The organism is Mycolicibacterium canariasense (assembly GCF_002101555.1).
In the GTDB taxonomy this organism is placed as follows: Bacteria; Actinomycetota; Actinomycetes; order Mycobacteriales; family Mycobacteriaceae; genus Mycobacterium; species Mycobacterium canariasense.
Map to the genome: position 1 here is coordinate 1 of NZ_LQOL01000099.1, position 55,385 is coordinate 55,385.

Consider the following 55,385-nt stretch of genomic DNA (forward strand, 5'->3'; position numbering starts at 1 on the left):
ACACACCCAGCCAACCAGACACCCCAATCACAGGCCGACAGCAGCTGACCGTTCTACACCCTCAATCATGAAGAGCCGAATGACGACAGTTACCGATCGACGCGCCGGGGGCGCTGTTCGGTGATGTCGCGCCCGCCGGCCGCACCGAGGCGGCCCGATGATCGACTCGACTACCCTCTGTGCGGTGATCGTGCTGTTGCCCCCGTCGGAGACCAAACGCGCCGGTGGTGACGGCCCGCCGCTGAAGCTGGAGGCACTGCACTCCCCCGAATTGAACCCACTGCGCGGCGACCTGGTCGACGAACTCGTCACCCTGTCCTCGGCCGATCGCGCGGCCTGCCGCCGGGCACTGGGGATCACCGCCGCCCAGGACGGCGAGATCGAGCGCAACGCAGCACTTTTGACATCGGCGACGCTTCCGGCCATCCACCGGTACACCGGTGTGCTGTACGACGCACTGGACATCGGCTCACTACGCGGGACGGCGGCGGCCCGGGCCACCGAGCGCCTGGCGGTGGGATCGGCCCTGTTCGGTCTGCTGCGCGCCGACGACCCGATACCCGCATACCGCCTGTCCGCCGGTTCCAAACTGCCCGGCCGGCCCACCCTGGCCGCCCGGTGGCGCCCGGTCCTGGAACCCGTGTTGGCCGGGATCGCCGCCGAGGAACTCGTCGTCGACCTGCGCTCGGGATCGTATGCAGCACTGGGCCGGCTGCCCGGCGCCGTCTCGGTCGATGTGGTGTCGGAGAACAGCGCCGGTCAACGAACCGTGGTGAGCCATTTCAACAAGGCACACAAGGGCAGGCTGGCGCGGGCGCTGGTCTCCAGCCGGGCCGAACCAGACGACGCCGGCAAGGTCGCGGCCATCGCCCGCCGGGCCGGCATGGTGGTGGAACGCTCGGGCAACGATCTGACCATCGTGGTCCCGGCCTGAGTTAAACCGTTACATCACAACGTGATCACGGCCCGCGTCGGCAGGGCTGATGATCAGGTCCGGCTGCTAACTTGCGGTACATGCCCCTGCTCCGCCGCGTCCTGGGACTGCTGGCCACCGCAGTGCTGCTCGCCGGATTCGTGACAGTCGGCGCGCCGAACGCCGCTGCCTTCTCCAGCGGTGGCGGTCCCGTCGAACTGCTCCAGGTCCCGTCACCGTCGATGGGCCGCAACATCCCGGTGGGTTTCCAGGGTGGTGGCCCGCACGCGGTGTACCTGCTCGACGGTCTGCGCGCCCAGGACGACTTCAGCGGCTGGGACATCAACACCCCGGTGTTCGACTGGTTCAACCGGTCGGGACTGTCCCTCGTGGTGCCCGTCGGCGGGCAGTCGAGCTTCTACACCGACTGGTATCAACCCGCCAAGGGCAACGCCGGCACCACCACCTACAAGTGGGAGACGTTCCTGACCCAGGAGTTGCCCACCTGGCTGGCCGCCAACCGCGGAATCAGCCCCGTCGGCAACGCGGTCGTCGGGCTGTCCATGTCGGGCGGTTCGGCGCTGACGCTGGCGATCTGGCATCCGGCCCAGTTCATCTTCGCCGGCTCGCTGTCCGGCTTCGTCAATCCCTCGCTGGGACTGTGGCCCACGCTGATCGGCGTCGCGATGCGCGACGCCGGCGGGTACCGGGCCACCGACATGTGGGGGCAGAGCACCGATCCGGCCTGGCGGCGCAACGACCCGATGGTCAACGTCGCCACCTTGGCGGCCAACGGCACCGCCGTGTGGGTGTACTGCGGCAACGGCGCGCCGTCGGACCTGGATACCGGTTCCGATTTCGGCGGCCTGTACAGCGCGCAGTTCCTGGAGAACATCACCTTGAGCACCAACAAGGAGTTCCAGCAGCGCTATGTCGCCGCCGGGGGTCGCAACGGTGTGTTCAACTTTCCCCCCGACGGCACGCACAGTTGGGGCTACTGGGGGGCGCAACTACAGGCGATGAAACCCGATCTGCAGCGGGTACTGGGCGCCGTCCCGGCGGCCTGAGCAAACCACGTCGGACCCCTGCCCGGATGGGTAGCGTCTACCGGCATGAAGCTCATCTCGCCGACCGATGCGATGTTCCTGCTGGGCGAGTCGCGCGAGCATCCGATGCATGTGGCCGGGCTGCAGTTGTACCGTCCGCCCGAGGGTGCGGGGCCGGAGTTCGTCACCGACCTGTACGAGTCGATCGCCAAGTGCGACGAGTTCCAGCCCACCTTCCGCAAGCACCCGGCCCGCGTGCTCGGCGGAATCTCCAACCTCAGTTGGGCTTTCGACGACGAAGTGGATATCGACTACCATTTGCGCCGGTCGGCGTTACCGCGTCCGGGCCGGGTGCGTGAGCTGCTGGAACTGACCTCACGCCTGCACGGCACGCTGCTGGACCGGCACCGGCCGCTCTGGGAGGCCTACCTCGTCGAAGGTCTGCACGACGGACGCTTCGGCGTGTACACCAAGATCCATCATTCCCTGCTCGACGGGGTTTCGGCCCAGCGGTTGATGATCCGCACCCTCTCGGCCGATCCCGATGACCGGGAGGTCCGGGTGCCCTGGGCACTGCCGCCGCGCAAACGGACGGGCGCGGCTGCCAACCCGGCATCGGCCGTGCTGCGCACGGTGACCGGCACCGCGGGCGCGCTCGCCGGAATCGCGCCGTCGGCGGTGTCGCTGGCCAGGGCCGCCCTCGTCGAACAGCAACTCACCCTGCCGTTTCGAGCCCCGAAGACGATGTTCAACGTACCCATCGGCGGGGCCCGCCGATGCGCGGCCCAGTCCTGGCCGCTGGAGCGGATCAAGGCTGTCAAGGCCGCCGTCGACAGCGCCACCGTCAACGACGTCGTGCTGGCGATGTCGGCAGGCGCCTTGCGCGCCTACTTGCAGGAGCAGCAGGCACTACCCGAAACCCCTTTGGTGGCAATGGTTCCGGTGAGCCTGCGCGGCGAGCACGAGCAGGACGCCGGCGGCAACATGGTGGGGACCATCCTGTGCAACCTGGCAACCGATATCGCCGACCCGATCACCCGCCTGCAGACCATCAGCGCGTCGACACGCGACAACAAGAAGGTGTTCGCCGAGCTGCCGCGGCTGCAGGCACTGGCCCTGTCCGGATTCCTGATGTCCGGGATGGCGCTCAGCCTGATTCCCGGCGTGGTGTCGTCGACCCCGCCCCCGTTCAACGTCGTCATCTCGAACGTGCCCGGTGCCCGCGAGCCCATGTACTGGCAGGGCGCCCGGCTGGACGGCAACTATCCACTGTCGATCGCACTGGACGGCCAGGCGCTGAACATCACGCTCACCAACAATGCGGACAACCTGGACTTCGGACTGGTGGGGTGCCGGCGCAGCGTGCCGCATCTGCAGCGCCTGCTGGGCCACCTGGAAGATGCGCTGGCCGCACTGGAGAAGGCCGTCGGCGCGTAGCACCGGGCCGTACGAGCGACCATACGTGGCACGTATGTGCCATGCACAATTGCACTTTTACAGCCCAACGCACGGTGCCTACCGTCGGCGGTATGACACTGCACACTCGATTGACCGACATGTTCGGCATCGCCCACCCCGTGGTGCTCGCACCGATGGACGAGGTCGCGGATTGGCGGCTGGCCTCCGCCGTCGCGGACGCCGGCGGGCTGGGCCTGCTGGGCGCCGGCTACGGCGACAAGGACTGGGTCGACGAACAATTCCGGCACCTACCGACCCAACGGGTAGGGGTCGGATTCATCACCTGGTCGATGGCCGAACAACCCGGACTGCTCGATGCGGCGATCGCGCACCGACCGCGGGCGATCTTCCTGTCGTTCGGGGATCCCGCGCCGCACGCCCCGGCGATCCACGCCGCGGGGATTCCGCTGATCTGTCAGGTGCACGATATTGCACAGGCCCGCAAGGCGATTGCGGCCGGAGCCGACGTCATCGCCGCGCAGGGCGGCGAGGCCGGCGGCCACGGTACCGCGGCGCGGTCGACGTTCACCTTGGTGCCCGAGATCGCCGACCTGCTGCAGTCGACGGCCCCCGAGGTTCTGCTGCTGGCCGCCGGCGGCGTCGCCGACGGTCGCGGCCTGGCGGCCGCGCTGGCGCTGGGCGCCGACGGGGCACTGGTCGGCACCCGCTTCTGGGCCGCGACGGAAGCGGCCGTGCCGCACACCGCCCAGATACAGGGGCTGCGTGCCGACGGGGACGCCACGGTGCGTCAATCCGCCTTCGACATCGTCCGCGGAAAGTCCTGGCCCACCCCCTACACCGGCCGCGTGCTGCGCAACGAGTTCACCACCCGCTGGCACGGGCAGGAGCCTGCACTGCGCACCGATATCGCCGCCCAGGCCGACCTGTTCGACGCCGCCGTGCTGGCACAGGACTACACCGTGGCCAATGCGATCGCCGGTGAGGCGATCGGTCAGATCACCGAAATCCGTTCGGCCGCCGACATCATGGAGGACATGGTGAGCACGGCGACCGCCATCTTGAGTCCGGCGGGCGCCGCCGCCGTGACCGTCGGCTGAAGGGATACGCCATGCCCTTGGTTCGCATCGACATCGTCGACCACCGCACCCCCGAACAGATCCGGGCCATCGCCGACGCCGTTCATCGTGCCGTCGTGGACGTGCTCGGCATTCCGGAGCGCGACCGCTTCCAGATTGTCACCACTCACCGGCCCGGCGAGATCGTGGCTCTGGACGCAGGTCTGGGCTTCGACCGCTCACCCGATGTGGTGATGATCCACATCTTCACGCAGGCGGGCCGCTCGGATACCACCAAACGGGACCTGTTCGCCCGGATCGCCGAGCGCCTGGCCGGGGTCGGCGTCGACGGGCGCGACGTCTTCGTCGGGATCACCGAGAACGGAGCGCAGGATTGGTCGTTCGGCTTCGGCAAGGCCCAGTATCTCACCGGTGAACTCGCCGTCCCGTCGAGCGCGAGCTGACATGGCGGGCACCCGGTACGGGGCGATCGCCTTCTCCCCCGGCGTCGCCGCCCGGCAGCGGGCCGCGGGCAGCATCACCGGTTACGGCCGGCTGCGTCCGCCGCCCGGTGACGAGGGCGACCCGGACACCCTGAGCGGACGGCTCACGCGGCTGATCGAAACCACGGACTCGTTCTTCGTCGCCACGGTCACCCCCGACGGGTGGCCGTACCTGCAACACCGGGGTGGGCCGGTGGGATTCGTCCGTGTGCCCGACCCGTCGACGATCGTCTTTCCCGACTACCCGGGCAACCAGCAGTACGTCACGCTCGGCAACCTCGATGCCAACCCCAGGATCGCGTTGTTCTTCATCGATTACCCGACCCGCACCAGGGCCAAGGTTTTCGGCCGCGCCCGCATCGACGAAGAGCACGGGCAACGGCACATCGTCGTCACCGTCGAGGCGGTGGACGTCAACTGCCGCAGGAACATCCCGGTGAAATACGGCGAGGAGTCCATACGCGAACGGTTGCGCCTGGCCCGGGAGGATCGGGCTAGCCCATAGCGGAACGGCCGAGGGCGATGGCCGTGTCCAGGAAGGCGCGGGCGACGCGCGACGGCGGTGGGGTCGAGCGCCACGCCAGCCCCACCTGGGTGACCGGAGCGTCGGGGATCGGGATATAGCGGATCTCGGGGTGTACCACCCGATGCATACAGATTTCGGGCACGATGCCGATGCCCGATCCGGCGGCCACCAGTTCGAGCCATTCGTCGAAGTTGCGACATTCCACCACGGCACGGCGGGCATCCGAGCGCGGCAGCGAGTCCGCGGTGGTGGAACCTGACATCGTATTGACCACCACCGGGCGGTCCGGGATCTTGGCCCAGTGCACCGAACGTCGTTTGGCCAGTTCGGGATCGAGCCGGCTGACCGCCAGCACCCGGCGTTCGTGCGCGATCACCCTGGTGCTGATGCCGCTGGGCGGCTTGCGCAGGACGTTGCGGTGCAGCGCGGCGTCGACATCGCCGTTGACCACGGCGGCCAGCGGGTCGTCGAGCCGGCGGATCTGCACGCTGACGTCTCGGTCGCGCATCGCGTCGCGCACCTGCCGGAACCACTCGTCGGGCAACAACCACGCGAAACCCAGCTGCACCGAACCGTGGGACGTGAGGTCGCGGTCCAGGGCGGCCAACTCGGCCAGAATGCGTCGCGCCCGCTCGACGACGGCCAGCCCGTCATCGGTGAATTCGGAACTGCCGCCGACGACCAAGCGCCGACCGTAGCGGTATTCCAGTTGCCGCACGGTCCTGGACAACGTGGGCTGGCTGACGCCGAGAGCGGCCGCGGCGGCGGTGTGTGTGCCATGGTCGGCGAGCGCGACCATGGCCCGCAGATGGCGCACCTCCACGTCCATCCCCGCAGCGTACACCCGGCGGCCGGACCGGAGTCGACGTGTCACGGCCCGGTGGAACCGATTGCCGCATCACAAGTTTGACACTGCTGCATATCGGATCGGTATCCGCCAAATCGGCGGCTTGTGCAAATTCGGTTTCACGATAGGTTCTCCCTTGTCGCCGCCTCTAGGAGAACCGGGAGTCCATGACGCACGCCACCAATCGCACCGCGTTGACCGCGGTGGCGACGGCCGGTCTGTACTGGGCGGTGCTCATCGGTAGCCCGGCCGCGATCGCCGATGTGGAATCCAGCCCCGGCGTTCCGTGCCTGGATATGGTGCAGCAGCTGGCAGCATCTCCCGAGGTGATCCCGCAAACGTTGGGTGCCGCAGCCCCGTCCCCGCCGGAGGCTGTCCCACCGCCGCCGCCCGCACCGGCCGCACCGCCTGCGCCGCCTGCGCCGGTGTTCGAATCGGCCGCCGAAACCGCTTCGGTGACAACGGAAAGCGCGGTGGCTGCGGTAACCCCGGTACCGGACGCCGTGCCGGTGGCCGCGGTACCGGTCGAAGCCGCCCCGATAGTGGCGGCGCCGGTCGCCGATGTGGTCGCGGTCGAGGCGGCTCCGGTGGCCGCCGCGGCCGCACCTGCCGCGGCCCCCGTGTCGGCCCCACTCGCGGGGCCTGCGGCGCCTGCGGCCGTTCCGCCCGTTCCACTCGGGGTACCGATACCACTTGCGGCACAATCTGTTCCGATGTCCGCCCCACTGGTCGAGGCGGTCGCTCCGGTTGCCGACGCAGTCCCGGTCGCTCCGGTTGCCGACGCGGTACCGATCGCCGAGGCGTTCCCGGTGGTCGATGCCGCCGCGGTGGCCCCGGCGCCACCGATGGCCGACACCGCCGCCCCGGCCCCGCCCGTGGAGGCCGCACCCATGGTGTCGGCACCCGTCGAACCGGCGCCGTCGGCAGTGGAAGCCCCGGTCGTCGCGCCCGTGGAGGCCGTGGAGGCCGTGGCGCCCGCAGCGCCGGCCGAAGCACTTCCGCCGGCACCCGTGGACGCCGCCGCGGCTCCCGCGGAAGCCGCGGCCGTCGCGGTGCCGGCGGGCGTGGCACCGCCGGTCGCCGTCGGGCTACCGATCGACGCCGCCAGCAGCGTGATCCCCATGCTGGCATCGGCGCCGGCCGTGGTGGCGGCCACCCCGCCACCGCCGATCGCCATTCCCTCGGTTCCCGGCCTGCCGGTCCTGCCGACCGAATTGGCGTTGCCGCACGATCTGGTGTGTGCGGGTACGGCGTGGGCGGCGGGCGCCGGCGGCACCCACCACGAGGTCACCCCGGCTCGCGCGGGGTGGGATGACGGCCGCCCCGAAGACGGCTGAGCGTCAGGCGCCGGGGGCGCGGACCACGACGGGAACCGCCGGGAAGTAGATCGCCATCTCCGATCGCGACTTACGAAGGGCCGCAGTGCCGTAACCCTTCTTGCGATGCTCGGGATGGATCCAGATCCGTACATCGACCTCGTGGCCTTTGAGCTCACCGAACACCAGGCCGACCTTCTGGTCGCCCTCGATCGCGACAAACCACGCGGCGTCCTCGGCGTCCACCCGGCCCAGCGCGGCGGCGATCTCGTCGTCGAGGTTGCCCGCCGGCGCCCCGGAACCATCACCGGCCGCACCCTGATCCTGCAGCCGGGCTGCGAAGATGTCCCGGTCGTCGCTACCCGAAAAAGCGCGCAGCGACAGGGTTTCCGCCGATGACGCCGGGCGCTCGTTGAGGGTGAAGGTGAGCTGGCTGTTGAGGTCGTCGAGTTCCTCGGCGATGATCCGGCGGGATTCCTTGGTGACCTGATCGAAGGACAACCCGATCACCGCTTCACCGCCGGCATGGGTGGTGCCCAGCAGCGCGGCGATGGCGTCGACCGCGGCGTCCCGGTTCTGGGCGTCGACGATGACGTCGAGCACCTCGTGCCGGCGATCGAGTGCCTTCACCAAGGCATCGGCGATATCACGACGGGCTGCGGCTCGATCCATATCGGTCATGCCCGCAAGCCTAGACCAGCATCACGCCTTGGCTGGCCGCTTCTGCTCGTACAGCCGCGCCACCCCCGCGCCGGACCCCACGGCCGCGCCATTCATGTTTCAGGCAGGTAAACGCTATAGTCAGGGCATGCGAGACAAAGCGGTCTGCGCCGAAACCGAGACCTTGCGCGCCCGCCCGGGCGGCGCCCACATCACCCGCGCGGCCCTGCGCCTGCACGTGCTGGCGGTGGCACACAGCGTGCACACCCGGCACCCGGAATTCATCGCCGATATCGCGCTGGAACGTATCGTGCCCAATGCGACCGAGGCCGCGATCGAACTGTGGCTGGCCGGCCTCTGGGAGCGCATCGACGGCGGCTACGCACTGCTGGATTCCGAATTCGTCCACCACATGGCCGACCAGGCAGCCGGGCACCACATCAAGTCGGCGCAGTGGCGGCTGCGCAAGCGGGCCGTCGGCATGTGCCGGCGGTCCTGGCACGCCCTCAACAGCGAAAGCGTCATCCCCTTCTAGGTCCAGTTGCCGCCCGGTGATCGGCACCTCAGGATGGACGGCCATGGATGCACACACCGCGGAGGAACTCGCCGCGATCGATGCCGTTGGCCAGGCGGCGCTCGTCGCGGCCGGTGAACTCTCGGCTACCGACCTGCTGGACGCGGCGATCCTGCGGCTGGAGTCGGTCCGCGAACTCAACGCCGTGATCGCCGATCTGTTCGAGCGGGGCCGCACCCAGGCCGCGGCACTGGACGCCGACGGGGCGCTCCGCGGGGGCGACAGCGGTCCGGTGGCGGGAGTTCCGTTCCTGCTCAAGGATCTCGGCGCGTCGTTGGCGGGCGCGCCGGAGGCGATGGGATCACGCGCCCTGCGCACGCACGTCGCCGCGGAATCGGCGTGGATCGTCGAGCGGTACCTGGCGGCCGGGTTGGTGGTGTTCGGTAAGACCAACACACCCGAATGGGGCAACCACTGCACCACCGAACCGTCATTGTTCGGACGCACTGCCAATCCGTGGGCACCGAACATCACGCCGGGCGGTTCGAGCGGCGGATCGGCGGCCGCGGTGGCCGCCGGGGTGGTCCCCGCGGCATCCGGCGGTGACGGCACCGGGTCCATCCGGGTGCCGGCCTCCTGCTGCGGTCTGGTGGGGCTGAAACCGCGGCGCGGCCGCACCTCGTTCGCACCGTCGGCCGGGCACGGGTTGGAGGGCCTGGTCAACGAGCATGCGCTGACGCGCACCGTCCGGGACAGCGCCGCCCTGCTGGACGTGGCGGGGGGCGGGGCGCCCGGCGATCCCTACGCTGCCCCGCCCCCGGCTCAGTCCTACCTGCAGGCCATCGCCCAGACTCCGGTGCCGCAGCGCATCATGGTCGCCACCGCGTCACCGTTTCCGGGACCACCGACCGACCCGGAGGTCGTCGCGGCGGTCCAGTCCGCCGCGCACGAGCTGGCCGGCCTGGGACATCACGTCGAATCGGGCTCGCCCGCAATCGATTCCGATGCAGTGGCGGACGCCATCGCGGTGCTGCACACGGTCAGCAACGCGCAACTGCACGCACTGGCCTGCACCCATCTGGGCCGCGCCCCGCGCGAGGACGAGTTCGAGCCGAGCACCTGGGTGATGGTGCGGGAAGGTTTCACCACCACCGGAGTGGACTACGCGAACGCGATCGCCACCGTGCACGGCCAGACCCGCCGCTTCGTGGCGGGTGTGGACGGTCATGACGTGCTGCTGGTCCCGACGCTGCTCAGCGGACCACCGCCGTACGCCCTGCTGGACCAGCCGCGCGGCACGACACGGGCATTCTTCGACGTCGAATTCGCCACCACCGGCTGGACGGCATTGGCGAATGTGACCGGCTGGGCTGCGATTTCGCTCCCCCTGGCCACCACGTCGACCGGGTTGCCGATCGGTATCCAGCTGATGGCGCCCGACGAGACGATCCTGCTCCAGCTGGCCGCCCAACTCGAGGCGACCGTGCCGTGGGCCGACCGACGCCCGCCGGTGTGGGCCGGTCGGTGACCACGGCGGCACGTCACAACGGAATCCACATGCCGAGGAACCAGAAGCCCCAGCCGTGGTGGTTGTCGTCCCACACCGGGCTCACCCGCTGACCGTTCCAGTTGAACGGCTGATGATCCTGCCTGCCCTGGTCGATACCGCGGTGCCCCCAGTCATCCTGCGGCGCGCCGCCGGGCCCCCGGCCGTCCCTGCCGTGGTCATCGCACGCACCAGGCTGCGGCCCGCACGGCCCAGGTCCGGGATCGGCCGTGGCGGTGCCCAGGCCCAGGAATCCGGTGAGCCCGATACCGACGGTCAACGCCGAGGCACCGGCAATTCGTTTGAGATTCATCGTCACTCCTGTGTCAGTTCGGTGCGGGGACCCGCCGTCGGGCCGCCCGGGATACGAGTGTCGAAGTGGCAGATTGTTTTTTGCTGTGCCGCCGGTATGTCCCACGTATAAAACGGTTGGGCAGCCGATTCGGTAACGGTATGAGGATCTCGCGGTGTTTCGGGTTGACCAGACGCACCGACACCGCCCGCCCTGCCGAACCGCGGCCCGCCAGCAATGACGGCGACCAGCATTGGGTTCGCCGGATGACGCATGACACACTCGGCGCATGGTTCCTCCCATTGCCCGGCCCAAACTGGAGGGCAACATCGCGGTCAGCGCCGACCGTCAGATCGGGTTTGCCGAATTCGGCGATCCACAAGGCCGCGCCGTCTTCTGGCTGCACGGCACACCCGGTGCGCGCAGGCAGATTCCCGCCGAGGCCCGCGCCTACGCCGAACTGGAACGAATCAGGCTGATCGGGGTGGATCGTCCAGGCATCGGCTCGTCCACGCCGCACCAGTACCCGAACGTCCTCGCGTTCGCCGGGGACCTGCGCGTCATCGCCGACACCTTGGGGATCGACCACTTCGCGGTCGTCGGCCTGTCCGGTGGCGGCCCCTACACCCTGGCGACCGCGGCGGCGATGCCCGAGCGGGTGGTGGCGGCCGGTGTGCTGGGTGGCGTGGCACCGTACGTCGGGCCGGACGCGATCGGCAGCGGGCTGATGGACCTGGGATCCCGGGTGGCCCCGGTGCTCGAGGTGGCCGGGCTGCCCATCCGGTTGGTGGCCGGCACCCTGATCAGGTTCCTCGGCCCGGTGGCCTCCCCGGCATTGGAGCTCTACGCGCGGCTGTCCCCGGAAGGCGATCGACGGTTGCTCAGCCGCCCGGAATTCAAGGCGATGTTCCTCGACGACCTGCTCAACGGCAGCCGCAAGCAACTCGCCGCACCGTTCGCCGACGTCATCGCGTTCGTCCGGGATTGGGGGTTCCGACTCGACGAGGTGAAAGTCCCGGTGCACTGGTGGCACGGCGACAAGGACCACATCGTGCCGTTCGACCACGGCCGGCATGCGGTGAGCCTGCTGCCCGACGCCACGATGACCGTACTGCCCGGCGAAAGCCACCTGGGTGGGCTCGGCCGCGCCGAGGAGATACTGCGCACGATGCTGGAGATCTGGAACCGCGACGGTCATCGATGATCGAACGGCTTGCGCCGACAGAACTTTCGGGGTTCGGCGCGGTCAGACGCTAGCGGAATACGCGAGCAGTTCCCGGCGCAGCAGGTGCATCGCCACGGTGGTGGCGCGTTCCCGGACGTCGCTGCGATTGCCGGGCAGCCGCAGCGTGCGGACCAACGGGTCGCGCCCGGCCAACGCCACGCTGAAACACACCGTGCCGACCGGTTTCTCGGCGGATCCGCCGCCGGGCCCGGCGATACCGGTGATGCCCACCGCGGTATCGGCCTCGAATCGGCGCAGGGCACCGCGCGCCATCGCGATCGCCACCGGTTCGGACACCGCGCCGTGCGTGGCGATGAGCGTTGCGTCCACTCCGAGCATCTCGACCTTGGCCTCGTTGGAGTAGGACACCACGCCGCCGGCCAGATACGCCGACGACCCGGCCCGGTCGGCCAGCCGCGCGGCGAGCATCCCCGCCGTGCACGATTCCGCGGTGGCGATGGTGCGCCCGGACAGCAGCGCCGCGATCTGCTCGTCGATCAGGGAGCCGTCGGCGGAGAACAGTTCCTGCGGGTAGCGCTCGGCCAGGAAATCCACCAGGGCGCGGTAGGTGTCGTCGTCCCCGGGCTCGTAGCGGGTGACGATCTCCAGCTCACCGCGGCGCAGGCAGGTGGTGATCTCCAGGCCGTCGAATCCGGCGATGCGAGTCTGGGCTTCCCGCAAGGCGTCGGCGAGGCCGGACTCGGCCAGACCGAACATCCGCACGGTGGCCTGCCGGTATTCGGTGCGCCCGGCGATCGCGCGCTGGGCCGCCGCGGTTGCGATGGCCCGCGACCACATGGGCTGCAGTTCGCGGGGCGGACCGGGCAGCACAATGATCACGGGTGTGCCGTCGGCGGGTCCGTCCAGCACGACGCCGGGCGCGGTGCCCTCCGGTTCCAGGATCTCGGCTCCGGCGGGCACCAGCGCCTGCTTGCGATTGGCGGCCAGCACCGCGTCGAAGTCCGTATCGCCGGCGGGACGCCGGGACATCAGAGTGCGCAGGATCGCCGCGATCCGGGCCTCCAACTCGGTGTCGAGCACCAACTCGACACCGCAGAACCGGGCCACGGTGGCGACCGTCAGGTCGTCGGCGGTGGGACCGAGGCCACCGGTGGTGATGATCAGGTCGACACGCTCGGCGGCCAGGAAACGCAGCTGGGCCTCGACGTCGTCGGCGCGGTCGCCGCAGATGGTGATGTGCGCCAGTTCCACCCCGAGTTCCAGCAGCCGGTCGGCCAGCCACGGGCCGTTGAGATCCTGGATCCGCCCGGTCAGCACCTCGGTGCCGGTGACGACGATGCCGGCGCGCGCGCTCACCGGGTCAGCCAGCCCTGGACGGTGTCGGCCTCGCGTGAGTACTGCTCCATGATGTCGTCCTGGTACCGCGAGCCGCCGCTGAGATCGTCTCCGGCCCAGATCACCCGGATCCTCGTCGCACCGCGGACGTACACGTCCACCCGGTCGGCGATGCGCCGCGACCACCCGTGCTGCGCGGTCAGCTCGGCGAGTTGGTCGCGCCGGTTACCTTCGGTCTTGGCCTCAGACATGTGTCGATCTCCTACTTTCGCTCGCCGAGGGCTGCTCCCCGGAGGATTCTTCCGTCGCTCCGCTCGCCCTGAAGGGGGGGCCGCCGTCAATCCTGCCCCACCGCTCCGGCTCAGCCGACCGGCACCACCACTGCAGCGGTGTTGTAGCCGGTCACCCGCACATAATTGCCCCGCTCACCGGGCGCCAGCACGGTGCCGCTCAGGTCGACGGTCTCGCCGGGGAACACCGTCACGTAGTTGTCGGTGTACTCCACCGGCAGGATCTCGTCCCCGTCGGGGGCGCCGGTGATCTCGGCGCGTTCGAAGAACGCGATCTGCTTGCCGGGGTTGTGCAGCCTGATGGCGATCTCGCGGTCACCGGTCCGTTTCGCGCTCACCTGCAGCGGCGCCTTGGCCAGGTAGTTGAGCGGCGTCATATCGGCCCAGCTGACCTGCCTGAGTTCGAAGGCGGTGTCGTTGGCCGGATCCCCGACGTCATCGGGTTGTTGGGATTGCCAGTACACGTTCTGGGACACCACTTTGCCTGCGCCGTCGAGCAATTCGGCCCTGACGAAGAACACCCGGGAGTCGCGGGCTTCGCGCGGGAGCGTGAGTACGGTGTGCGCCCCGCCGGCGCCGACGGCCACCCCGTCGACGGTGCGGTCGTCGCGCACCCGGCCGGCCAGGTCGTAGACCCGCACCCGGGCCCGCAGGTCCGACACGTCGCGCGGGGTCTGGTTGACCACCTTGATCTCGGCCGTGCTGTGGTTGCCGCCGGCGTAGGAGTCGAACACCAGCGACAGCGGGCGCAGACCGGCTTTGGCCCCGTAATAGGCTCCGCCGGGGCGCAGGTAGTAGTCGAAGATGTTGCCGAAGAACGACGGCCAGTGGCTGTTGAGCATCCAGTAGATGGTCATCTTGTGGTTGGCCCACCCGTTGGCCGCGAACGCCTCGAACTGTGCGCGAGTCGACTCGTAATGGGCCAGTTGGGCTTTGCGCGTGAACTCTTCGGCGCTCGAGGACGGCCCGTAGCGGCGGTTGATGGCGCGCTGGATGCTGCTCAGCGACGCGTTGCCGGGGTTGGACCCGGCATGGAAGGACCAGGCGTCGTTGATGGGCCACAGCTTGTCGGGCGGGATGAACTCCTTGAGGCTGGCCAACGGCGGGATGTGTTCGTTGTCGCCCTGCTCGGCGTTGGCGCCGCGGGTGGCCCCGTACCGGCCGCTGAACCAGTAGCTCGGCGGCCGCCAGCTGTAGGGCCCGGCCATATGGATACCGTCCCACTGCGGTCGGCCCTGGTCGTCGTCGTGCCCGAACGAAGAGACGGTGTCGACGACCGCATTCTGCCAGTGCAGGTCTCGCAGCACGGCGTGGTACTGGCCGCGCAACGGTTGCGGCGGCAACCCGTCGCTGCCGTTGGCCCAGATCGCAACCGACGCATGCGAGCGCAGCATCAGGATCTGTGAGCGCAGGCTGTCCAGGGCCACGGCGCGGTCCTCGTCATCCCACTGGTCCCACTTCTCCCACTGGTTGCAGCACATCCAGCCGACCATCAGCGGGATGCCCAGCTCGTCTGCGCGTTCGACGAGTCGCTCCCCCGGGATCTTGGACTCCAACCGCAGCATGTTCAGGCCCAGATCTTTGGCGTACCGCAGGATGGCGTCCTCCCGGTCCGGGTCGTCGTCGAACAGCAGATCGGGGGTGTACACCGCGCCGCGGATCAGGTAGTCCCTGCCATTGACGGTGAGGTAGAAACTGCCGCCCGAGCCCAGTTCGGGGAACTGCTCATCGGTGTCGCGGTGCTGGGTGATGGTGCGGATGCCGAACCGCTGGGTGCTGGTATCGATCACCCGGTTGTATTGGCGGAAGTCCAGTTTCAGGTCGTAGAGGCTCGGATCGCCCATGGTGTAGGGCCACCACAGGTCGGGATGTTCGACGGTCAGCTCGGCGAAGCGGGCCGGGCTGAAGGTCAGTTCGCGACGTTCCCCGGGGGACAGTGTGACCGGCTGCTCCACGGTCATCGTGGGCTTGCCCGGCCGGCTGATGGTGGCTCGCAGCGCACCGTTGACCCGCCGGTCCGACGAGTTGTGCACGTTCGCGTACACCGTCAGGCGCGCGGAATCCGTTCTGGGCAGCGGCAGTTCGGTGTTGACCGTGGCATCACCGATCTCCACGGCACCCGCGGTGCGCAGGTAGACGGGTTTGAAGATGCCCGCGTTGCGATCCGGGACGAACGAGTTGCCGTTGGCGGGGTTCTTGCCCGGCCCCTGGTAACCCAGGTAACGCCAGTTGATCCAGTCGTACCAACTGTCGGCCAGCTCGACGCCGTCGATATCCTGCAGCGCGCGTTCCGGAATCACCTTCACCGCAAGGACATTCGAGCCGCTGCGGATCCACCGGGTGACGTCGAGCTGGTGTGCGGTGTACATCCCCACGATCTGGCTGCTGTCGGCGACCAGGTGGCCGTTGAGCCAGATCTCGGCGCGGTAGTTGATGCCGGGGAACTGCAGCTGATAGTTGCTGTGGCCGGCCGGGGCGTCGAACGTGGTGCGGTACCACCAGTCCTGCTGATAGAGATCCTGCGGCACCTTGTCGGCCAGGTTGGTGCCGTAGTACAGGTCCGGATAGGTGCCGTCCCGTTGCAGCACGTCGAGCACGGTCGCCGGCATGTGCGTCACGGTGTGCCAGCCGTCATCCCGGTAGCCGGGTGTCGAGATGACCCGGCCGTCGGCGGGCAGGCCTCTAGCCGACACCAGTTTCCAACCCGTGGCCAGTTCGGTGGTGGTGGCCGGCGGTTCGGGCCGCGCGAAGGATGCGAAATCGGCGGCACCGAGCAGCAGCACGAGCAACAGAAGGGCGACGCTGAACAGGGCGGTACGACGCTTCAAAGCCCCGATGGTGCCGCTCCCTTCGGTGCCTGATGTGGCGCCGGCCGATCGGCCGACACCACATTGTGCCTGGCGGCCGGGTCAGCGGGCGGCCCGGGGAGCGACCCTCACCTCGTCAGAAGACGTTGTCCTTGTGATTCACGTCGGTGACCAGTCCACCGTCGACCACGAACTCGGCTCCGGTGGCGAACGAGGACTCGTCGCTGATCAGGAACACCACGAAGGCGGCAACTTCCTCGGACTGGCCCGGCCGGCCCAGCGGCGCGGTCACCATGTCCTCGGGAAAGCGTTCGGTCATCGGGGTGCGGATGAAGCCCGGATGCACCGAGTTGACCCGGATGTTGTGCCTGCCGAGTTCCAGCGCAGCGGACTTGGCCAGGCCGCGGACCGCCCACTTGGACGCCACGTAGGGATGGACCATCGGCGCACCGCGCAATCCCTCGACGGAGGACACGTTGATGATCGAGCCGCTGCCGGCCGCCTTCATCGAGCCGACGGCGGCCTGCATCCCCAGGAAGGTGCCCGTGAGGTTGACGTCGATGACCTTCTGCCATTGCGTCATGTCGAATTTGCCGATCTTGCCCAGCGCGACGATGCCGGCGTTGTTCACCAGCCCGGTCAGCCCGCCGAAGGCCTCGTTGGCGGTGGCGACGGCGGCATCCCACTGGTCGGCCTGGGTGACGTCGAGGTGCACGTAGCGCGCCGACCCGGGATATTGCGCACCGAGATCGTCGGCCAGCGCCTGTCCGGGCTCGTCGAGGATGTCGCCGATGACCACCTTGCCGCCCTCGGCCACCAGCGCCCTGGCGTGGGCGGCACCCATGCCCTGGGCACCGCCGCTGATCAGTACAACCTTGCCGTCCACGCGTCCCATGGGGCGTGAGGCTACCGCACATCCGGGCGGAATTAGAACCTGTTCCAATTTCGGCGCGAACCGCTCATACTGCGATCAGACCACACATTCTGAGGAGATTTGTATGGCCATTCGCGTGGCACTCGTCGGCACCGGAAACTGCGGCAGGCTGGCCCTCGTCCAGCTCATCGAGGATCCCCGGTTCGACCTGGTCGCGGTCGGTACGTCGAGCGCGGACAAGGTCGGCAGGGATGCCGGCGAGTTGGCCGGTCTGGACGTCACCACCGGCATCACCGCGACCGAAGGGCTCGACGCCGTCCTCGCATCGAAACCGGATTGCTTGGTCTACTGCGCCATGGGCGACACCCGACCGGTCGAGGCCACCCGCGACGTCACCGCCGCGTTGTCAGCCGGTGTCAATGTGGTCGGCTCGGCGCCGGGCGGGCTGCAATACCCGTGGGGCGCCATGCCGGCCAGGGCCATCGACCGGGTGGAAGAGGCTGCCCGCCAGGGCAATTCGAGTGTGTTCATCACCGGGGTGGATCCCGGATTCGCCACCGACCTGGTGCCGTTCGCCATTGCCAGCACCTGCCAGCGCATCGACCAGATCAAGACGATGGAGATCGCCGACTACGCCACCTACGACGGCACCGAGGTGATGTCGGTCGTCATGGGCTTCGGCAATCCGATGGATCGCCCCGGCCTGCTGTTCTATCCCGGCATCCTGAGCGCCGCGTGGGGCACCGCGATCACCATGCTGGCCGCGGGCCTTGGCGTGCAGGTCGACGAGATCACCGAGAGCTACGAACTGGCCCCCGCACCCGAAGATATGGAGGTCGCCACCGGCGTGATCGCCGCAGGCACGGTGGCGGCGATGCGTTTCCAGATCAACGGCATGGTCGGCGGACGGCCGGTGATCGTCGTCGAGCACGTCACGCGGGTGCGTGAGGACCTGCGCCCGGACTGGGCCCAGCCCGCGCAGCCGGGTGGGTCCTATCGGGTGGAGATCACCGGGGAACCGTCCTATGTCGTCGACATCTGCCCGACCAGCAGCCGCGGCGACCACAACTACGCGGCGATCCTCGCCGCAGCCGGCCGGATCGTCAACGCGATCCCGGAGGTGGTGGCCGCGCCACCGGGCATCCGCACCACCCTCGACCTGCCGCTGGGCACCGGCCAGGGCTTGGTGTACGCACAGCACGCAGAATAGGAGGCGTGCCCGCCGACCCGACTGCCCAGATCCGCAGCGCACCCGCAGGACCGACGGTCGGCGCCTTCTTCGATCTGGACGGCACCCTGGTCCGCGGCTTCACCGCGACCGTGCATGCCGGGCACCGATTCCGCAACCGGCAGGCCAAGTTCGGCGAGTTGACCGGGATCATCGAGGCCTCGGTGAGGTACAAGCTGGGCCGGATGGAGTTCGAGCGGCTGCTGCAGCGCGCCGCGGGCTACCTGATGGGCGACTCGCTGGCCGATCTCGAAGAACTCGGTGAGCAGCTGTTCCAGCGGCACACCGTCTCGCGCTTGTTCCCGGTCATGCGCGAGGTGGTGGCGGCCCATCAGGAACGCGGTCACACCGTGGTGATGAGTTCGTCTGCGCTGACGATGCACGCCGAGCCGGTGGCCCGGCATCTGGGCATCGCCGACGTGTTGTGCAATCACTTCGACACCGACGACGACGGGCGGCTGACCGGGCAGATCGTGCGACCGATCATCTGGGGCCGCAACAAGGCCCGCGCCGTCCTGGCGTTCAGCGCCGCGCACGGTATCGATCTGAGCCGCAGTTTCGGTTACTCCGACGGCACCGAGGATCTGCCCGTGCTGGAAGCCGTCGGCCATCCGCACGCGGTCAACCCGCGGCCGGGCCTGGCTGCGGCCGCCGCGCAACGCGGCTGGCCGATCCTGCGGGTCAGCTCCGATGAGGGCCGCCGCTGGGTCGCGCTGCGGCGGCGCCGCGCGACTGGATGACGACCCGCACCGTCCGTCGGCCGTGCCCGCAGTCGGCGCACGCAGACTTCACGACCTGTTAAGCGCACTACCCGAGGGCGGTAATGGCATTCTCGCCATCTGTCGTGGGCCGAGCCGATTCCGGACGGCATGGGGCATTGCCCGACACCCGGGGGCATCCCCTAAACTAGAACACGTTTCAGTCGTCCGCCCGCGCTCGTTCTTCAAGGAGAAGGCATGCATACCGCCCTCTGTGACCAACTCGGCATCGACGTGCCGATCTTCGCCTTCACGCACTGCCGAGACGTCGTCGTCGCGGTCAGCAGGGCCGGCGGCTTCGGTGTGCTGGGCGCCGTCGGCTTCACCCCCGAACAGCTCGAGATCGAGCTCAACTGGATCGACGAACACATCGGTGATCACCCGTACGGCGTGGACATCGTCATCCCCAACAAGTACGAGGGCATGGACGCCAACATGTCGGCCGACGAGCTGAAGTCGACGCTGAACGCGCTGGTCCCCCAGGAGCATCTCGATTTCGCCAAGAAGCTGCTGGCCGACCACGGCGTCCCCACCGGAGACCTCGACGACAACGCTCTGCAGCTGCTCGGCTGGACCGAGGCGACGGCCACTCCTCAGGTGGAGATCGCGTTACAACACCCCAAGGTCACCTTGATCGCCAACGCGCTGGGGACCCCACCGGCCGACATGATCAAGCACATCCACGAATCCGGGCGTAAGGTCGCGGCGCTGTGCGGCTCGCCCGCCCAGGCCCGCAAGCACGCCGAGGCCGATGTCGACATCATCATCGCCCAGGGTGGCGAGGGCGGCGGCCACTGCGGCGAGGTCGGCTCGATCGTGTTGTGGCCGCAGGTGGTCAAGGAGGTCGCGCCGCGTCCGGTGCTGGCCGCCGGCGGTATCGGCAGCGGCTATCAGATCGCTGCGGCGCTGGCCATGGGTGCACAGGGCGCCTGGACCGGCTCGCAGTGGCTGATGGTCGAAGAAGCCGAGAACACCCCCGTGCAACAGGCGACGTACGCCAAGGCGACGAGCCGCGACACCGTGCGCAGCCGCTCCTTCACCGGCAAGCCGTGCCGGATGCTGCGCAACGACTGGACCGACGCCTGGCAGACCGCCGGCAACCCCGAGCCGCTGGGCATGCCCTTGCAGTACATGGTGTCGGGTATGGCGGTGGCCGCCACGCACAAGTACCCCGACCAGACCATCGACGTGGCCTTCAATCCGATCGGCCAGGTGGTGGGCCAGTTCACCAAGGTCGAGAAGACCTCCACCGTCATCGAACGCTGGGTGCAGGAATATCTCGAGGCGACCAGCACGCTGAATGAGATCAACGAAGCAGCCTCGGTGTGACGAGGTAGCCCCAGACCGCGAATCCCGTCGGCCTCCGTTCTCCCGGACCGGCGGGATTCGTGTATTCACGGCCGGTTTCGCGCATCTGTTCCCGGCGGCGCGGTGGCTATGTATGATGCTCTACATAATCGGTCGGCCGAAAGGACACCGACGCCATGGCCAGCCCACGTGACCGCATGATCGTCTCGGCGGCATTGCTGATCCGGGAGCGCGGCGCGCACGCGACCGCCATCTCCGACGTACTCGAACACAGCGGGGCTCCGCGCGGCTCCGCCTACCACCACTTCCCCGGTGGTCGCACCCAACTCCTCTGCGAGGCGATCGATTTCGCCGCCGAACACGTCGCCCGCCGCATCTCCTCGGCGGTGTCGGCGCTCGACGCGCTGGACGTCATCGTCGAGCATTTCCGTCATCAGCTGTCCGACACCGGCTTCCGGGCCGGTTGCCCGGTGGTGGCGGTGGCCGTGGAAGCGGACAACACCGAGGTCATGGCGCGCGCCGCCGCCGCCTTCACCCGGTGGATCACCCAGATCGAAGATCTGATGCGCGCCGACGGCATCGCCGCGGGCCGGGCCGCCGAACTCGCGATGCTGACCACCACGTCGATCGAGGGTGCGGTCCTGGTCGCGCGCACCGCCGGTGACGACACCGCCCTCACCGTCGTCCACCGGCAGCTACGCACCCTCGTGGCTGCCGAAACCGGGGAACGAAAGGCGTGATATGACAACCTCCTCCGCGCAGTGGCAGCCCACCGCCTGCATCCTCTGCGAGTGCAACTGCGGCATCGTGGTACAACTGGACGGCCGCAGTCTGGCCAAGATCCGCGGGGACAAAGCACATCCCGCCTCGCAGGGGTACACCTGCAACAAGGCACTGCGCCTGGACCACTATCAGAACAATCCGGCCCGACTGAGAGCACCGATGCGCCGCCGGCCCGACGGTGGCTACGACGAGATCGACTGGGACACCGCGATCGCCGAGATCGCCGAGGGGTTCGCCCGCATCCGCGACAACTACGGCGGGGACAAGATCTTCTACTACGGCGGCGGCGGCCAGGGCAATCACCTCGGCGGTGCCTACAGCGGGGCATTCCTCAAGGCGCTCGGCGCCCGCTACCGGTCGAATGCCTTGGCACAGGAGAAGACCGGCGAATTCTGGGTGGACAGCCAGCTCTACGGCGGGCACACCCGCGGCGAGTTCGAACACGCCGAGGTGTCGGTGTTCGTCGGGAAGAACCCGTGGATGTCGCAGAGCTTCCCGCGGGCCCGCACGGTGTTGCAGGACATCGCCAAGGATCCGCATCGCTCGATGATCGTCATCGACCCGGTGATCACCGACACCGCCGAGCTCGCCGATTTCCACCTGCGCGTGCGTCCCGGCACCGACGCCTGGTGCCTGGCCGCCGTCCTGGTGCAGGAAAACCTCTGCGACGAGCCATTTTTGGCCGAACACGTGACCGACACCGATCCGGTGCGCGAGGCCCTGGCAGCGGTGGACGTCGACGGCTACGCCGCGCGCTGCGGTGTCGACGCCGACCTGTTGCGCGCGGCGGCACGCCGGATCGCCGCGGCGTCCAGTGTCTCGGTGTTCGAGGACCTCGGCATCCAGCAGGCGCCCAACAGCACCCTGAGCTCCTACCTCAACAAGATGCTGTGGATCCTCACCGGCAACTTCGCCAAACGTGGCGGGCAGCATCTGCATTCGTCGTTCGCACCACTGTTCGGCGCGGGCGGGGTGGGCCGCACCCCGGTCACCGGAGCACCGGTCATCGCCGGGCTGGTGCCGTCGAATGTGGTGGCCCAGGAGATCCTCACCGCTCACCCCGACCGGTTCCGCGCGATGATCGTGGAGAGCAGCAATCCCGCGCATTCGGTCGCCGACTCGGCCGCGGTGGGCGAAGCGCTCGCCGCCCTCGAGCTGCTCGTCGTCGTCGACGTCGCGATGACCGAGACCGCACGTCTGGCGCATTACGTGTTGCCGGCGGCCAGTCAGTTCGAGAAGGCCGAGGCCACCTTCTTCAATCTGGAGTTCCCGCACAACACCTTTCACCTACGGCACCCGCTCATGACCCCGGCGCCGGGCACGCTGCCCGAACCCGAGATCTGGGCGCGGCTGGTGCGCGCGCTCGGTGTGGTCGACGATGCCGACCTGCAGCCATTGCGCCAAGCGGCGGCCGACGGGCTGGATGCCTACGCGCAGGCGTTCTTCGCCGCCGTCGGAGCGAACCCCGCCCTGGGCCGGGTGCTGCCATACGTCCTCTACGAGACGCTCGGCCCGGTGCTGCCGCAGGGTTTGGCGGGCGCCGCCGCGTTGTGGGGGCTGGCCCAGAAGGCAGCGGTGACCTACCCCGACGCGGTGCGACGGGCCGGCCATGCCGACGGCAATGCGTTGTTCGATGCGATCCTGTCCAGTCCGTCCGGGGTGACGTTCACCGAGCACGAATACGCCGACGACTGGGGACTGATCAGCCATGCCGACGGCAAGATCGCGCTGGCCATCCCGGAGCTGCTGGCCGATCTCGCTGCGCTGGCCGCCGGTCCGGCGCAGCTGACCGACGCCGAGTTCCCCATCGTGCTCTCGGCCGGCGAACGCCGGGCCTTCACCGCCAACGACATCTTCCGGGACCCCGCTTGGCGCAAGCGCGATGCCGACGGTGCGCTGCGGGTGAGCGTGCAGGATGCGCAGGCGCTGGGACTGGTGAACGGCGGCCGCGCCAGGATCAGCACGGCGGCCGGCAGCGCGGAGGCGACCGTCGAGATCAGCGCGGCGATGCTGCCCGGCCATGCGGCCCTGCCCAACGGCTACGGTCTGGATTTCGTCGGCGCCGACGGCATCTCGACGGTGCCGGGGGTCGCGCCGAACGCATTGACATCGGCCGATTGGCGCGACGCCTACGCCGGCACCCCCTGGCACAAACATGTGCCGGCGCGGATCACCGCCGTCGAATCGGTCACGGTATAGCGGGCGGTGCCGGTGGCGCCGGCACTCCCGGCGGCGGCGCCGGCACTGCCGGCGGCGCCTGGACCGGATCCGGGGTGTCCATGCCGCGCTGCGCCAGGCCCAGCACCAGCGCCTCCTTACCGCTGATCTCACGGTTCTGCACGGCGTTCCACAGGTCCCGCAGATAACTGACCCGCGGTGATTCGGCGCCGGCCATCACACTGGGATCCATCGTCGATCCCGGCGGTGGCGCGTCCGGGCTGGACAGATGGGGCACGCCGTCCGGCGGCGCGGCGGCGGCAGCGGGGTCGGCGGCGACGGGGGGCACCGGCGGCGGTGGTGCATCCGTGGGATCTGCCGACGCGGGTGCGGCCAGCGCCAGCGCCGTCACCCCGCCGGCCAACGCCAGCAGTACCTTCGCTGCGACATCGATCGCCATGGATCCCCTTTCACCGTCGTACCGCGGTCAACAGGTAGTTCTGCGCGGGTCCGCAAATTGTTACACCTGAGCCCGGTGGGACGCACGCGAACCGGGATCTGTCAGGTTCGGCCACCTTCCCCGACTTCGGGACGCGGGCGCGTGCGGTGGTGTAGCAATGCCGAGAGGGACCAATTACACACCGTCGTGTTGGGAGTGCAACGATGCCGACCCCGAACCTTCCGCCCGGGTTTGACTTCACCGATCCCGATATCTACGCCCAACGGCTGCCCATCGAGGAGCTCGCCGAGATGCGCAAGGTCGCGCCGATCTGGTGGAACGACCAACCCGAGGGCGTCGGCGGTTTCGACGACGGCGGGTTCTGGGTGGTGACCAAGCACCGCGACGTCAAGGACGTGTCGCGGCGCAGCGACGTGTTCTCCAGCCTGGCCAAGACGGCGCTGCCGCGGTACAAGGACGGCACCGTGCCCGCGCAGATCGAGACCGGCAAGTTCGTCCTGCTGAACATGGACGCGCCGCATCACACCCATCTGCGCAAGATCGTCTCCCGGGCGTTCACCCCGCGCGCGGTCGAACAACTGCGCGCCGATCTCGCCGAGCGGGCCCGCCAGATCGTCGCCGCCGCAGCGGCCGAAGGCCGGGGCGACTTCGTCGAGCAGGTGTCCTGTGAGCTACCGCTGCAGGCCATCGCGGGGTTGATGGGGGTGCCGCAGGAGGATCGGATGAAGCTGTTCCACTGGTCCAATCAGATGGTCGGCGACATGGATCCGGAATTCGCGAACAACGACGCGATCAGCGCATCGGTGGAACTCATCACCTACGGCATGCAGATGGCGGCCGAGAAGTCCGCCAACCCCACCGACGACCTGGTCACCAAACTCGTCCAGGCCGATGTCGAGGGCCACAAGCTCTCCGACGACGAGTTCGGATTCTTCGTCATCCTGCTCGCCGTGGCCGGCAACGAGACCACCCGCAACTCGATCACCCAGGGCATGATGGCGTTCACCGATTTCCCGGATCAATGGGAACTGTTCAAGCGAGAGCGTCCGGGCACCGCCGCCGACGAGATCGTGCGCTGGGCAACGCCGGTCACCTCATTCCAGCGCACGGCGCTGGCCGACACCGAACTGGGCGGGGTGTCGATCAAGAAGGGGCAGCGCGTCGTGATGTTCTACCGCTCGGCCAATTTCGACGAAGAAGTCTTCGAGGATCCGTTCCGGTTCGACATCCGGCGCGATCCCAATCCGCACGTCGGCTTCGGCGGCACCGGCGCGCATTACTGCATCGGCGCCAACCTGGCCCGGATGACCATCGATCTGATGTTCAACGCGATCGCCGACGCCATGCCCGACCTGACCCCACTGGCCGCACCCGAACGGTTGCGTTCGGGCTGGCTCAACGGCATCAAACACTGGCATGTCGACTACGTGGGCGCGTCGAAGCGGGCGGAACCCGCGGGTAGTCGATGATCGAACGCCAGTAGTCCTCATCGATCTCGGTATCGGACCGCAGCACGACGGACAGCCCGACCGCCATCGCGATACCGAGCAGCCCGAGCCACAGGCCGGCCAGCGCGATGACAGCCCACAGCACCGTGGTCAGTGCGGGCCACGGTGAGACCAGGGCGAGCACCGGCGCGAAGAAGAAACCGGTACCGATGTACCAGGAAGAGCCGGCCCGGTCGCAGCGCAGGACGAACCGGAGCCATCGGGGAATGTTCGGTTGTGTCATGCCACCAGCGTCGGCCGCCCGGGTAAGCAGGGCAATTACCCCCGAGGTAATGGCGCCGGGGTCCGCCGGTGTTCGACACTGGGTGACGTGACGACCGTGGACACCCAGAATTTGACCTTCGGCGCGCTGATGCGCAGCTGGCGGCAACGGCGACGGCTCAGCCAGCTGGACCTGGCCCTGGAGGCCGAGGTGTCGGCCCGGCACGTGAGCTTCATCGAGACCGGCCGGTCGGCGCCCAGCCGGTCCATGGTGCTCAAACTGGCGGCGGCGCTCGACATTCCGGCCCGCGAACAGAATCAGCTGTTGCTCGCGGCCGGGCTGGCCCCGGTGTACGGCGAGCGCACCCTCGACGATCCGGGAATGGCGGCCGTGCGGGCCGGCATCGACCGGGTTCTGGCCGCCTACAATCCCTTTCCCTGCCTGGCGGTGGACCGCGGCTGGAATGTGTTGCAGGTCAACGCCGGAACCGCGGTGTTGCTCGACGGTGTGGCGCCTCACCTGATGGAACGACCCAACGCCCTGCGCATCTCGCTGCATCCCGACGGCCTGGCGCCGCGCATCCGCAACCTGGCGCAGTGGCGCCACCACGTCATCGGACGGTTGCGCCGGGAGGCGGCCGTGAGCGGATCGCCGGAATCGGCGGCGCTGCTGGCCGAGATCGAGTCCTATCCCGGCGGGCAGTCCGATACCTCCGATCTGGGCGGTGTGGTGGTGCCGCTGGAGATCGACGGCGACGCCACGGTGCTGCGGTTCCTGAGCACCGTCACCACCTTCGGCACCGCGCTGGACCTGACGGCCGCCGAGCTGAGCCTGGAGGCGTTCCTGCCGGCCGACGAGGTCACGGCCGACGCGCTCCAGGCAACTGGTCTTACCACTTGACCTCTAACCACTGTCGTGTGATGCTCGGGGCATGGCACTTCAGCCCATCAACCGCCGGTCGGTCTCCGAGGACGTGTTCGATCAGATCGTCGCCGACGTCCTCAGCGGTGAGATGCAGCCGGGTGATCCGCTGCCCAGCGAACGACGCCTGGCCGAGGTGCTGGGGGTGTCCCGGCCGGCGGTGCGTGAGGCGCTCAAACAGCTGACGGCGGCCGGGCTGGTCGAGATCCGCCAGGGTGACACCACCACGGTGCGCGATTTCCGCAGGCACGCGGGGCTGGACCTGCTGCCCCGGTTGTTGGTGCGCGACGGCGAGCTGGACCCCGCGGTGGTGCGGTCCATTCTGGAGACCCGGCTGCACAACGGGCCCAAAGTCGCCGAACTCGCGGCCGCGCGGCGCCGGCCGGAGTTGGGTGCCCTGCTCGAGCAGACCATCACGGCGCTGGCCTCCGAGTCCGATCCGGTCGCCCAGCAACGGCACGCGCTGACGTTCTGGGACCACCTCGTCGACGGTGCGGACTCGATCGCGCTGAGGCTGATGTACAACACGCTGCGTGCCACCTACGAACCGGCGCTGCCGGCGTTGGCCACCCTGATGGCCGCCGAGGTCGGCAGGCCCGGTGCCTACCGCGCGGTGGCCGACGCCGTCGTCGCCGGCGAGGCCGCCGCCGCGGCAGCTGCCGCTCACGCCCTTCTCGAACCGGCCACCACCGCACTGCTGGATGCGCTTGCGGCCCTGGAAGCACAGGAGAGCCAGTCATGACCGTCTCCCCCACCCGGCGCGGGCTCACGCTCACCGCAGCGGCCCGCGAGTTCGTCAGGCATCCATCGCCATGGCTGATCGGCACGACCCTCGTCGCCGCGGTGACAGCACGAATTCTGCACGGCCACTGGGAAATCGGAGATGCGATCGTTGCGCTGGCGATGCTTGCGGCGTTCCCGTTCCTGGAGTGGACGATCCACGTCGCGATCTTGCACTGGCGGCCGCGCCGGATAGTCGGGGTCACCGTCGATCCGCTGCTGGCTCGTAAGCACCGCGAACATCACGTCGAACCACGCGATATCCCATTGGTTTTCATACCCTGGCAGTCACTGTTGTGGGTGCTGCCGCTTTCGGTGGCGATCGGTGTGCTGTTGTTCCCGGCCACCGGCGGCGGCCTCGGTCGCGGCCTCACCTTCCTCGCGTGGCTGGCGGCCCTCGGCCTGGGCTACGAATGGTGCCACTACCTGATCCACACCGATTACAAACCCAAAACCGCTCTGTACCGGTCGATCTGGCGCAATCACCGGCAGCATCACTTCAAGAACGAGCACTACTGGTTCACGGTCACCAGCAGCGGCACAGCCGATCGCGTGTTGGGCACCTACCCCGACCCGACGACCATCGCCACCTCACCCACCGCGAAGAACCTGCACGACGCCGGCGATCGCGCTTCGGTCAGGCCTGGATGATGACCGGGTCGCCGATGCTGACGTTGTTGTAGTACCACTGCGCATTGTCCGGGCTGAGGTTGATGCAGCCGTGGCTGACGTTTGCATAGCCCTGCGAGCCCACCGACCACGGCGCGGAGTGCACGTAGACGCCGCCCCACGTGACACGCACCGCGTAGTTGACCGTCAGCTTGTAGCCCTCGGGATCGCTGAGCGGGATGCCGATGGTGCGCGAATCCATGACGACCGGGTTCTGCTTCTCCAGCGCGGTGAAAGAACCGATCGGGGTGGGGTGCTTGGGTTTACCCATCGAGGCCGGCATCTCCCGGACCACCTGGCCGTCGATACTGACGGTGAAGGTGTGTGCGTCGATATCGGCGATACCGACCACCTGGGAACCGGTCTCGAATGTCGTCTTGAACCCGCCGACCGACAAAGCGATGGTCGAGTGTGCCGGCCAGTAGCCGCTGGGCGTGAAACGCACCGTCGAATCATCAAGCCAGGCAAAGGATCCCGCGGGTACCTTGGGATCGGCGACGCGGTCACTGGCCACCGAGAACTCGATCGCGTGTTCGGCCGCCGCACGGTCGGGGACCGGACCGGCGAACCCGACCGTCACGGGATAGGCCACCCCGACGACCTCGCCGGCCGTGGGTGACACGGATACCACCGCGGTGGGCGTGCCGGTGGCCGCGGCGCCGGCGATGCCGGTCGACGTCGTGGCCAGCAGGGCGATCCCAGCGATGACGAGCACATACCGAAATGCTGTGCGCAAGCTTTCAATCCTCTCTGGGACACCCAGACGGCGGTGGTGAACTACATGGTAGTTCGTCCCCGGCGAGATGATTGTTAGCCAGAGCCTCGGATCAGCCCTGCGGCGCGGGCAGCACCGGGGTCGGATAGTCGTCGTCGGCGCCCGGGTGCAACCGGTCGCGGATCCGTTCCAGCAGCGATTTCTTGACCGGCGGAGCGGCCGGTGGCGGTGCCGGCGGCACGATCGCCGGTGGTGGAACGGCGGCCGCGACCGCAGGATCGAAGCTCAGCGGTGGCGGCGTGGTATCGACCGGGGCCGCCGGGAGGTCGGTGTTCGCCTCGGCGGGCGGTGCGGTGTCGGCGATGTCCGGGGGTGCGGCGGCGGGCGGCTCGGTGGCGGCCTCGACCGGCGCCTGCGGCACCTCGACGGCCGGAACGGCCTCCGGTGCCGGTGGTGCAGCGGGTGCCGGCGCGATGACCGGTGCCGCCACCGGGAGCGGCACCGCGGCGGCGACCGGGCGGGGCGCGGCGACCGCCTGCTCGGGTGAGAGTGCCACCGCGACGGCAGCCGATGCGGATACCACGAAGGTGATCACGCCGGCGGCCAGCACGCCGGCCAGCGCCCCGGTCGGCGACAGCCGGCGGGCGGCGGCGTGCCGTCCGGCCCCGGCAGGCGCCAGCGCCGCCTCGTCGAACGGCATGTCGAGGCTGTGTGTGGAGGCCAGCGCCGCGCCGCGGGCCAGCGCCAGCGGCGCCTCGGCCGGGGCGAACACCGGCACCGACAGTGCGTCCTCCAGGCGCGGCAGCACCGCGCCGAAGTCGCCGGCCGAACCCACCACAACCAACGCCTCCGGCTGCCAGTCAGCCCTGGTGAAGACCGTGCTCAACCAGCCGATCAGGCTCTCGTCGCTGTCGATGCCGTGATTGATCGCGGTCTGCACACCGCCGTCGCCGCGATGCACGATCAGGGCGATCACGGTATCCGGCTCGATCACGCAGACCGCCGTGGTGCGATAGCCGATCACGTCGGCCATCCCCCGGGCCAGCGCCTCGGTCGCCTCCGGCAGCCGGATCGGCACCACGTTGCCGAACCCGGACGCGCTCAGCGAGTCCATCAGCATCGCCGCCTCGGCGCCGGCATCCTCGCTCCACGTCACGCCGATCGATTTGAGCCGGCGGGCCGCCGAGATCGCCTCGACCGCCGCGGTGACCCGCTGGGCCGCCGCCCTGACATCCGTTCCGTCGTCCACCGGCAGCGCGAAGGCATCGCCGACGGCGTCACCGTCGTCCTCGTCGGCACCGCCCACCACCACCAGGCCGAGCGACGTGGGTGTCATCGACAAACCGAGCACCGCGTCCACATGTACCCCTTCGGACCACGCCGGCCACAGTGGAAGCGCGACCGCGTCGAGGCGATACCGTCACCGCCTCGTTACCGGGCTGAGACTACCGGGGCGAGTCCCGTTCGGCCCAGTCCGCCCGCGCCCGCCTCCCGAACCGCGGCGAAAACCGCGGCCAACACACCGCGGGAACGACGATGACACCCCGGCTGTCGTGGCAGGGTAACCGGCATGAGCGAGTTACAGGGGCCGCAGGCGTCACGCCTGCCGCAGGAGTCGCAGGGGGATTCGACGCGGACCGTCTTCGGGCATCCGATCGGCCTGACGAACCTTTTCGGCGTCGAGTTGTGGGAGCGTTTCTCCTTCTACGGGATGCTCACCATTCTCGGTTATTACCTCTACTATTCGGCGACCGACGGCGGCTTGGAGCTGCCGAAGGCCACCGCCACCGGCATCGTCGGCGCATACGGCGGTCTGGTCTATCTGTCGACGGTGCTGGGCGGCTGGATCGCCGACCGGTTACTCGGCATGGAACGCACGGTCTTCTACGGCGGCGTCGTGGTGATGCTGGGGCATATCGCGCTGGCGGTGCTGCCCGGCCTGTCCGGTGTCGGCGCCGGCCTGGTGCTCGTCGCGCTGGGCTCCGGGGCACTCAAGGCGAATGCCTCCTCACTGCTGGGCACGCTGTACTCCAAGGGCGACGCCCGCGCCGACGGCGGATTCACGTTGTTCTACCTCGGCATCAATCTCGGCGCCTTCGTCGGGCCGCTCGTCACCGGCCTGCTGCAGACCCGGGTCGGCTTCCATTACGGGTTCGGTGCCGCCGCGATCGGCATGGCGCTGGGGCTCGCGCAATACGTGGCCTTCCGCCGCAATCTCGGGGACCACGGTCGGCATGTCCCGAACCCGCTGCCCCGCAGTGCAATCGGCAAAACGGCCGCGGTCTTTGTGGCCGTCATCGTGGTCATCGCCGCGGCTGTCGGGCTGAAACTGGTGACGCTGAGCAACCTGTCACAGGTCACCACCGGCGTCATCATCGTGGCGTCGATCGCGTACTTCGCCGTCATGCTGAGCAGCTCCAAGGTGATCGACGCCGAGAAGGTGCGGGTCCGGTCGTTCATCCCGCTGTTCATCGCCAACGCGGTGTTCTGGTCGCTGTTCCAGCAGATCTTCACCGTGCTCGCGGTGTACTCCGACGAGCGGATGGACTGGTCGATCTTCGGCTGGACGGCACCGTCGAACTGGATCGGCTCGATCGAACCGGTGTGGATCATCGTGCTGTCACCGCTGTTCGCGGTGCTGTGGACCAAATTGGACAAGCGGGCCCCGACCACTCCACGCAAATTCAGCTACGGCGTCATCGGCATGGGCCTGGCCTTCCTGTGTTTCGTACCGCTGGCCGGTGTCGAAGCCGTACCGGCGTTGCTCATCGCGGTCATCCTCGCGGTGTTCGCGGTGTCGGAACTGCTGCTCTCGCCGATCGGGCTGTCGGTCACCACCAAGCTCGCGCCGGAAGCGTTCCGCGCCCAGATGATGGCGCTGTACTTCTTCTCGGTGGGGTTGGGCACCTCGATGTCGGGCGTGCTGGCCAAGTACTACGAACCGTCCCGAGAGGTGGCGTACTTCGGCATCCTGGGCGCCGTCGCGGTGCTCGTCGGCATCGTCGTGTTCGTGGTGTCGCCGTGGATCAGCCGGCAGATGGAGGGTGTGCACTGACCGAGCGCCGACGGTTACGGGCGCTCCACCGGATCTGTGCGAAGTCGTGACCTTGCACCGACCGCAATCGCGGCGCGGTGCGGGAGAATCGAGGTCAGGATCCGGCGAAGGAGATGCCGATGAGCGCCCCGGTACTTGATGAACTGACCGTCGATTGTGCGGCGCACGGACTGGCGTCGGTCTACAGCCGCAGGATCGGGCACTCCACCGCCAGCTGCACCTGCGGCTGGCACGGACCCCGTCGCCGATTGAGAGCCGTTGCGGCACAAGATGCCTGGACGCATTGCATCCAGCAGCGCTGCGAGGTGTCAGTGCCCCTGGTGTTCCGCGCCGGCTGAGGGGCCGGCCAGGATCTCGCGCAGCATCCCCGGTTCGACATTCCCGCCGGAGAGCACCATCACGGTAGGACCGGGCGGTAGCGTGTGCCGCCGGTACGCGGCCAACGCCACCGCGCCGCTGGGCTCACTCACCAGATGCGCCTTGAACGCCAACTCCCGTACCGCAGAACGGATTTCCTCCTCGGAGACGGTGAGGACATCGGTAAGCACCCGCTGCAGATGCGCAAACGTCAGCGCCGACGGTTCGGACCGCAGCCCGTCGGCGATGGTGCGGTTGCGTTCGGCGATCGGCATGGGCACCCGGTGCCCGGCGCGCAGCCCGGCGGCGGTGTCGGCGGCGAGTTCAGGCTCGACGCCGAAGATCTGGGCCTGCGGGCACAACGCCTTGACGGCCGTGCCGATGCCGGACGCCAGCCCTCCCCCGCTGACCGGGATCAGCACATTGGCCACCTCGGGCATATCCTCGGCAATCTCCAGGCCGGCCGTGCCCTGCCCGGCGATGACATCGGGGTGGTCGAACGGCGGGACCAGCGTGGCACCGGTCTGCTCCACGAGCTCGGCGGCCACCGCTTCGCGCTGTCCGGCGCCGCACAACACCACCTTGGCTCCGTGCTCGCGAGTCTTGCGCACCTTGATGTCCGGCGTCTCCTGCGGCATGACGATGTGCGCGTCGATACCGAAGGTGGCTGCCGCGTAGGCGACCGCCTGGGCATGGTTTCCGCTGGAGTAGGCCACCACGCCGCGGGACCGAACCGCCGCGTCGATGCGGCCCACGGCGTTCAGCGCGCCGCGGACCTTGAAGGCGCCGATCACCTGCAGGCTCTCCGGTTTGATCCACAGCGGCCGAGCGGGATCCGACCAGTCGGTGGGCAGCAGCGGGGTGCGTACGACGGCGCCACGCAGGCGATGCGCCGCCGCGCGGATGTCGTCGAGGGTGACAAGCGAAGCAGTGGTCATCGGCGCCCACGCTTTCATGGCGGCGCCTCGTCCGGCAAGGTGACTTCGGTGAGCGCACCCACCGACCAACCGTTCTCGTTCCCGATCGTGCCGCGCTACGCCGAGATCGACCAGCAGGGAGTGGTGTTCAACGGCCACTACCTGACCTGGTTCGACGAGGCGTGCACCGCGTTCCTGGACCGGCTGACCGTGGACTATGCGGGACTGATCGCCCTCGGATTCGATTTCAAGGTCGTGCACAGCGACATCGACTACCTGGCGTCGGTGCGGTGGCGGGACGCCGTGCGCGTCGCGGTGGTCTGCGAGAACATCGGGACCAGCAGTTTCACCGTGGCCTTCACCGTGCTGCGCACCGGCGCCGGCCAGCCGGAGCAGGTGGCCGCCCGCGGACACAACACCTATGTCGTGGTGTCCACCGCCGACTGGGCCAAACGTCCGATCCCAGAACCGTTTCGCGCCGCCCTGCGGGGCACCACAAGCGCCTCTTGTGTGCCGCCCGCCGGGCGCTCACAGTGAAAAGATGACCGAACAATGGATCAGGGGGCGCCTCCTGCAGCGGATCACCTTCCGCGACGGTCTGGTGCTCAACCTGGATGATTACAACGAACTCGTCATCTCCGCCCCGTTGGAGCTGACGGTGCCGCCGATCGCCGGCGAATCCGGCGAGGTGTTCACGATCGATCCGCTGGCGGTGCGCCGGGAACAGAAACCGCTGTTCGACTTCGCCGGGGCCACCTGCACACACGCCGACTGGGATGCGGACGGCAGCCTGCACCTGTGCTTCTCCAGCGGACAGCGTATCGATGTGCCCAGCGACGATCAGCACACGTCATGGGAGCTGTACGGCAAGTACCACGGCTACGCGGCGTGCCTACCGCGCGGCCATGTCCGCGTGGTCCGCCACGACCTGCCGGAACCGGAGGCGGCCGGAGCCTGACGGTCGGCCCCGCTCAGTTGACGCCGACGCCGAAGATGGGAATCCACAGCCCGAACAGCCAGATCCCCCACTGCCGGAACCCGTCATCCCACACCGGGTTCGCGTGGTAACCCCAGTAGTTGATCGACGGTGGCAGCGGGCCACCGGCCCACTGGAACGGGGGCGGCGGGCCCCAACCCCACGGCGGCGGGCCCTGGCGGTCGTCCCACCAGTCGTGGCGGTTGTTGGCCCACCACACCCCCTTGTCCCAGTGCTTGTCGAACCCGGGACCGCCGGGGCCAGGGCACCACGGCCGGCAGTCGTTACCCCGCCCGTGGCCGTTCCCGTGGCCGTTCCCCGGGTCTGCGGACGCCACCGCGCCACCGAGGGTTGCGCCACCGAACCCCAGACTGCTGACGATCACGGCACCAGCCACGATCCTGGCCAGCTTCATCGTCTTCTCCCCACCATGTTGCGTGCGTTCTCTTCAGGAAGAACGAAGCGACAGGCAGCACGAAGGCGGACCAGATATCGGTACCTCAGAACTGCCGGTCGGCCGCCACTCCTACCTGACGTATCGACGGTCACACCGGCGGCGTTACCGGAGGATCCGCCCGAGCCAGGCCATCACAACGTGACGGTGACCGGCCCCACCGTGTGGCACACCGACACGGGTGGACTGCCTGCCACGGCGCACCCGCGTCCGCTGGCGACGTAGCTCGCCCCCGGCCGGTACGGCGCGAAGAACACCTGCGCGGTGGTCGGGCCCTCCTTCGACACACACAGCGGGGCGGCACCGGCACCCTGGATCTCCAGACAGGCCACCTGCAGCATCGAATTGGACCGGTTGCACGCCGCGGTCGTCACGGTGGTGGTCACCATCGGAGTTCCCGACACCTGCGTCACCACCGGCGTCGACAGCGTGTAGGCGCAGCCGGGTTCATCGGGTGCGGCGGTGGCCGCACCGGCGCCGGCCAGGCCGGCGCCCACCAACAGCGGCAATACCACGGCAACGCCACGTCTCATAGTCGGATGGTAGTTCACGGCCCCGCGCCGGGATCGACGATGAACAGCACCAGCGTGACGGCGAGAATGCCGGCGGCCACCCAGATGGCGTGCACATCCCAGGCCCGGCTCAGCACCGCTCCCAGGACCGCGCCGGCCGCGAAGGCGCCGATGAGGGCGGCGTACACACCCCAGGCGCGCAGGGCGCCGGGCTTGCGGTCCACCACACCGTCGTAGCCGGCCTCGACGAAGCGCATCAGGTTGCCGGTGGTGGCCACCGGCAGATACGCCAGATCACCGATGTTGCGGAACAACCCGATCTGCACCGCCGCAAGGAACGAGATCGGCACTGTGACGTAACTGTGCGGGACCGAGGACGGCACGAAACCGATCACCACCAGCGCGATCACCTGGATGCCCATGGTCCAGCGCAGCGGGTGGCGCAGGTGGCGTTCGACCCGGCCGGATTTGATGTGCGAGGCCACCGAGACACCGGCGATGAATGCCAGGATCGGCCACACGTGGGCCATGGCCGCGGCGACCTGGCGCTGGGAGATCTCCAGCGCGAAGAAGATGACGTTGCCGGTCTGCACATTGGCGAACACGTGGCCGCGGGCGTAGTAGGTGTGCGCGTCCAGGAATCCGTTGGTGACGGTGAGCAGCAACGCGAACCACAGGGTGCGGGTGCGCGCGGTGTCGTCGACCCCGCCGGCCGCTGCGAACATGCCGTCAAACTACCCGGCCGCCGCTCCCAGCGCGTCGAGCATGCCCGCCGCCGACCGCGGCCAGGTGAACTGTTCGGCGCGGCGCCGGGCACTGTGCCGGCGCAGCGATTCCGGCCGGCGGATGACGCCGGCGACCGCGTCGGCGATGGCGTGCGGATCGTTGTCGGCCGTGGCACCGCTGTCCTCGGTGAGGATCTCGGCCAGTGCCGAGGTGCGCGAAACCACCGCCGGTGTCCCACAAGCCAACGCCTCCAGCGCGGCCAGGCCGAAGGTCTCGTGCGGCCCGGGCGCCAAAGCGATATCGGCCGATGCCAGGATGGCGGCCACCGAGTCGCGGCACCCGATGTACCCGGTGAAGTCGACCGGCAGCCCGGCGGCCTGGCGTTCCAGCCTGGCCCGCATGGGGCCCTCCCCGACCACCACCAAGCGGGCGTCCAAACCCGAATCACGGAGGGCGGCAACGGTGTCGATGCTGCGGTGGGCGTGCTTCTCCACCGACAGCCGGCCGCAGTGCACCAACAAGGTCTGCTCCGGCGCCGCCCACCGGCCCCGCACCTGGGCGCTGCGCCGGCTCGGGTGGAACTGCTCCAGGTCGACCCCGAGCGGAACGGTCTGCACGTTGCGGGCACCGATCCGGTCGAACTCTGCCCGCGCGAACGCGGTGGTGCACACCACCGCGTCGTAGTTCGATGCGGTGCGGCGATTGGCGAAGTCGGCCACCTCACGCGCCATCCGGAGCGGAAGAACCTGCCCGACAAGGCGATCCAGCCGCTCATGCGAGATCATCACCGTCGCCGCCCCGTGCCTGCGGCCCCACTGGCCGAGGGAACGCAGGGTGAGCCGGTCGGACACCTCCAGTGCGTCCGGCTGCAGCCGTTCCAACAGTTCGGTCACCGGGCCGGGCAGCACCGCTCGGTATCCGCCGGTACCCGGGATGAGCGCGGCGGGCAACTCCAACCGCACCACCCCCGACGGCAACACCTGACGAGTCCGGTGCCGACCGGGAACCACCAGGAACACCTCGTGACCGGCCGCGCAGTACTCCGCACCGAGCCGGTCCACCGCGGTCCGCAGGCCACCCGACCGTGGACCGTAGAAGTTCGCGACCTGGACAACGCGCATGTGACCATCAGATCGGCAGCCCGTGTGCTGACGAACACCAACGGTCGACGCGTCCCTGAACGGACCGTGAACTCACACGCTCAGGACAGGTACTTGGCGAACCAGTCCTGCACCCGCTGCCACGCGTCGGCGGCGGCCGCCGCGTGGTAACGCTCACCGGTGTCGTTGAAGAACGCGTGGTTGGCGTCGGGTTCGGTGACCAGCTCGTGCACCATGCCCGCCTTCTCCAGCGCGGCCTTGGCGACCGGCTCGGTGGCGTTCACCCGATCGTCGAGTGCACCGTAGAAGCCAAGCACCGCAACGTTTTTCGAACCAGAGAAATCTGCATTCTCCGGGGTGGGGCCGTAGAACGGCACCGCCGCGGCCAGCCGCGGTTCACCGGCGGCCAGCAGCTGCCAGACCAGGCCGCCGCCCATGCAGAAGCCCACCGCTGCCAGTTTCTGCTCCGGTGCCAGCCGGGCCAGTTCGTCGACACCCGATTTCAGGTTGGCCACCAGGTCGGCAGCGGGGATCTTGCCCAGCGCCGCGGTGGCCGCGGCGGGATCGCTGAAACTGCCGGTCCCGCCTTGCGGCGAGAGCAGATCGATCGCCAGCGCCGAGTAACCGCTGCCGGCGAACCGGCCGGCGACCGAGCGGACCCAGTCGTTGAGCCCCTTGTTCTCGTGCACGATCAGCACGGCGCCCTTCGGGGCGGTCGCCTCGCCCGAACTGCTCCTCGCGTCCGCAGGACTCCACGCCCCTTCGAGCTCCCCCTGCGGCCCCGCCCAGTTCACCGGCGCGGTGGGCAGGGTGTGCTCCGAACCCGGTGGCGGGGCGACCGCTGCGGCCGACCCGGACGAAGCGGCAGTCGTGCTCGACACCGGCGAAGCGGCCTTCTTGTCACTGCACGCGGCGATGAGGGCGGAGGCCGCGCCGGCACCGAACCCGAGCAGGGCCAGGCGGCGCAGCGCCTCGCGGCGGGACAGCAACCCGTCGACGTGGTCGGTGGCGATCTCTTCGGCGATGTACCGCTGCATGGGAGTCACCTTCGCGAGTATGCCCCCGGATCGATGAAAGCTCCCTGCAGTATTTCTGGACGCGCGATACTCAGACGATGACCGCTGGGTCGTTGCGTGGCCGGATTGCGGTCGTCGCGGGTGCGACCCGTGGCGCCGGCCGGGGCATCGCGGCCGGGCTCGGCGAGGCGGGTGCCACCGTGATCTGCACCGGCCGCAGCAGCGTGACCGGTAACGAAGATTCCGACTACGACCGCCCCGAGACCATCGAAGAGACCGCCGATCTGGTGAGCAGCCTGGGCGGAACGGGTGTGGCCGTTCGGGTGGACCATCTCGACGCAGCCCAGGTGCGACGGCTGGCACGGCGCATCGATGACGAGTTCGGGACCATCGACATCCTGGTCAACGACATCTGGGGCGCCGAGGTGCTCAAGGGGCCACCGTCGTCGTGGGGCCGGCCGATGTGGGATCACGACCTGGACGACGGCTTGCGCATCCTGCGCTTGGGTATCGACACCCATCTGATCACCTCGCACTGCCTGCTTCCGCTTCTGGTGCGACGCCCCGGTGGGCTCGTGGTCGAAATAACAGACGGCACAGCCGAATACAACGCAGCCAATTATCGGCTCTCGGTGTTCTACGACCTGGCGAAGGTGGCGGTGAACCGGCTCGCCTTCAGCATGGGCCACGAGCTGAAGACCGCGGGCGCCACCGCGGTGGCCGTCACCCCGGGGTGGCTGCGTTCGGAGATGATGCTCGATGCCTACGGCGTCTGCGAGGCCGACTGGCACCACGCGCTGGATATCGACCGCGACGACGGCTATCCGTGTGCCCCGCCGGGCTTCGCCCAGTCCGAGTCGCCCCGCTACGTGGGACGCGGGGTCGCCGCGGTCGCTGCGGATCCCGACCGGCAGCGGTGGAACCAGCGGTCGGTGACCTCGGCCGCGTTGGCAGCCGACTACGGCTTCACCGATATCGACGGGCGCCGGCCCGACGGCTGGGTGTAGACAACTTCTCAAATCTGTTCACGATTTTCGTTGACACCCGTCCGGCCGCGCTGTTCTGATGACGGGGTGAGCGCGAACGTGACCCACAGCACTTTCGACACGGTCATCCGGCGCGGACGCTGGTTCGACGGCACCGGGGCACCATCGGCGGTGCGCGACCTGGGTATCCGTGCCGGTCACGTCGTGGCCATCAGCGCCGGCGAATTGGACGCCGCCGGATGCCCGCAGGTGATCGACGCCGCCGGAAAATGGGTGCTGCCCGGCATGCTGGACATCCACACCCACTACGACGTCGAGATCCTCGGCGGTCCCGCGCTCGCCGAGTCACTGCGCCACGGCGTGACGACCGTGCTGCTCGGTTCCTGTTCGCTGTCGACGGTGCACGTCGGCGGTGACGATGCCGGTGACCTGTTCGGCCGGGTCGAGGCCATCCCGCGTGAACACGTCATCGCCGCGGTCGACCGCCACAAGAGCTGGGACAGCGCCGACGGCTACGTCGACGCGCTGGAAAGCTTGCCGCTGGGCCCGAACGTGGCCGCCTTCATCGGCCACTCCGACATCCGCACGGCGGTCATGGGTCTGGACCGGGCCACCCGCGCTTCGCAGCGCCCGACCCGCCGCGAGCAGGCCGAGATGGAACGCATGTTGGCCGAGGCGCTGGACGCCGGCTTTGTCGGATTGTCCTCGCAGCAACTACTTTTCGACAAGATCGACGGCGAGGTGTGCCGGTCGCGCACGCTGCCCTCCACCTATGCCAAACCGCGTGAACTGCGCAGGCTCAAGGCCCAGCTGCGCCGCACCGGCCGGGTGCTGCAGTCCGGTCCGGACATCGCCAACCCATTGAACCTGCTGTCGCAGCTGGCGCAGTCACTCGGCGTGTTCCGCAACCCACTCAAGACCAGCCTGCTCTCGGCCGCCGACGTGAAGTCCAATCCGTACGCGGTGAAGATCCTGGGCCCGCTGGCCCGGTTGGTGAACGCGCTCGGCGGCAACTTCCGCTGGCAGCATCTGCCGGTGCCGTTCGAGGTGTACGCCGACGGCATCGACCTGGTGGTGTTCGAGGAATTCGGTACCGGCGCCGCGGCCCTGCACCTGCGCGACGAGGTCGAACGCAACGAGCTGCTGCGAGACCCGCGCTACCGCGAGCAGTTCCGCAAGGACTACGAGAACAAGTTCGGGGTGCGGGTGTGGCAGCGTGACTTCTTCGACGCCGATATCGTCGACTGCCCGGACACCTCGGTGATCGGCCGGTCGTTCGGCCAGGTGGCCCTCGAGCGCGGTATCCATCCCGTCGACGCGTTCCTGGACCTGGTATGCGAGCACGGCCGGGCCCTGCGTTGGCGCACCACCATCTCCAATCACCGCCCCGCCGTGCTGAAGAAGCTGGCCCGCGAACCCGGAATCCAGATGGGCTTCTCCGACGCCGGTGCACACCTGCGCAATATGGCGTTCTACAACATGGGCCTGCGGCTGCTGCGGCACGTGCACGACGCCGAGAAGGCGGGCCGTCCGTTCATGACAGTCGAACACGCCGTGCACCGGCTCACCGGTGAGCTGGCCGACTGGTACCGCCTCGATGCCGGCCACCTGCGTATCGGGGACCGCGCCGACGTGGTGATCGTCGACCCGGCCCGGCTCGATGCCACGTTGGAGGCCTACGCCGAAGAGCCCGTCGACCAGTACGGCGGATTGTCGCGGATGGTCAACCGCAACGACGACGCCGTGCGCGCCGTGCTGGTCGGCGGGCGGCTGGTGTTCACCGCGGGCACCCCGACCGAGCTGGTCGGCCGGCGGCGCACCGGCCGCTTCCTGCGTGCCGCGCACCGGGCGCCCGCGCTGCCCACCGACCGCGACGAAGCAAGAGGTGAATTGTCCAGTGTCAGCTGAAGATACGGTCCGGCGGATGTGGAAGGCGCTGTCCGACCGGAACTGGGAGGCGGTCAAGGCCGAGCTGGCCGACGACTGTATCTACGCCGACATGCCGGTCGGACCGGCAGTATCCGCGCGCGGACCGGAGGACATCGTCAAACGGCTCAAGATCGGGCTGGAACCGCTGGCCTCCTACGTCAACCACGACGGAACGCTGGTCGCCGACGGGGACACCGTCATGTACGAGCATTCCGAGACGTGGCAGTGGCGCTCCGGGGAGACGGCGGTACTGCGCTTCGTGAGCGTGCACGAGGTCCGCAACGACCGGATCGCGCTGTGGAAGGACTACTGGGACATGGGAGCCTTGGTGAACTTCGCGCCGTCGACGTGGATGGACGAACTGGCCCGCTCCGACATGTCCTGGATCTACGACGCCACCGGGCAGATCTGAGACTGAACCGAGAGGTTTCTGGGTACGTGCTACCTGCATGACCTCTCGAATCCGCCACCTCTGGCTCATCGTCATGGCAGCCGCGCTGCTGCTGGGTGTCACTGCCGCGCCGGCCCATGCCGACGACCGCCTGCAATTCACCGGCACCACCCTCTCGGGTGCGCCGTTCGACGGTGCCGGCCTGCAGGGCCGCCCGGCAGTGTTGTGGTTCTGGACGCCATGGTGTCCGTTCTGCAACCAGGAGGCACCCAACGTCAGCCGGGTTGCCGCCGCCAATCCAGGTGTCACGTTCGTCGGCGTGGCCGCCCGTTCCGACGTGGCCGCCATGCAGGGCTTCGTGTCGAAGTACAACCTGGGTTTCACCAACCTCAACGACGCCGACGGGTCCATCTGGGCACGGTTCAACGTTCCTTGGCAGCCGGCCTATCTGTTCGTGAAGCGCGACGGCACCTCGTCGTTCGTGAACAATCCCACCTCGGCGATGTCCGAACAGGAATTGTCCGACCGCGTGGCGGCGCTGGCCTGAGTTGGAGACCGACCTGGTCGGACTGGCGTTCAGCGCCGGACTGGTCGCCGCGCTGAATCCGTGCGGATTCGCCATGCTGCCGGCGTATCTGGCGCTCGTGGTGCAACGGGACGGCCGGCCCGCCCGTGCCCTGGGCCGGGCACTGGCGGCCACGGCCGCGATGACCGCCGGCGTGGTGGCGGTGTTCGCCGGGTTCGGCGCGCTGGCGGTCTCGGTGGCCTCGACCATTCAGCGCTATCTGCCGTACGTGACGGTGGTCATCGGGATACTGCTGCTGGCGCTGGGGTTGTGGCTGCTGGCCGGGCGTCGGGTGGGGGTGCCGCTGTCGGCCGGCGCGCGCTGGGCGCCCACCGCGCGGCTGGGCTCGATGCTGGGTTACGGCGCCGGTTTCGCATTGGCCTCGCTGTCCTGCACGGTGGGACCGTTTCTCGCGGTGACGGCCGGTGCGGCCCGCGCGGGCACGCTGCGCGACGGCGTCGGGGTGTACCTGGCCTACGGCGCGGGCTTCGCGCTGATCGTCGGGGCCTTGGCGGTCTCGGTGGCCGTCGCAAGCTCCGCGATGCTCGACCGGCTGCGTCGAATCCTCCCCTACGTCAACAGGATCGGCGGCCTGCTCTTGGTTCTGGTCGGCGCGTACGTGACCTACTACGGCGTCTACGAGATCCGGTTGTTCAACGGTAACGCGGGCGTGGTCGACCCGGTGATCACCGCCGCCGGCCGCCTACAGGCGACCCTCGCCGGCTGGGTGCACCAGCACGGCGCCCTGCCCTGGCTCGTGGTGCTGGCCGCCATCATCGGACTGACCGCGGCGCTCACCGCGACAACAGTGCGATACCGGCGACGATCAGACCGACGACCTTGACCACCTCGAGCCCGACGTAGGCGTAATGGGCGCGCGACCGCGGGGCGTCCGAGCCGGCCAGCACCGCGTCGGAGCGGCGGGTGAGCCTGGGACGCACCGCCACCAACTGCACGACCAGCGCGCCGACCACCGTTGCGGCCGCGCCGACCGCGAGCGTCGGGGGCCGCGCCGACACCACGGAGGCGAGCAGGACGATCGCCAGCGCAGCTTCGACGCCGTTCAGCGCGCGGAACACCAGCCGTCCGATGCCCAGTCCGATCGGCAGCGTGACGCCGGGTGCGCGGAACTTCAGTGGCGCCTCGATGAACGAGATGGCCAGCACCATGCCGAGCCAGACGAAGTTCGCGGCAACCGCGGTTGCGGCGGCAGCACCCATGAGCTTGCCCAGGGGATGTCAGAGGGTGATCTTGCAGCTCTGGCCGATGTCCAGGGTGCGCAGCATCCGCCCCATACCCAGCCACATGGCACAGGACAGCGCGAGGTCGGTCAGGAGTTCGTCGTCGAATTCCGCCGAACAACGTGCCCAGAACTCTTCGTCGTCGCGCAGCCCGGTGTGGTCGCGGGCGAACCGCTCGGCGAATTCCGCTGCCACGCGTTCCTGCGCGCTGTAACCGGGCCAGGTACGCCACTCATGAGCATGGTCGTAGAGGTCTTCGTCGACGCCGGCGGCGATCCCGTCCGAATCCCGGGTGTTCTGGCACACCACGCATTCGTTGTCCAGGGCGATCACCATCCGGGCCAACTCCCGAACCCGCATGGGCAGCCGGTTCTTGGTGTAGACCGCATTGGTGAAACCGGCCATGGCGACACCGATATCGGGTGACTTGAGCACCCACGCGGCAGCGTCATCGTCGGGAAAATCTCCGATTCGGCTCATGCTGCGAACAGTACGCCTGGAATCCAGGAATTGGAACGCGTTCTAGTTTTCTGTCATGGTGGGGCCGCCAGCGCCGGGCGGTCGTCGAGCCATTCGCGCTGTACCAGCATGCGGTGCGCGATGCGTTCCAGCGCCGCCTCGACCTGCAGCCGGTCCGGACGGCCCTGGTAGTCGGGAGACACCGCCAGCTTGTCGACGATCCGGCCGACCAACGCGGCGGTGACCGCGTTGACCTGGGCGGCGCCCGGCTGGGTCAGCCACAGTCGATCCCCGGTGCGCAGCGCGTAGCCGGTGTCGACCAACCGGTCGAAGACGGGCTCCAGTACCTCGGGCGGCACCCGCCGGTGCTCGGCGATCTCCGGCAGCGTCGCCGAACCGAAAGACTGGCTGTGCCGGTAGATCTGGACCAGCGCCCACAATCGGGCCACGTCGAGGTCGCAGCCGTGACTCCCGGCCAGGTTGCGCAGCCGGATCTCCGGTGAATCGCGGAACATCCGGGCCACCGCCCGTTCCAGGATGTCGTCCGGGGTTTCCGTGCCGGGCATCCCGAACCCGTCACCGAGGTCGGCGGCGGAGACCGCCTCGATCTCGCGCAACGGGATCTCCTTGAGGAAGAGGGCCACCACGAACCCGACCACCGCGACCGGCGCCGCACAGAGAAACACCAGACCGAGCGCGTCGGCGTACGCGTCGACGATCGGCGCGGCCACCTCGGCAGGCAACTGGTGCAAGTCTTTCGGGGACTGCGCCGCAGTCGCGGGCACCCCGCCCGCCGCCAGGGCCTGGGTGAGCCGGCCGGACAGGAAGTTGCTGAACAGCGAGCCGAAGATGGCCGCCCCGAACGAGCTGCCGATGGTCCGGAAGAAGGTCACGCCCGAGGTCGCGACACCGAGATCGTCGAACCGTGCGGTGTTCTGCACCACCAGCACCAGCACCTGCATGCACAGACCGATACCGGTGCCGAGCAGGAACAAATAGGCCGATTGCAGCCAGACCGAGGTCGCGGCCTCCATCCGGGACAGCAGGACGAAGGCGACCGCCATGACGGCCGTGCCGGCGATCGGGAACACCTTGTACCGGCCGGTGCGGCCGACCAGCGCACCACTGCCGATCGAGGTGAGCAGCATGCCCGCGACCATCGGCAGCGTGCGCAGACCAGAGGTGGTCGCCGATACGCCGTCGACGAACTGCATGAAGGTGGGCAGGAAGGTCATCGCGCCCAGCATCGCGAAGCCCACGATGAAGGCCAGCACACAGCACACGGTGAAGACCGGGCTGGCGAACAACCTGATCGGCAGAATCGGTTCGGCCGCACGGATTTCGGCCCATACGAAGGCGGCCAGGATGACCGTCGACCCCGCGAACAGGCCGATGATGACCGGCGACGACCACGCATATTCTGCGCCACCCCAGCTGGTGGCCAGGGTCAGGCCGGCCGCCCCGAGGCCCACCAGGACGATGCCCGGGTAGTCGATCACCGGTTTGGCGCGACCGGCCAGCGCAGGGATGGCCACGGCGGCCACCGCGAACACGACGACCGCCACGGGCACGTTGATCCAGAACGCCCAGCGCCAGGACAGATGGTCGGTGAAGAACCCACCCAGCAGCGGCCCGATCACGGTCGTCACGCCGAACACCGCCCCGAGCGCCCCCTGGTATCGGCCCCGATCGCGCAGCGGGATCACCTCGCCGATCACGGCGGTCGCGGTGACCATGATGGCGCCGCCGCCGATGCCCTGTAGCGCTCGCGCCGCGACCAACATCGTCATCGATTGCGCGAGCCCGCACAGCACCGAGCCCGCCAGGAAGAACACGATCGACACCTGGAAGACGGTCTTGCGGCCGAACAGGTCGCCGAGTTTGCCGACGATGCCGGTGGCGATGGTCGAGGCGAGCAGATAGCTTGTCACCACCCAGGATTGGTGGCCGGCGCCGCCCAGGTCGGCCACCACGGTGGGCAGTGCGGTGGCCACGATGGTCTGGTCGAGCGCCGCCAGCAGCATGCCCAGCAGCACGGCGACGAAGACGATATTGCGTCGTTGTGACCCGATTGCCCCGGCGGCGTCGGTATCCAGGCGTGCGGGTGCCTCGGTCATGGCGTCCTCCCCCGTTCACCCCGACCGCGCGATTATTAGCTTTGCTACCAATATACGTCACCGCCGGCCTCCGACGGTTGAGGTCGGCGGCCGGCGGCAGGCGTGTCGGGACGGGCTACTTGGGCGGACGGGATACGCACTGCGCGGAGTACAGCGCCTCGCCGAGCTTGTCCATCAGCTCCAGCTGCGTCTCCAGGTAGTCGATGTGCTTTTCCTCGTCGCCGAGGATCTGCTCGAACAGGTTCGCGGACACGGCATCTTGCTTCTCGCGGCACATGATGATGCCGGGCTTGAGCCGGGCCACCACCTCGTATTCGATCGCCAGGTCGGCCTCGAACTGTTCGCGCAGCGTCTGGCCGACCCGCAGGGAGAACAGCCGCTGATAATTCGGCAGCCCGTCGAGCAACAGGATGCGGTCGGTGATCCATTCCGCATGATGCATTTCCTCGATGGATTCCTCGCGCGTATGTTGCGCCAATTCGGTGAATCCCCAATTGTCTTGCATCTTCGAATGCAGGAAATATTGGTTGATGGCCGTGAGTTCACTGGTCAACTGTTCGTTGAGCAGCTTCAGAACTTCCGGATCGCCTTGCATTTTGCTCCTAAGCACCTTGAGGGCTGGTCAAGCGTTGCTCTTGCCGTGCACGTCTGAATCTAGTCCAGGCCGGACCAGGCGGCGAGCGCTTCGGCGGCGATTCGAGTCGACTCGGTAACGAGTCCGTCCACTCCATAGGTGAGGCTAACCCCAGTAAGCGGGGGTGAGATGGACTGCCTGTCCTAACTAAGGTTACACTTCCCTTACCTTGAAGGGCGGTGCCGCCGGCGCCGCGGTCCGGCGGCGACGGAGGTGATGACCAGTGGGCGAATATCATTTACATTCGCTCATTCTGGCCGCCGATTATCGCGTCGACAATCCGGAATCGATGTGGAATTCCCTGAAAGCCCGCCAGGACTCGCTGGCGAATATCGATGCCCATCACGTCGTGCTTTACACCTCGATCTGGGAACCCGGCCGAATTCTGGTGACAATCGGCATTTCACATCCGAATTCCGTGCGTGAAGTGCTGCGGTCGCCGGCCATCTTCGACCTTTTCGACATTTCCGGCGTCGACGACATCCCGGCGATCTTCGCCGGCGAAGTCGTGGAGAAGATCGACCTCGACGACGGTGACCCCGGCCCCGCCGAGAACGCCGTCGCCGGGGTGATCGTCGGCGTGGTCACCACCGTCGACAGCGTCGACGACCTGATGATGAAGCTGCACGGGGCACGGGACCGGCTCCGGCAGTCCGGCATCCGCAAAATCTGGGTCTACCACGCGTTCGACGACGGACACGAGGTACTGATCCTGCAGGAGATCGAGAACGAAGCCCGCGCCCGGCGCTGGATCGACCACCCCGACGCCGCGGCCGAGTGGATGTCCCGGGCCGGGTTCGGGGCCTACCCGTCCCTGTTCGTCGGCAAGTTCGCCCATCTGATGACGGTGGGGGGCTGAGTCGTGTTCGTCTGCCTGTGCACCGGCGCCACCACCCAGGCCGTCAGTGAGGCCGTGGCGGCGGGCGCCACCACGTCCAAACAGATCGCCGAGGCCTGCGGGGCCGGCTCGGACTGCGGCCGGTGCCGCCGCACCTTGCGCGCGATCCTGGCGGCATCACGCGAATGTCCGGTGCACGCCGCCGGCTAACCCCTCTTTTCGACGAACGACGCCAGCGCGTCCACGTTGGCCGCTTGGCCCAGCAGTTCGGCGAACAACGCGTTCTCCCGTTCGCTGGCCGCGGCGATCCCCGGCCGCACCGGTTCGAGCATCGTCTTCTTCACCGCCAGCAAGCTGTTCAGCGGGCGGGACGCCAGCACGTCGGCATGCCGACGCGCCTCGGCCAGCAACGCCTCGGGCTCACACACCTTGAACACCAGCCCCATCCGCAGCGCCTCGGCAGCGTCGATCCACTCCGAGGACATCAGCAGCCAGGCCGCGTTCTGCCGGCCGATCAACCGCGGTAACAGATAGGACGACGCAGCCTCCGGCGGCACCCCCAGACTGGTGAACGGACATTTCAGCCGCGCCGTGCTGGACATGAAGGCCAGGTCGGCATAGCCCAAGATGGTGGCCCCGATACCCAGGCCGACCCCGTTGACCGCGCAGATGAACGGTTTCGGGAACGCGGCCAGCGCCTCGATCATGCCGCGGAAACCGTGCTTGCCCGGTTGGTAGTCGGGGTCGGTGACCAGCTTCTGCATCTCCACCAGGTCATTGCCCGCGCTGAACGCACGGCCGGCACCGGTGAGGAGCACCACGGACACCTCGGGGTCGTCGGCCGCGGCCAGCAGGGCCTCGGTGGTCGCGTCGTAGAGCGCCTCGCTGAAGGCGTTGAGCGACTCGGGCCGGTTCAGGGTGAGGGTACGTACGCGGTTGTCATCCGCGATCAAAAGTGTCACGGCGCAAGCGTAGGTGCCGGGCGCCACATCGGGTACCGGCTGGTCGGCACCGTGTCGATATCGCGGTCCGCGCCGAACCGCGCCACGCTGGCGGCCATCCGGCCCATCCGGTCGGCCAGATCCGCGTCGTCGGCCGCCCCGAAGAATGCGTGCAGATCCGAGACGGCCTCGAGCGGGAAGAGCTCTTCGACGATCGCGTCGATACGCGGCGCCCCGTCGGTGAGCGCGCGCACCACCGTGTTCTGGGTGTAGCCGAACGTGGCCTGGGTGGCCATCGCCACCGGCGTGTGGTCCAGGTGCCAGCGGGCCAGCCAGGTGGCCTGGTCCAGGTCGGCCGGTCTGCGCAGCATCGCCACATTGGCCAAGCCCGGGGTGCGTGCGCCCGGCAGCCCGTCCGGGGCGGGCATCGGCACCGATTCGGTGACCAGATACGCTGCCAGACAATCACATTCGGCAGAAAGCAGATCAAGCGCGGCCGTCACCGCCGTCCCGTAGTACTGCTGGGTCCAGATGCTGACCACGGCGACGACCGGTGGGTCCAGGGTGGTCAGGGTCATCAGCGAGGCGCGCACCGCGTCGTCACGCACGTTGACCGTCAGGCCGGGCAGACCCAATTCGGACAAGGCCGACGCGACCGGGCTGCGCAGCCGCCGGCACCACTGCTCGTCCGCCTCGGCGCGGCGCAGCGTCACCATCACCTTTTCCATCCACCGAAAATAACAACACGCCCCGCGATTCGGCCGCGGGCGCCACGACACCGGACACGTTTACCCAACCGCCTCGGTAACGCCGAGCAGAACGCGAAACGTACGAGAATGAAGGGGTGAGTAAGGCCGCAGGGTGAGCAGGGCCAGAACACTCGGGCTGACGCTGTACGAGTTCGGCGCGGTGGCACGCAGCCTGCTCGGCGTGCTGGCGGTCGCGGCGATCGCGCTCTATCTCGGGACGCCCGGCGCGGCCGTCGCCGCGGGCGGCGCCGCTGCCCTGGCCGGTGCCACCGCGCTGCAGGACAGCCCGCGCAGCCGGATCCCGATCGTCGTCACGGTCTCGGTGGAGATGGCAGTGGCGGTGGCTGTCGGCGGGCTCACCAGTGGGTGGGCTCCCCTGTTTCTCGTCGCGGTGGCGGCGTGGTGCTTTCTGGCCGGGATGCAGTGGGCGCTGAGCGCCAACGCCGGCATGCTGGCCTCCGGCGCCGCGGTACTGCTGGTCACCGCCTCCCCGACGGGGGCCAGTGACACCACGGTGCTGATGTCGGCCGGTCTGGCGTTGCTGGGCGGGTTGACCCAGGCGGTGCTGATCGCGGTCTGGCCGCAACGCCGATGGCGTGACCAAAGCGAAGCCCTCACCCAGGCTTACCGCGCCCTCGGGACGGAGGCCCACCGACTCGCGACCGAGCCAGGCGCCCAGATCGACCGAATGCCCTTGATCCGGCTGCGGGAGGCCTTCACCCTCAGCGAAGCACAGGCGCGGCGGCGGCCGCCGGCCTACCGGGGTTGGTACGGACTGCCGGAGCGGATCGCGGTGACGCTGACGGCACTGGGCCGTGAAGGCCCCCGGGACCCGGCCGCCGCGGACACCCTGCGCGCCACGGGAGACCTGCTCGAGCTGATAGCCAGGCGCGCGCATCGTCGCGAGGTGGGTCCCGCGCTGGCCCGCCTCAACGCGGCGGCCGACGCCACCGATGGCACCACCGCCGTCGTGGCCCAGCGGCTGTACCGTCAACTGTCCGAAGCCGTCGAGTTGCGGTTCGGGCAATTCGAACCCGAACAGGTGGCCCAGTTGCGGCGACCGGGGCTACCTGATTCGTGGGCGGCAGCCGTCGACCTGATGCGGGCGCAACTGCATTGGCGCTCACCGATCTTGCGGCACGCCGTCCGATTGGCGATCGCGGTGACCGCCGGGATGGCAATGGCCAGGGCCAGCGGATCCGAGCACGCGTACTGGATCGCGGTGACGGTGCTCATGGTGCTACGCCCCGAGACGGCACATACCTACACCCGCTGCGTCGGGCGGATCACCGGCACCGCGATCGGTGTGATCGCGGCGTCGACCGTCACCGCACTGTTGCACCCGGGTGGTCTTCTGTCGGCGGCACTGGCCGTGGCATGCCTGGGAATCGCCTATCTCGGAGCCGAATTCGGGTACTTCGCGGTGAGCGCAGCGCTGGCCGCCGCAATCATCTTCTTGCTGGACGTGGGCGGGTCCGTCGACGCCGCCGCCGTTGAGCAACGCTGGTTGGCCACCATTGTCGGCGGGGCCCTGGCGATTATCGTGCACGTCGCGCTTCCCGACAACGCGCTGGTGCGACTGCGGCAGCGGGCCGGCGAACTGTTGAAGACCGAGATCGACTACGCCGCCGCGGTGATCAAGGCCTTCGTGCACGATGTCGACCATCCCGCCGAAACGCTGTCGACCGCCTGGCAGCGTGCGGCCAGCGCGCGCACCGCGTTCGAGGCCGCGGTCGGGGCCACCCGGACCGAGGACCCCGCGATACGCCGGTGGTTGCGCCCCTACCGCGCCGCACTGAACGCGGTCACCACCAGTTGCGCCACGCTGGAGTCCACCTTGCCTGTGCACCCGTCATCCACCCTGAGCCGTGAATTCACCAGCGCCATCGACGGTTACGTCAAGGCACTGATGGGCAATCCGGCCACACCGGCCGCTCCGTGGCGGGTGGACACCGAGCAACTCAACGCCGCATCGATCGCGGTGCGCGACGCCGCGCCGTTGCTGGGCCCCGACGACGGCCCGGCGCGGGTGCTCGTCGGCGAACTCGCCACGATCACCCGGGTGCTGGTCGACGTCGCCAACGCCGGCCCGGCAACCTCGGCCGCCGGTTAACCCCTGGCCCACTTCGGTCGGATGAACACTCCCTCGGCCTGCACGGTGGGACCGTCCGCGTCGGCGATCAGTCCGGCCGCGAATGTCTTGACCCCTTCGGTGCGCACGATCGCCGCCTCGATGTGCAAGGCGCCCAGCGGGGTCGGCCGCAGATACCGGACACTGATGGTGCCGGTGAGCCTGGGACTGGTGGCCGGGCTGGCCGATTCACCGAGCACGTGATCCAGCAACAGTGCGGCCACCCCGCCGTGCACATGTCCCGGCGGGCCCTCATACGCCGCACCCAGCACGAAATCGGCGAATACCGATCCGTCGGCGTTGCGCTGCACGGCCAGCGGCGGCGCGATCGGGTTGCGCAGCCCGATCACCGCGTTCCCCCAGGGCATCCGGTCGCCCTCGGCGGTGAAGCGCACACCGAAGGGGCCGTCGAGCTGTTGCCGTTGCAGGATTGCGGTCGCCGCGTCGATGTGCGCCCTGGCCGCGGCCACCGCATCGGCGTCGGCCTCCGAGCGGATGGTGGCATCGATCAGCTCACGCACCGACTCGGTCAGCGGCCGGTAGACGGTGCGCAAGCGCTCGACGTCCTCGGCGCTGAGGTCCTCGAGGGTGAAGTCCAGCATGGAAGAACTAGAACATGTTCTAAGTGTCGTGTCGAGTCCCGCAAACGGCACGCGGCCGCAAAAGTTCGTACGATGGCGTGACATGGCGGCAGCACGGACAGACGGATCGCGGCAGGAACTGCCCGCAACTCTCGTCGACGTCGCCGGAAACCGGGTACGCGACGCGATCCTGAGCGGGGCGCTGAGCCCCGGCGAGAAGATCGTCGAGGAACAACTGTGCGCAGACCTCGGCATCAGCCGGGCACCGCTGCGCGAGGCCTTGCGCCTGCTGACACAGCAGGGCCTGGTGGAGCATCTCCCCCGGCGCGGGTCGCGGGTCACCGACTGGTCCCCGTCGGACATCCTGCAGCTGTTCGATCTCCGGCAGGTGCTCGAGCGGCATGCCGTCGAACTCGCGATGCCGCTCGCCGACCCGGACTCCGCGCTGGAACCGGTACGGCTGGCGCTCGATGACATGGCCTGTGCGACAGACCCTCTGGACCGCGACGACGCGCACCGCCGCTTCCACGCCGCGGTCGTCGGACTCGCCGACAACCACCAGCTGGATCTGGTGCTGGAGCCGATTCTGCTGAAACTGCAGCTGCCGATGGCGATGAACCTGCGCGAAGAGGCCCGACATCACCACGCCAGCGACGGCGTCGAGCGGCACCGGGCGATCCTGACCGCACTGGAGTCCAATGACGCCGCGACTGTCATCACGGCCCTCGAACAGCACGGACACCTGCGCTATCTGAACCTGGCGACCCAGTGAGGCGCTAACACGATCGACACATGGCCGTACCGCGATCGCCATGATTCTGTCGACAATCGACAGACATGGGAACAGCCGCCAACGGTCCATCGATCGGTCCGTCGATTGCCGAGATCCTCGATTCGCACGCCGGCGGCACCGGCTCGCCGGTCAAGACGGCGGCCCGGGTCGCCGACGCGATCGCCGCCCGCGGCGACGACGGGACCTGGCTGTCCACCGTCGCGCGCGACGAATTGCTGGCAGCGGCCGCTGAGATCGAGAGTCGGCCCGGGGCAAGGACTTTGCCGCTGTACGGCGTGCCGTTCGGGGTCAAGGACAGCATCGACGTCGCCGGTGTCCCCACCACGCTGTCCTGCCCGGACTACGCCTACGTCGCCGAGCGCACCGCCCCGGCGGTACAGCGGCTGCTGGACGCGGGCGCGCTCTATGTCGGCAAGACCAATCTCGACCAGTTCGCCACCGGTCTCAACGGAACCCGCACCCCCTACACCGTGCCGCGCAGCGTGTTCGGCAACGATCTCATCTCCGGCGGTTCCAGCTCGGGCTCGGCCCTCGCCGTCGCGCTGGGCCAGGTGCCCTTCGCGGTGGCCACCGACACCGCGGGATCGGGGCGTGTCCCGGCGGCCCTCAACGGGGTGGTCGGTTTCAAGCCCTCCCGGGGACTGATCAGCACCGTAGGGTTGGTGCCGGCCTGCAAGTCGCTGGACTGCCTGAGCGTGATGGCCGGCTGCATCGACGATGTCGACCGGGTTTTCGACGTCCTGGCCGGGCGCGATGACGGCGACCCGTGGTCGCGGGATCGCGGCCCGCGGTACGGCGGGACGCCGATCCGGGTCGGGCTACCCCCGGCCGCCGAACTCGAGTTCTTCGGTGACGATGCGATGCGCGCCGCCCACCTCGGATTCCGGGAACACCTGGAACGGCAGACCGTCACCGTCGAGGTGTCCCTGGCGCCGTTCCTGGCCGCGGGGACGCTGCTCTATCAAGGGCCGTGGGTGGCCGAGCGCCTGGTCGAGTTCGGCGATTTTCTTGCCGAACAACCAGATTCGATCCACCCGGTGGTGCGGGACATCTTTCGCGGCGGCCTCAACTACACCGCGGTGGACGCGTTCGCCGCCTTGCAGAAGCTGCAGGAGCTCAAGGCCGAGGTCGCCCGACTGTGGGAGTCCATGGACGTGTTGGTGGTGCCCACCATCGGCACCACCTTCACCGTCGAGCAGGTGCTCGCGCGGCCCATCGACTGCAACACGATGCTGGGCCACTACACGCACTTCGGCAATCTGCTCGACCTGCTCGGCGTCGCGGTGCCGCTCGGGGTGACCAGCGACGGGCGGCCCTACAGCGCGATGCTGCTGGGCAACGCGCTCTCCGACGACACCGTGCTGACGCTGGCCGCGCAGATCCTCGACGAACCCCGGATCGCCACCGTGGCAACCGGAGCCGCCACCGCGTCGACCGTCAAGGAGGAGATATGACAGCCCAGCCAGCAGCCGAAGGCGGATCGCCCATGTCTGCGTCCGTCCCCGCCGAACCGTCGGCGTTCACGCTGGAACCGGGGCGGACGGCGTTGATCGTCATCGACATGCAACGGGATTTCCTGCTGCCCGGCGGTTTCGGGGAAAGCCTGGGCAATGACGTGCACCAGTTGCTGAAGGTGGTCGGGCCACTTGCCGACCTGATCGCGGCGGCGCGCGCGGCCGGCCTGCTGGTGATCCACACCAGAGAGGGCCACCAGCCCGACCTGTCGGACTGCCCGCCCGCCAAGCTCAATCGGGGCGCACCGTCGCAACGCATCGGCGACCCCGGCAAGTACGGGCGCATCCTCATCCGCGGCGAGTACGGCCACGACATCGTCGACGAACTGGCGCCGATCGCGGGCGAGGTGGTGATCGACAAGCCGGGCAAGGGGGCGTTCTACGCCACCGATCTGCAGGACGTGCTGACCGGTGCCGGTATCACCCAACTGTTGATCACCGGCGTCACCACCGAGGTGTGCGTGCACACCACCACACGCGAGGCCAACGACCGCGGCTACGAGTGCCTGGTGGTATCCGACTGCGTCGGTTCGTATTTCCCGGAATTCCAGCGGGTGGGGCTGGAAATGATCACGGCCCAGGGGGGCATTTTCGGGTGGGTCGCCGACACGGCGGCCGTCATTCCCGCACTGCAACAACTCACTCCGCACGCCGCCTGAAAGGACCCCGCCCGTGTCCACCGACGTCACCGATCCCCCCGCGCCGTCCGACACCCCCAAACCCGGGATCGCGATCCCCTGGTGGACTCGCGGGGACACCAACGCGTTCTTCGGGCTGGGGTTCAACATCCTGGTCAACGTCCTGACCCTGACCGGGTTGATGATCGGCGTCGTCAACGTGCCACCGGGTGATGTGCTGGGCACCATCCTGCCCGCCCTGGGCGTGGCGCTGATCCTCGGCAATCTGTACTACACGTTCCTGGCGCGCCGATTGGCCCGGCGCGAGAACCGAACGGACGTCACGGCTTTACCGTACGGCCCCAGCGTGCCGCACATGTTCATCGTGGTGTTCGTCGTCATGCTGCCGGTGTACCTGAACACCAAGGACGCCATGGCGGCCTGGCAGGCCGGGCTGGCCTGGGCATTCATGATCGGCGTCATCGTGATGATCGGCGCCTTCGTCGGACCCTATATCCGCAAGCTGACCCCGCGCGCGGCAATGCTGGGCACCCTGGCCGGTATCTCGATCACCTTCATCTCGATGCGGCCGGCCGCCCAGATGTGGGAGGCGGCCTGGATCGGCCTGCCGGTCATGGCGATCATCCTCATCGGCTTCTTCACCGACATGAAGTTGCCGTTCGGCATCCCCGTCGGCCTGGCCGCCCTGCTGGTCGGCACCGCGATCGGGTGGATCGGCGGGTTCATGTCGGCACCCGATGTGGGACAGGCGGTTTCGGATATCGCCATCGGCATCCCCGATCTTCGGGTGGACATGCTGTTCTCCGGCCTGTCGCATCTGGCCCCGCTGCTGGGCACCGCGATACCGCTGGGCGTCTACAACTTCACCGAGGCAATGAGCAACGTGGAGAGCGCGGCCGCCGCGGGTGACAACTACAACCTGCGCAGTGTGCTGCTGGCCGACGGCGCCGGCGCGGTGATCGGGTCGGCATTCGGCTCGCCGTTCCCGCCCGCGGTGTACATCGGTCACCCCGGCTGGAAGGACGCCGGCGGCCGCGCCGGTTACTCGCTGGCCAGTGGTGTGGTGATCGGTATCTTCTGCTTCCTCGGCCTGTTCGGGGTGCTGGACGCGCTGCTGCCGGTGCCGGCGATCGTGCCGATCCTGCTC

Annotated in this window: 59 protein-coding genes (1 of these 59 running past the window's edge); 35 read left to right on the forward strand and 24 right to left on the reverse strand. The window is 68.6% G+C overall.

From position 1 onward, the window contains the following. Positions 1-184 precede the first annotated feature (184 nt). From yaaA to AWB94_RS31370, 6 genes are all read left to right on the forward strand, one after another. Positions 185-934: a peroxide stress protein YaaA gene (gene yaaA, locus AWB94_RS31345; protein ID WP_062657044.1), complete on the forward strand. Its 750-nt coding sequence runs from the start codon at positions 185-187 to the stop codon at positions 932-934. Positions 935-1,014: 80 nt separating this feature from the next. Beyond that, the gene (locus tag AWB94_RS31350) at positions 1,015-1,980 is read left to right on the forward strand and encodes an esterase family protein (protein WP_062657043.1); all 966 of its coding nucleotides are present in this window, start codon (positions 1,015-1,017) and stop codon (positions 1,978-1,980) included. A gap of 45 nt (positions 1,981-2,025) precedes the next feature. Next, on the forward strand, positions 2,026-3,396 hold the full coding sequence (locus AWB94_RS31355) for a WS/DGAT/MGAT family O-acyltransferase (RefSeq protein WP_062657042.1): 1,371 nt from the start codon (positions 2,026-2,028) through the stop codon (positions 3,394-3,396). A gap of 92 nt (positions 3,397-3,488) precedes the next feature. Beyond that, a complete protein-coding gene (locus AWB94_RS31360; protein WP_062657041.1) occupies positions 3,489-4,475 on the forward strand; it encodes an NAD(P)H-dependent flavin oxidoreductase in 987 nt (328 codons plus the stop codon). Positions 4,476-4,486: 11 nt separating this feature from the next. Further along, complete coding sequence (locus AWB94_RS31365) at positions 4,487-4,897, forward strand: tautomerase family protein (RefSeq protein WP_062657040.1); 411 nt, start codon at positions 4,487-4,489, stop codon at positions 4,895-4,897. 1 nt (position 4,898) lies between these two features. Then, on the forward strand, positions 4,899-5,441 hold the full coding sequence (locus tag AWB94_RS31370) for a pyridoxamine 5'-phosphate oxidase family protein (protein WP_062657039.1): 543 nt from the start codon (positions 4,899-4,901) through the stop codon (positions 5,439-5,441). On the opposite strand, the gene AWB94_RS31375 is transcribed toward AWB94_RS31370, so the two are convergent. Beyond that, complete coding sequence (locus AWB94_RS31375) at positions 5,431-6,291, reverse strand: LysR family transcriptional regulator (RefSeq protein WP_062657038.1); 861 nt, start codon at positions 6,289-6,291, stop codon at positions 5,431-5,433. The genes AWB94_RS31370 and AWB94_RS31375 overlap by 11 nt on opposite strands. Before the next feature lie 185 nt (positions 6,292-6,476). Between AWB94_RS31375 and AWB94_RS31380 the strand changes: the two genes are divergently transcribed. Then, positions 6,477-7,646, forward strand: coding sequence for a hypothetical protein (locus AWB94_RS31380; protein ID WP_062657037.1), 1,170 nt, complete (start codon positions 6,477-6,479; stop codon positions 7,644-7,646). Positions 7,647-7,649: 3 nt separating this feature from the next. Here AWB94_RS31380 and AWB94_RS31385 read toward each other — a convergent pair whose 3' ends face one another. Next, positions 7,650-8,306, reverse strand: coding sequence for a GNAT family N-acetyltransferase (locus AWB94_RS31385; protein ID WP_062657036.1), 657 nt, complete (start codon positions 8,304-8,306; stop codon positions 7,650-7,652). Positions 8,307-8,433: 127 nt separating this feature from the next. Between AWB94_RS31385 and AWB94_RS31390 the strand changes: the two genes are divergently transcribed. After that, complete coding sequence (locus AWB94_RS31390; RefSeq protein WP_062657035.1) at positions 8,434-8,820, forward strand: hypothetical protein; 387 nt, start codon at positions 8,434-8,436, stop codon at positions 8,818-8,820. A 43-nt stretch (positions 8,821-8,863) separates the two neighbouring features. Further along, positions 8,864-10,327 (forward strand): amidase, encoded by a 1,464-nt coding sequence (locus tag AWB94_RS31395; RefSeq protein WP_062657034.1) that lies wholly within the window; start codon positions 8,864-8,866, stop codon positions 10,325-10,327. Between the two features lie 13 nt (positions 10,328-10,340). Here AWB94_RS31395 and AWB94_RS31400 read toward each other — a convergent pair whose 3' ends face one another. After that, on the reverse strand, positions 10,341-10,658 hold the full coding sequence (locus tag AWB94_RS31400) for a hypothetical protein (RefSeq protein WP_062657033.1): 318 nt from the start codon (positions 10,656-10,658) through the stop codon (positions 10,341-10,343). Positions 10,659-10,926: 268 nt separating this feature from the next. On the opposite strand from AWB94_RS31400, the gene AWB94_RS31405 reads away from it, so the two are divergent. Continuing rightward, positions 10,927-11,841, forward strand: coding sequence for an alpha/beta fold hydrolase (locus tag AWB94_RS31405; protein ID WP_062657032.1), 915 nt, complete (start codon positions 10,927-10,929; stop codon positions 11,839-11,841). 42 nt (positions 11,842-11,883) lie between these two features. Here the strand turns inward: AWB94_RS31405 and AWB94_RS31410 are convergent, their stop codons facing one another. From AWB94_RS31410 to AWB94_RS31425, 4 genes are all read right to left on the reverse strand, one after another. Next, a complete protein-coding gene (locus tag AWB94_RS31410) occupies positions 11,884-13,179 on the reverse strand; it encodes a competence/damage-inducible protein A (RefSeq protein WP_062657031.1) in 1,296 nt (431 codons plus the stop codon). Beyond that, on the reverse strand, positions 13,176-13,409 hold the full coding sequence (locus AWB94_RS31415) for a hypothetical protein (protein ID WP_062657030.1): 234 nt from the start codon (positions 13,407-13,409) through the stop codon (positions 13,176-13,178). The genes AWB94_RS31410 and AWB94_RS31415 overlap by 4 nt, the downstream gene beginning before the upstream one ends. A gap of 110 nt (positions 13,410-13,519) precedes the next feature. Then, the gene (locus tag AWB94_RS31420; protein ID WP_307188172.1) at positions 13,520-16,276 is read right to left on the reverse strand and encodes a glycoside hydrolase family 2 protein; all 2,757 of its coding nucleotides are present in this window, start codon (positions 16,274-16,276) and stop codon (positions 13,520-13,522) included. Positions 16,277-16,391: 115 nt separating this feature from the next. Then, complete coding sequence (locus tag AWB94_RS31425; protein WP_062657029.1) at positions 16,392-17,150, reverse strand: glucose 1-dehydrogenase; 759 nt, start codon at positions 17,148-17,150, stop codon at positions 16,392-16,394. A gap of 103 nt (positions 17,151-17,253) precedes the next feature. Here AWB94_RS31425 and AWB94_RS31430 point away from each other — a divergent pair, with 103 nt between their 5' ends. From AWB94_RS31430 to AWB94_RS31450, 5 genes are all read left to right on the forward strand, one after another. Further along, positions 17,254-18,339, forward strand: coding sequence for an NAD(P)H-dependent amine dehydrogenase family protein (locus AWB94_RS31430; RefSeq protein ID WP_062657028.1), 1,086 nt, complete (start codon positions 17,254-17,256; stop codon positions 18,337-18,339). A 5-nt stretch (positions 18,340-18,344) separates the two neighbouring features. Beyond that, positions 18,345-19,097: an HAD family hydrolase gene (locus AWB94_RS31435; RefSeq protein ID WP_234811952.1), complete on the forward strand. Its 753-nt coding sequence runs from the start codon at positions 18,345-18,347 to the stop codon at positions 19,095-19,097. 216 nt (positions 19,098-19,313) lie between these two features. Further along, positions 19,314-20,444 carry a nitronate monooxygenase gene (locus AWB94_RS31440; RefSeq protein WP_062657026.1) on the forward strand — a complete coding sequence of 377 codons (1,131 nt, stop codon included), beginning with the start codon at positions 19,314-19,316 and terminating at the stop codon, positions 20,442-20,444. Between the two features lie 155 nt (positions 20,445-20,599). Continuing rightward, positions 20,600-21,163, forward strand: coding sequence for a TetR/AcrR family transcriptional regulator (locus tag AWB94_RS31445; RefSeq protein WP_062657025.1), 564 nt, complete (start codon positions 20,600-20,602; stop codon positions 21,161-21,163). Position 21,164: 1 nt separating this feature from the next. Continuing rightward, entirely contained in the window at positions 21,165-23,405 is a 2,241-nt protein-coding gene (locus AWB94_RS31450; protein WP_062657024.1) for a molybdopterin-dependent oxidoreductase, read from the forward strand. On the opposite strand, the gene AWB94_RS35950 is transcribed toward AWB94_RS31450, so the two are convergent. Beyond that, positions 23,395-23,823 (reverse strand): hypothetical protein, encoded by a 429-nt coding sequence (locus AWB94_RS35950; RefSeq protein WP_062657023.1) that lies wholly within the window; start codon positions 23,821-23,823, stop codon positions 23,395-23,397. The genes AWB94_RS31450 and AWB94_RS35950 overlap by 11 nt on opposite strands. A gap of 203 nt (positions 23,824-24,026) precedes the next feature. Here AWB94_RS35950 and AWB94_RS31460 point away from each other — a divergent pair, with 203 nt between their 5' ends. Beyond that, positions 24,027-25,292, forward strand: coding sequence for a cytochrome P450 (locus AWB94_RS31460; protein WP_062657022.1), 1,266 nt, complete (start codon positions 24,027-24,029; stop codon positions 25,290-25,292). Here AWB94_RS31460 and AWB94_RS31465 read toward each other — a convergent pair. Then, positions 25,228-25,554 (reverse strand): hypothetical protein, encoded by a 327-nt coding sequence (locus tag AWB94_RS31465; protein ID WP_062657021.1) that lies wholly within the window; start codon positions 25,552-25,554, stop codon positions 25,228-25,230. The genes AWB94_RS31460 and AWB94_RS31465 overlap by 65 nt on opposite strands. A gap of 87 nt (positions 25,555-25,641) precedes the next feature. Between AWB94_RS31465 and AWB94_RS31470 the strand changes: the two genes are divergently transcribed. The 3 genes from AWB94_RS31470 to AWB94_RS31480 are packed head-to-tail and all read left to right on the forward strand — an operon-like array spanning position 25,642 to position 27,885. Continuing rightward, positions 25,642-26,433 carry a helix-turn-helix domain-containing protein gene (locus AWB94_RS31470; protein WP_062657020.1) on the forward strand — a complete coding sequence of 264 codons (792 nt, stop codon included), beginning with the start codon at positions 25,642-25,644 and terminating at the stop codon, positions 26,431-26,433. Positions 26,434-26,464: 31 nt separating this feature from the next. Further along, positions 26,465-27,196, forward strand: coding sequence for a FadR/GntR family transcriptional regulator (locus AWB94_RS31475; RefSeq protein ID WP_062657019.1), 732 nt, complete (start codon positions 26,465-26,467; stop codon positions 27,194-27,196). Next, positions 27,193-27,885: a sterol desaturase family protein gene (locus AWB94_RS31480; protein ID WP_062657018.1), complete on the forward strand. Its 693-nt coding sequence runs from the start codon at positions 27,193-27,195 to the stop codon at positions 27,883-27,885. The genes AWB94_RS31475 and AWB94_RS31480 overlap by 4 nt, the downstream gene beginning before the upstream one ends. Here the strand turns inward: AWB94_RS31480 and AWB94_RS31485 are convergent. Together AWB94_RS31485 and AWB94_RS31490 are read right to left on the reverse strand one after the other, a co-directional pair. Further along, positions 27,872-28,594 (reverse strand): L,D-transpeptidase, encoded by a 723-nt coding sequence (locus tag AWB94_RS31485; protein WP_276054610.1) that lies wholly within the window; start codon positions 28,592-28,594, stop codon positions 27,872-27,874. The genes AWB94_RS31480 and AWB94_RS31485 overlap by 14 nt on opposite strands. A 136-nt stretch (positions 28,595-28,730) precedes the next feature. Beyond that, complete coding sequence (locus tag AWB94_RS31490) at positions 28,731-29,978, reverse strand: DUF7159 family protein (protein ID WP_062657017.1); 1,248 nt, start codon at positions 29,976-29,978, stop codon at positions 28,731-28,733. Between the two features lie 210 nt (positions 29,979-30,188). Here AWB94_RS31490 and AWB94_RS31495 point away from each other — a divergent pair, with 210 nt between their 5' ends. Together AWB94_RS31495 and AWB94_RS35390 are read left to right on the forward strand one after the other, a co-directional pair. Beyond that, positions 30,189-31,673 carry a peptide MFS transporter gene (locus AWB94_RS31495; RefSeq protein WP_062657016.1) on the forward strand — a complete coding sequence of 495 codons (1,485 nt, stop codon included), beginning with the start codon at positions 30,189-30,191 and terminating at the stop codon, positions 31,671-31,673. A 119-nt stretch (positions 31,674-31,792) separates the two neighbouring features. Next, on the forward strand, positions 31,793-32,011 hold the full coding sequence (locus AWB94_RS35390) for a hypothetical protein (RefSeq protein WP_131805303.1): 219 nt from the start codon (positions 31,793-31,795) through the stop codon (positions 32,009-32,011). Here AWB94_RS35390 and AWB94_RS31500 read toward each other — a convergent pair. Further along, positions 31,982-32,968 (reverse strand): threonine ammonia-lyase, encoded by a 987-nt coding sequence (locus AWB94_RS31500; protein WP_062657062.1) that lies wholly within the window; start codon positions 32,966-32,968, stop codon positions 31,982-31,984. The genes AWB94_RS35390 and AWB94_RS31500 overlap by 30 nt on opposite strands. A gap of 48 nt (positions 32,969-33,016) precedes the next feature. On the opposite strand from AWB94_RS31500, the gene AWB94_RS31505 reads away from it, so the two are divergent. Both AWB94_RS31505 and AWB94_RS31510 read left to right on the forward strand, forming a co-directional pair. Beyond that, on the forward strand, positions 33,017-33,484 hold the full coding sequence (locus AWB94_RS31505; protein WP_062657015.1) for an acyl-CoA thioesterase: 468 nt from the start codon (positions 33,017-33,019) through the stop codon (positions 33,482-33,484). Between the two features lie 4 nt (positions 33,485-33,488). Beyond that, a complete protein-coding gene (locus AWB94_RS31510; RefSeq protein ID WP_062657014.1) occupies positions 33,489-33,905 on the forward strand; it encodes a DUF6188 family protein in 417 nt (138 codons plus the stop codon). Between the two features lie 13 nt (positions 33,906-33,918). On the opposite strand, the gene AWB94_RS31515 is transcribed toward AWB94_RS31510, so the two are convergent. From AWB94_RS31515 to AWB94_RS31535, 5 genes are all read right to left on the reverse strand, one after another. Beyond that, a complete protein-coding gene (locus AWB94_RS31515; RefSeq protein ID WP_062657013.1) occupies positions 33,919-34,338 on the reverse strand; it encodes a hypothetical protein in 420 nt (139 codons plus the stop codon). Positions 34,339-34,511: 173 nt separating this feature from the next. After that, positions 34,512-34,910 carry a hypothetical protein gene (locus tag AWB94_RS31520; RefSeq protein ID WP_062657012.1) on the reverse strand — a complete coding sequence of 133 codons (399 nt, stop codon included), beginning with the start codon at positions 34,908-34,910 and terminating at the stop codon, positions 34,512-34,514. A gap of 14 nt (positions 34,911-34,924) precedes the next feature. Continuing rightward, on the reverse strand, positions 34,925-35,614 hold the full coding sequence (locus AWB94_RS31525; protein ID WP_062657011.1) for a YoaK family protein: 690 nt from the start codon (positions 35,612-35,614) through the stop codon (positions 34,925-34,927). Between the two features lie 9 nt (positions 35,615-35,623). Next, positions 35,624-36,736 (reverse strand): glycosyltransferase, encoded by a 1,113-nt coding sequence (locus AWB94_RS31530; RefSeq protein WP_062657010.1) that lies wholly within the window; start codon positions 36,734-36,736, stop codon positions 35,624-35,626. Positions 36,737-36,816: 80 nt separating this feature from the next. Continuing rightward, complete coding sequence (locus AWB94_RS31535; protein ID WP_062657009.1) at positions 36,817-37,761, reverse strand: dienelactone hydrolase family protein; 945 nt, start codon at positions 37,759-37,761, stop codon at positions 36,817-36,819. 68 nt (positions 37,762-37,829) lie between these two features. On the opposite strand from AWB94_RS31535, the gene AWB94_RS31540 reads away from it, so the two are divergent. The 5 genes from AWB94_RS31540 to AWB94_RS31560 all read left to right on the forward strand — a co-directional run bounded on the left by AWB94_RS31540 (position 37,830) and on the right by AWB94_RS31560 (position 42,446). Further along, entirely contained in the window at positions 37,830-38,738 is a 909-nt protein-coding gene (locus AWB94_RS31540) for an SDR family oxidoreductase (protein ID WP_062657008.1), read from the forward strand. Between the two features lie 78 nt (positions 38,739-38,816). Beyond that, on the forward strand, positions 38,817-40,625 hold the full coding sequence (locus AWB94_RS31545; RefSeq protein ID WP_062657061.1) for an N-acyl-D-amino-acid deacylase family protein: 1,809 nt from the start codon (positions 38,817-38,819) through the stop codon (positions 40,623-40,625). Continuing rightward, positions 40,615-41,058 carry a nuclear transport factor 2 family protein gene (locus AWB94_RS31550; protein WP_062657007.1) on the forward strand — a complete coding sequence of 148 codons (444 nt, stop codon included), beginning with the start codon at positions 40,615-40,617 and terminating at the stop codon, positions 41,056-41,058. Before AWB94_RS31545 ends, AWB94_RS31550 begins: the two co-directional genes overlap by 11 nt. Before the next feature lie 73 nt (positions 41,059-41,131). Further along, positions 41,132-41,584, forward strand: coding sequence for a protein disulfide oxidoreductase (locus tag AWB94_RS31555; RefSeq protein WP_409365972.1), 453 nt, complete (start codon positions 41,132-41,134; stop codon positions 41,582-41,584). Between the two features lies 1 nt (position 41,585). Next, the gene (locus tag AWB94_RS31560; RefSeq protein WP_062657005.1) at positions 41,586-42,446 is read left to right on the forward strand and encodes a cytochrome c biogenesis CcdA family protein; all 861 of its coding nucleotides are present in this window, start codon (positions 41,586-41,588) and stop codon (positions 42,444-42,446) included. Here the strand turns inward: AWB94_RS31560 and AWB94_RS31565 are convergent. From AWB94_RS31565 to bfr, 4 genes are all read right to left on the reverse strand, one after another. After that, positions 42,397-42,822 carry a hypothetical protein gene (locus tag AWB94_RS31565; protein ID WP_062657004.1) on the reverse strand — a complete coding sequence of 142 codons (426 nt, stop codon included), beginning with the start codon at positions 42,820-42,822 and terminating at the stop codon, positions 42,397-42,399. The two genes, AWB94_RS31560 and AWB94_RS31565, sit on opposite strands and share 50 nt — an antisense overlap. Positions 42,823-42,840: 18 nt before the next feature. Continuing rightward, positions 42,841-43,323, reverse strand: a complete 483-nt coding sequence (locus AWB94_RS31570) for a carboxymuconolactone decarboxylase family protein (RefSeq protein ID WP_024451362.1) — start codon at positions 43,321-43,323, stop codon at positions 42,841-42,843. Positions 43,324-43,376: 53 nt separating this feature from the next. After that, positions 43,377-45,419, reverse strand: coding sequence for an MDR family MFS transporter (locus AWB94_RS31575; RefSeq protein WP_062657003.1), 2,043 nt, complete (start codon positions 45,417-45,419; stop codon positions 43,377-43,379). A 115-nt stretch (positions 45,420-45,534) separates the two neighbouring features. Next, positions 45,535-46,014 carry a bacterioferritin gene (gene bfr / locus AWB94_RS31580; RefSeq protein WP_024451360.1) on the reverse strand — a complete coding sequence of 160 codons (480 nt, stop codon included), beginning with the start codon at positions 46,012-46,014 and terminating at the stop codon, positions 45,535-45,537. A 262-nt stretch (positions 46,015-46,276) separates the two neighbouring features. Between bfr and AWB94_RS31585 the strand changes: the two genes are divergently transcribed. Beyond that, positions 46,277-46,912 (forward strand): hypothetical protein, encoded by a 636-nt coding sequence (locus tag AWB94_RS31585; protein ID WP_062657002.1) that lies wholly within the window; start codon positions 46,277-46,279, stop codon positions 46,910-46,912. A 3-nt stretch (positions 46,913-46,915) separates the two neighbouring features. Continuing rightward, positions 46,916-47,101, forward strand: coding sequence for a (2Fe-2S)-binding protein (locus AWB94_RS31590; protein WP_024451358.1), 186 nt, complete (start codon positions 46,916-46,918; stop codon positions 47,099-47,101). Here the strand turns inward: AWB94_RS31590 and AWB94_RS31595 are convergent. Continuing rightward, positions 47,098-47,853: an enoyl-CoA hydratase/isomerase family protein gene (locus AWB94_RS31595; RefSeq protein ID WP_062657060.1), complete on the reverse strand. Its 756-nt coding sequence runs from the start codon at positions 47,851-47,853 to the stop codon at positions 47,098-47,100. The genes AWB94_RS31590 and AWB94_RS31595 overlap by 4 nt on opposite strands. Next, complete coding sequence (locus AWB94_RS31600) at positions 47,850-48,560, reverse strand: EthD domain-containing protein (protein ID WP_062657001.1); 711 nt, start codon at positions 48,558-48,560, stop codon at positions 47,850-47,852. Before AWB94_RS31600 ends, AWB94_RS31595 begins: the two co-directional genes overlap by 4 nt. Positions 48,561-48,693: 133 nt before the next feature. Here AWB94_RS31600 and AWB94_RS31605 point away from each other — a divergent pair, with 133 nt between their 5' ends. Further along, on the forward strand, positions 48,694-50,694 hold the full coding sequence (locus AWB94_RS31605) for an FUSC family protein (RefSeq protein WP_062657000.1): 2,001 nt from the start codon (positions 48,694-48,696) through the stop codon (positions 50,692-50,694). Here the strand turns inward: AWB94_RS31605 and AWB94_RS31610 are convergent. After that, positions 50,691-51,314 (reverse strand): PaaI family thioesterase, encoded by a 624-nt coding sequence (locus tag AWB94_RS31610; RefSeq protein ID WP_062656999.1) that lies wholly within the window; start codon positions 51,312-51,314, stop codon positions 50,691-50,693. The two genes, AWB94_RS31605 and AWB94_RS31610, sit on opposite strands and share 4 nt — an antisense overlap. An 82-nt stretch (positions 51,315-51,396) precedes the next feature. Between AWB94_RS31610 and AWB94_RS31615 the strand changes: the two genes are divergently transcribed. The 4 genes from AWB94_RS31615 to AWB94_RS31630 all read left to right on the forward strand — a co-directional run. Beyond that, the gene (locus AWB94_RS31615; protein WP_062656998.1) at positions 51,397-52,065 is read left to right on the forward strand and encodes a GntR family transcriptional regulator; all 669 of its coding nucleotides are present in this window, start codon (positions 51,397-51,399) and stop codon (positions 52,063-52,065) included. A gap of 65 nt (positions 52,066-52,130) precedes the next feature. Continuing rightward, positions 52,131-53,540 (forward strand): allophanate hydrolase, encoded by a 1,410-nt coding sequence (locus tag AWB94_RS31620; RefSeq protein ID WP_062656997.1) that lies wholly within the window; start codon positions 52,131-52,133, stop codon positions 53,538-53,540. Between the two features lie 32 nt (positions 53,541-53,572). Next, complete coding sequence (locus AWB94_RS31625) at positions 53,573-54,259, forward strand: cysteine hydrolase family protein (protein ID WP_062656996.1); 687 nt, start codon at positions 53,573-53,575, stop codon at positions 54,257-54,259. Positions 54,260-54,272: 13 nt separating this feature from the next. Next, a protein-coding gene (locus AWB94_RS31630) for a SulP family inorganic anion transporter (RefSeq protein WP_062656995.1) crosses the window boundary here: on the forward strand, positions 54,273-55,385 show its 5' portion. Its footprint extends 483 nt past the window's final position; only the first 1,113 of its 1,596 coding nucleotides appear in the window; it begins with the start codon at positions 54,273-54,275; its stop codon lies beyond the right edge, outside the window.

Bases quoted from the DNA above. Each gene is read 5' to 3' on its own strand.
- AWB94_RS31350 (WP_062657043.1), top strand. From the start codon at position 1,015: ATGCCCCTGCTCCGCCGCGTCCTGGGACTGCTGGCCACCGCAGTGCTG.
- AWB94_RS31355 (WP_062657042.1), top strand. From the start codon at position 2,026: ATGAAGCTCATCTCGCCGACCGATGCGATGTTCCTGCTGGGCGAGTCG.
- AWB94_RS31360 (WP_062657041.1), top strand. From the start codon at position 3,489: ATGACACTGCACACTCGATTGACCGACATGTTCGGCATCGCCCACCCC.
- AWB94_RS31365 (WP_062657040.1), top strand. From the start codon at position 4,487: ATGCCCTTGGTTCGCATCGACATCGTCGACCACCGCACCCCCGAACAG.
- AWB94_RS31370 (WP_062657039.1), top strand. From the start codon at position 4,899: ATGGCGGGCACCCGGTACGGGGCGATCGCCTTCTCCCCCGGCGTCGCC.
- AWB94_RS31375 (WP_062657038.1), bottom strand. From the start codon at position 6,291: ATGGACGTGGAGGTGCGCCATCTGCGGGCCATGGTCGCGCTCGCCGAC.
- AWB94_RS31380 (WP_062657037.1), top strand. From the start codon at position 6,477: ATGACGCACGCCACCAATCGCACCGCGTTGACCGCGGTGGCGACGGCC.
- AWB94_RS31385 (WP_062657036.1), bottom strand. From the start codon at position 8,306: ATGACCGATATGGATCGAGCCGCAGCCCGTCGTGATATCGCCGATGCC.
- AWB94_RS31390 (WP_062657035.1), top strand. From the start codon at position 8,434: ATGCGAGACAAAGCGGTCTGCGCCGAAACCGAGACCTTGCGCGCCCGC.
- AWB94_RS31395 (WP_062657034.1), top strand. From the start codon at position 8,864: ATGGATGCACACACCGCGGAGGAACTCGCCGCGATCGATGCCGTTGGC.
- AWB94_RS31400 (WP_062657033.1), bottom strand. From the start codon at position 10,658: ATGAATCTCAAACGAATTGCCGGTGCCTCGGCGTTGACCGTCGGTATC.
- AWB94_RS31405 (WP_062657032.1), top strand. From the start codon at position 10,927: ATGGTTCCTCCCATTGCCCGGCCCAAACTGGAGGGCAACATCGCGGTC.
- AWB94_RS31415 (WP_062657030.1), bottom strand. From the start codon at position 13,409: ATGTCTGAGGCCAAGACCGAAGGTAACCGGCGCGACCAACTCGCCGAG.
- AWB94_RS31425 (WP_062657029.1), bottom strand. From the start codon at position 17,150: ATGGGACGCGTGGACGGCAAGGTTGTACTGATCAGCGGCGGTGCCCAG.
- AWB94_RS31430 (WP_062657028.1), top strand. From the start codon at position 17,254: ATGGCCATTCGCGTGGCACTCGTCGGCACCGGAAACTGCGGCAGGCTG.
- AWB94_RS31440 (WP_062657026.1), top strand. From the start codon at position 19,314: ATGCATACCGCCCTCTGTGACCAACTCGGCATCGACGTGCCGATCTTC.
- AWB94_RS31445 (WP_062657025.1), top strand. From the start codon at position 20,600: ATGGCCAGCCCACGTGACCGCATGATCGTCTCGGCGGCATTGCTGATC.
- AWB94_RS31450 (WP_062657024.1), top strand. From the start codon at position 21,165: ATGACAACCTCCTCCGCGCAGTGGCAGCCCACCGCCTGCATCCTCTGC.
- AWB94_RS35950 (WP_062657023.1), bottom strand. From the start codon at position 23,823: ATGGCGATCGATGTCGCAGCGAAGGTACTGCTGGCGTTGGCCGGCGGG.
- AWB94_RS31460 (WP_062657022.1), top strand. From the start codon at position 24,027: ATGCCGACCCCGAACCTTCCGCCCGGGTTTGACTTCACCGATCCCGAT.
- AWB94_RS31465 (WP_062657021.1), bottom strand. From the start codon at position 25,554: ATGACACAACCGAACATTCCCCGATGGCTCCGGTTCGTCCTGCGCTGC.
- AWB94_RS31475 (WP_062657019.1), top strand. From the start codon at position 26,465: ATGGCACTTCAGCCCATCAACCGCCGGTCGGTCTCCGAGGACGTGTTC.
- AWB94_RS31480 (WP_062657018.1), top strand. From the start codon at position 27,193: ATGACCGTCTCCCCCACCCGGCGCGGGCTCACGCTCACCGCAGCGGCC.
- AWB94_RS31495 (WP_062657016.1), top strand. From the start codon at position 30,189: ATGAGCGAGTTACAGGGGCCGCAGGCGTCACGCCTGCCGCAGGAGTCG.
- AWB94_RS35390 (WP_131805303.1), top strand. From the start codon at position 31,793: ATGAGCGCCCCGGTACTTGATGAACTGACCGTCGATTGTGCGGCGCAC.
- AWB94_RS31500 (WP_062657062.1), bottom strand. From the start codon at position 32,968: ATGACCACTGCTTCGCTTGTCACCCTCGACGACATCCGCGCGGCGGCG.
- AWB94_RS31510 (WP_062657014.1), top strand. From the start codon at position 33,489: ATGACCGAACAATGGATCAGGGGGCGCCTCCTGCAGCGGATCACCTTC.
- AWB94_RS31515 (WP_062657013.1), bottom strand. From the start codon at position 34,338: ATGAAGCTGGCCAGGATCGTGGCTGGTGCCGTGATCGTCAGCAGTCTG.
- AWB94_RS31520 (WP_062657012.1), bottom strand. From the start codon at position 34,910: ATGAGACGTGGCGTTGCCGTGGTATTGCCGCTGTTGGTGGGCGCCGGC.
- AWB94_RS31525 (WP_062657011.1), bottom strand. From the start codon at position 35,614: ATGTTCGCAGCGGCCGGCGGGGTCGACGACACCGCGCGCACCCGCACC.
- AWB94_RS31530 (WP_062657010.1), bottom strand. From the start codon at position 36,736: ATGCGCGTTGTCCAGGTCGCGAACTTCTACGGTCCACGGTCGGGTGGC.
- AWB94_RS31540 (WP_062657008.1), top strand. From the start codon at position 37,830: ATGACCGCTGGGTCGTTGCGTGGCCGGATTGCGGTCGTCGCGGGTGCG.
- AWB94_RS31555 (WP_409365972.1), top strand. From the start codon at position 41,132: ATGGCAGCCGCGCTGCTGCTGGGTGTCACTGCCGCGCCGGCCCATGCC.
- AWB94_RS31565 (WP_062657004.1), bottom strand. From the start codon at position 42,822: ATGGGTGCTGCCGCCGCAACCGCGGTTGCCGCGAACTTCGTCTGGCTC.
- AWB94_RS31570 (WP_024451362.1), bottom strand. From the start codon at position 43,323: ATGAGCCGAATCGGAGATTTTCCCGACGATGACGCTGCCGCGTGGGTG.
- AWB94_RS31575 (WP_062657003.1), bottom strand. From the start codon at position 45,419: ATGACCGAGGCACCCGCACGCCTGGATACCGACGCCGCCGGGGCAATC.
- bfr (WP_024451360.1), bottom strand. From the start codon at position 46,014: ATGCAAGGCGATCCGGAAGTTCTGAAGCTGCTCAACGAACAGTTGACC.
- AWB94_RS31600 (WP_062657001.1), bottom strand. From the start codon at position 48,560: ATGGAAAAGGTGATGGTGACGCTGCGCCGCGCCGAGGCGGACGAGCAG.
- AWB94_RS31610 (WP_062656999.1), bottom strand. From the start codon at position 51,314: ATGCTGGACTTCACCCTCGAGGACCTCAGCGCCGAGGACGTCGAGCGC.
- AWB94_RS31615 (WP_062656998.1), top strand. From the start codon at position 51,397: ATGGCGGCAGCACGGACAGACGGATCGCGGCAGGAACTGCCCGCAACT.
- AWB94_RS31620 (WP_062656997.1), top strand. From the start codon at position 52,131: ATGGGAACAGCCGCCAACGGTCCATCGATCGGTCCGTCGATTGCCGAG.
- AWB94_RS31625 (WP_062656996.1), top strand. From the start codon at position 53,573: ATGTCTGCGTCCGTCCCCGCCGAACCGTCGGCGTTCACGCTGGAACCG.